Genomic DNA, 56,554 nt, shown 5'->3' on the forward strand with positions numbered 1-56,554 from the left:
AGGGCCCGCAAACCCGTCTCGAACAACGCTGGGTCGACGATACCGCATGAAAAACCCCAACCCGCCCCGCCAGGCCATCGCCCTCAAGTACGACGGCAGCCAGGCCCCCACGCTGACCGCCAAGGGCGACGAGGCGCTGGCCGAAGCCATCCTGAAAATCGCCCGCGACTGTGAAGTGCCGATCTATGAAAACGCCGAACTGGTGAGACTGCTGGCGCGGATGGAATTGGGCGACAGCATTCCTGAAGAGTTGTATCGCACGATTGCCGAGATCATTGCGTTCGCCTGGAAACTCAAGGGCAAGTTTCCGGCGGGGATGAGGCCGGATGCGCTGATGGTGGAACACGATGTAACGCCTACTGAGCATCAATGAGAACGTCGGCCGGCGGACGACGTTCGTCACGTTGACAAATCAGCTCGCCAGGTACTCGTCATAGGTGCGGCGAATTGAGCCCCAGTCCTCTTCGCTAAAGACAATCCCGCCCAGCAGATGCTCTGCTGCCTGGTCGAAAGCGGTCACATCGGCCCACAAACGGTCAGCATCGGTGTCACAGAAACTGGCATTCATTGGTGATGAAATCAGATTGTGGGTCGGCCCGTACTCGTCACCTTCACTGATCACACAAACATAACCCTTGAAGGAACTCAGTAGCGCCAGGCATTGCTCCAGCAATGGCTCGCTCGTTGAATAAACACCGCTCTCGACGCAAATCACATCAGAAACGATGGCAGGAGCTTTCAATACTGCATCGCGCATGTTTTCGGCATCGCCGAAATAAGCCTCGTACAACTGCTCCAACAGCGAGGCGTCGTAGCAGTCGACAAACAATTGGGGGGTAATGGTGCCGTGCATACGGGCGGCTGCCTCAATCATCACGGGGCCATCCTCGCCCATGACCAGTTCCATATGCACCGCACCGTACGTGATGTCGAGCGCATTGGCGGCACGCTTGGCGTAGTCGCTCAAGGCTTGGCAGACCGGCCGGTCAAGGGGCAGCATGAAGGTGAATTTTTTAACGAAGTCGCACCCGGCAATGTCCAACTCATCACTGCGAACATAACGACAAACCGATGAAACAACGTACTTGCCTGCGCACGCCACCATGTCCACCACATACTCCGGCCCCTGGATCATGGGCTGGATCAAAAAATGGTCATTGACTGTCCAGGTCGCGGAAAACGTGTCCCAGGAAGCGTTGTCCAATGCCTGCTGCAGTTCAGTGTGGTTGTTGCAACGCTGTACCCCTTCGCCGCCGGCAGAAGACTGTGGCTTGAGAACGCAGGGATAGTGATCCCACTCTGCTATCGCCGGCCCTACACTTTCACGCCCATTGAGTACTAGGGTGGGAATAAATGCCAGGCCCGCTTGCGCCAGCGAATGCTGCATCTGGTCCTTGTGTCGACGCCGGAACGATGTCGCCGGGTCGTTTCCTGGCAGCGAATAGTGAGCAGCAAGCTTTTCCGCCAAGAACACACCATTCTCACTGCCCGCCAACACAGCGTCGAACAAACCACTCCCTACTGGAGGTAATTGGTCTTCGCTGGTAAATATGCCTTTGTAGAGTTCAGCCTGAAACTCACCTTTCTTTTTCGCATTGAGTTTCGGTATCCGCGCCACTTTATCGAGCTCAATGATGGCGTAGCAATCAACGCCCCGCTCTTTCAAATAGCGAACCAGAATATTGGCGTTTGACACAGGATTAGCAATCAAACATGACGGCATTTTCTTGTTCCTCTTTAGCTACCGAAGACCATTAAAAATATCACCAGGTAACGACACGAAGTCGCCAATCTTAAGTTTAATATCAAAATATTCTTCCAATACTTCCACCAACTCACAGCGCGAATTGACATGACGTCGATCACGAGTGCATTGTTGAATGGAAACCAGCACATTATTAATCAGATAGCAGCCACCCAGAAGCGATGGCCGGGCACACACCAGATTGTTTTTGAAGGGCGACAACGGTGAATAGGCATTAAAAAACTGGCCCACCACAAATTCGTGTGCGCCGTAACTGGCATCTCGCAGTACATACATGTTTATCCACTGCACACCGCGCCGGTATTGAATGCTCCACACCGAAGTTCCGGTACGCTGTACCCGATACTCATGGACACCCTGCACGGCTTGCGCATCGTGAAGCAGGCGCAGGGGATACAAAAAACCCCGATAGCCGAATCCAACATCACAGACCCACTCTTCGTTATTGGCCCACACCAACAGCACCATGTGAGTTGACACGTTCATGCCCCCATCTTCCCGAGATACCGCGGACAGACTGCGCCGGACGCTGAAGCCCAGTGTCTCCAGCACCGCCGCCAGCAATCCGTTCATCTGGGTGCAGCCACCACCCCGGCGTCCTGATGTGAGCTTGTCACTGATCGCCTCCATGTCGAAAGACGGCGTTATACCAAGGAAGACATCGAGCATGTCGTATGCGATGGCATTTGCATGGGCAAAGTGGATATCAGCCAGTGTCCTGGCATTTACATCCGTGGGGACGTCCAAGTTGATCCTCTTGAAATAAAGCGCCAGCCACTCTGGTATTAAGGACGCGCACGCACCTCGCACACACGATGACACCGGTTCGGCATTCACAGATGCAACCTCATAAAGACAGGGCGGGTTCAGTTATATCGGGTAAGCAATTCAGGCAAGGGATGGATAACAAGCTGCGTCACCCGATATTTTCACCATTACCGACCCTAATGACAGTGCCCGTTGTATTAAACTGACGGGTCGCTAACAAAAAGACCATATTGGCAATTTCCTCGGGCTGCATTATTTTCCTTCCCGGTATCGATTTCATAATATCGCGCTCGCCGCCTTTGGCAAAGGCCTTAAACATATCAGTATCGACAAAGCCCGGAGCAATGCCATTAACTTTCACATCAAACCTCGCCAGCTCAAGTGCCAACCCGAGCGTCAATCGTTCAATGGCTGCCTTAGCACACCCATAGGCCGTATTACCAAGTTTTATTTTAGTGGCCGCGACCGAACTGACGTTGATGATATTGCCAAAGCGGGCGGCCGCCATGATGGGCGCGAAAACATTGCAGTAGTTCAATGTACTCCCGAAATTGGTCTCCATCACTTGATGGAACGTCTCCAGGCCGGCATTCAAAAAAATCCCGTCTCCGGTAGTGCCGGCATTGTTCACCAGCACTGAAGGCGTACCTTGTGCAAGGATTTGGTCACGCAACAACTGTATCTGATCAATACGTCGACCATCGAGTTGCAACGCGCTCAAGCCAAGACATTCCGCCATGAGACTGGACGCAGCCTGCTCATCGCAAGCATAGGTAACAAAGACTTTATAACCGGCGCCTAGCAATTTTTCGGCGATACAACGACCGATACCCCGGGTGCCACCGGTTACAATTGCAATGCCACTCATACTCCATCTCCTTCAAGCGCTATCACGCCGCGACAATAATTGATGGCCTCGTGATGGATTCTGAAACGGTAACTGTCGAGTCTTTTCTCGATCTCCAGGCAAAGCGACAACTGTGGAACGATCGGTTCGAGAAAGGCGACTCGGGGAATCGTGAACGCGCCCACTGCTGCCCCTTTCATCAGAGCAATGCAATCACTGATGAAACCGACGATGCAGGCGCCGGGCACAATAGGATAGTCGGGAAAGTGCTCTGCAAATATCGGCGCTACTGCATTAACGGTCAGACGAGCATCAAAGCGCTGCGCCGAAACGACAGAGGAGTCCACTTGAAAAATCTTCAAATCAGCCATTTACCAAAGTCCTTTTACTCAAGTAGGCCTCCGGAAATACTTCCGTCATCACCGACGCCACCAATATGCTCATATAGGAGCCGATCAAAAAAACCGGCCAGTACGCTTCAAAACCCAGACTCAAACCGGCCAATACCCAGTTTATTGAGAAGGACATGCACCATACCTTGGTGATGGTATTGTTGATTTCGAAAAACTCGCTCGACCGACAAACATTGTCAGCAACACCTTCACGACTGTATTGCAGGGTGAACGGTTGACCCAACAGCACACTCGACCAGCCAATCACTGTTAACACGCCGTACAGCAGAAGTTTGACGCTTTCAAACGTAGAGAGCCCTGGCCAATAGAGGGAAGCCAGTGCCATGCCGAGCACACAAATGACCAACGCGCACTCAATGATGAAGCCTCTTCGAAGGTTGTCAAAACACAGGACGAACATAAAAAAGGCCACCGCCAGGGCTGTCTTCGCGAAGTTGCCGCCGAACCAGTCAACCAGATAGGGGAACAACAGCCATGGAATCATGAGTTTGATCATGACTGCTGTTCCTTCAAGCTTAAAACCGTGATGGTGGCCAACACACAATCCCGGGCGCCCGAATCAAGTGTGCCGAAGACTTCGACACGCCCTGCTCCGCTGTCGATGTTGACCAGTCCCGTCAATTGCGAAATCCTTTGCGGGTCCACACTTCGCAGGCCGGTAATCAATGCTGGCACGTAATGCGTCGACGGTGTCTCGCCATGAGCGGCGCCCCGTACACAACGCACGGCAAACTGACCCAGTAACTCGGCAAGCACGACGACAGCGCCGTAATACTCGATGTAGTCGTTAAAGCGTCCTTCGTTCACCCGGCTGCACCAGCCTTGTTCCGACGGAATAACCGATGGACACATATCCAGATAAGCTGTCATTTGGAAGACGCCACTGTAACGTTATCGAGCTTGAAAAAACGCAATAACCTGAGGGATCGACCAACAATCAAACCATTGATCAGCCCGGAACCCAGTGCTGCACAGGCCACTGATGAAACTTCATCGGCCAGTTCCGGCTGCATGGCAGCCTGGTAACCACTGTAATAACGCCAGGCAAAAAAGCACCAATACACCACCAATACCTTGACCGTCCCCCCCAACACCAGGCGCGCGCCCTCACGCTCCACGTTGTGGTAGGAGTAGAAGCGCAAGGCCAGAAACCACCCGACCAGTAACCCCAGTGCATAAACCGAAAGCGGAATCACGAGTCCCTGGGAGAGTTTTAGCGACGTCAGGGAAATAGTGACGAATATCGCCGGTGTAATTTGTAATGATCTTTTCGATTCATGATTCTTGAAGCATGCAATGACGCCGTAATACGTCACGATAAAGAAGACCGCATAAACCCACAGCGGCGTACCACGCAAAATGTCGAGCATAGAAACCCCTTGGCACTCCATGTACCTGGACAAACAGTGACGATCAACTGACGACTGACAATTGATTGCGCTGATCAAGCAAACGGTTGAACTTACCCCGTGGGTTATAGGCGAAGTCTACATTACCGGCCCACTTGACCACCGCAACACCACGCATCACCGCCTCTTTCAACTTCGGAATATGGAAGAGTTGCTCTTCCAAGCGTGCGGTCCAGGACGCATCGATTACCGATGGATCGAGATCGACGAGCACAGTAACGCAATCCTTCCCGGCATCGGTGGTTGACAGCTGCACCTGGAACGCCTCTGCCGGCACATCAGCGGCCACCAGTACCTGCTCAATCAGCGTCAGGCAGATGCGGTGTCCGCCGAGACTGAACTCCTCGGCAACTCTTTGGCCGATTGTGAGGTAGTACTGGTTGTCTTCCCCCTGATTCAGTTCACCGACATCACCTATCCGGTAGCGAATGATAGGCACCACCGGGGCTTTCAGATCAGTGACCAGCAACTCGCCGGCCTCGGTTTGCTCCATGAAGAACCAGTCAGAAAGTATCAGATGCTGATGCGCTTCCATGGCTGGCGTATTCAGCGCTGCAAACCCCAGTTCGGTGGCCCCGTAAAGACTGTAGAACCGAGCTTTCGGCCATAACCGCTGAATGAACTCTCGCTTGCCCAAGTGGAACGCTTCTCCGACAAATACGATCTTGGTGACTGCAAGGTCCACATCGAGCCTTTCTGCTGCCTGCGCGACTTGGATGATTCCAGTTGGCGAACCCACCAGCACATTTGCCTTGAAGCGCTTCATGGTGCCGAGCAACGACGGCATGTTGTTCATCACGTCGGGGCGTCCTACCGGCAACACGGTCGAGCCGATCGGCTCAAGCATCCGGCACATGCCTTCATAGTTGTAACCCAGGCATCCAGCGGTAAGGAGATTGACCACGGTATCGTCGGCACAAAACACATGCTCGGCCATGAAACCGCGAACTTGGTACGGGTAGCTGTCTTCTGTGACGCGCTGGAAAATACGACTGGCTAGCACCAAGGGAGCCGATGTGGTGCCCGAGGTAGAGATGACATAGCAATGCATGAGTTGGCCGGCATCAATCAGTACATCACTCACCTCCATGAGCGTTTGCTTGCTCAATGGAGGGTATTTCTGCACGAAGTCGTCATACCCCGTGACCGGGGGCAAATCCAGCGGGTAAGCCTGCTCGGCGTACTCGCCGACCATTTTGTTGAACTTATCGATATCAAACGAAGTGCGGCTTTTTATAGTCATTATCCGATTCTTTTAAATATCATCGACGCGGCCAGGCCGCCCATACCGAAGGAGTTTTTCAGACAGTAATCCACGGAACGTTGCAGGGTGAATGGAGAAACGTTGGCCCGGCAGTCGGGATCCTTGGACTCGAGGTTGATCGTCCCGGGAATGAACCCCGAGCGCAGACTGATCAATGTATTGAGGGTTTCCATGGCGCCAGCGGCGGCGATCATGTGTCCATGCAAAGACTTGTTGGCGGTGACGGGCACCTGCTCTCCCAGCACCGCACAAATGGCAGCTGACTCGTGTAGATCATTGAGGATCGTTGACGTCCCGTGGGCATTGACCATGCCGATATCACTCGCCTGCAACCCGGCGCTGCTCAATGCCCGGGTCATGGCCAGCTTCATCTCGGCACTATCGAGTGCCGGCTTGACGATATGACTGGCATTGGTACTGGTACCAAAACCTGCCAATTCCATTAACGGCTCACGCCCGGCTTTCAGGCAAGCGTCAAGAGACTCCACGAGAAACAGCACTGCACCCTCAGCCGGCAGATAGCCCGAACGCCGCGCATCGAAGGGCCGTGACAGGCCTGTGGGATCAAATCGTTCATCGGTGGCGATAATATCAACCGACTCCAGGCCGATGTAATGCTCAGGCGTAACCTTGGCCGAGATGCCCCCGACAATCGCTGCGTCCACACGCCCCTGCCGTACGGCTTGATAACCGGTGCCGATGGCTTGTAATGACGCCGAACACAGTCCCAGATGCACGGACGCAGGGCCTTTGAACGGCACACGTTTATGAACTGTGCGTAGTGCATTGGTCGGGTCGTAGCGAATGAAGTCCTGCACCCGAAAGTGCTTCTCAAGTGCAAGGTCAAGGTTGGCAAACTGACCATCGACCTTGTACAGGTCGTAGGCCAGATTGACCGTTTGCTGGATGCCCACGACAGGTTCGTCGACCCCCAGGAAACACCCGATCCGCTGCTCGCCCACGGCAGCCGGATCGAAGGACACCGATGCCAACAGATTTTCCATGGCATTGCGGGTATAGAACTCATCATGACTGAATCGCTGCAATTCACCCTGGTCCGCAAAGTTTCCCGATACGGGGATTCCGGCGAAGTGGCTCTTGAACGTAGCGCTGTCGTATTTTGCGATTTTTCTCACACCGGAGTGACCATTACGCAACGCGTCTTCAATGGCTGCATAGTGATCGCCCAACGGCGTGCAACAACCGAAGCCGCTGATGACAACTCTTTGCTGATTCATGCCGACACCTTCTGCGATGGTATCGATGACTTGCGCAACACGATCAAGCCCAAGCCCATCCCTGCGCCTTCACCATGGATGATGATTACGCGGCCCGGCTCGATAGAGGGGTCGGCCAACGCACACACCAGATCGACCAGTCCGCTGGTGGCCACGGCATACCGCGACCAGGGTTTGTATCGACGTAGCTCAAATGTGTTCAGACTGCTCTCCAGCGCCTGTACTTCCGCTTCGCCAACACCAACTGCACCGTTGTCATAAAGCACCACGACGGGATGACTTTCACGGACCCAGGGTTCCAGCAGTGCGTAGGCCTCAACCCAGTCCTGACGTGAAGCGAACATGCTGGTGGAAAATTGACTGACCGCCTGCAATATTTTGGCCAGCGGCTGGACTTGCAACCGGGAAACCCGCTCCCCAGTTTCAACTACCAACGATACTGCGCCGCTGGTTCCCTGGACGCTTGAGCGATGGGGCTCTCTGGTATTGATCAAGCCCATTTTCTTGAACACCTGGGCGTTATCGGCTTTCGACATATCACCGTAAGCACAGATCAAGGCACCGCTCGACTCGCTACATGGCAGGTTATAAAACGCTTCCTCCAGCAACGAGAGCCCGCCCAACGACATCTTACGCAAGGGATAGCCGCCACCGCGAAGTCCGAAGAGCTTTGACAAATGGTAAAGACTATTTGTGGGTAGTTTTCGAAATAGCCGTAACGGATGCACGGCGTTGACCATTTCCCCCAGGTTTTCGAACAAAGAAGCCTTATTGGTGCAGTATTCGTTAGACGATTTGAACTGCCAAACCACCTCATGAAAGTCCCGAACCGTTTCATAGGTGGTGTACACGCACATGGCGTCTTTCTCAGCTGGCGTGAAGCAAACGTTTTGTTCGGCCATGCTCATGGCCGAGAAACCGACATTAAGGCTACAAATCGTTTGCGAGGTCAGCATCGCCCGATCTTCTCGGGCGATGCGAGGAATAATTGCCGCTGACAACCTTGCCTCCCCTGGCGAGTTGTCCGGCAAATCGTCCAGGCACTCAGTCAAGCACTGAACCAGATCATCCGTGCTCAACGCTGCCTGTTCAATGCCATAGCCGGTAATAAATAGACTATGCATTTAGAACTGTCTCGATCCGTTGTGCGCAGAACCCTAGCGTCCAGTATTTATCCAGCGACTTGGGGTCGACCTCCACATTGTCATCCACACTCAATATGTCATTGACAATTTTTCTCCCCGCTTGAGTCCAGCAACCTCCAGTGTAAAATTGCGGATCGACTAGCAGCCTTGCAAACGGCCATATATCATGCGGTTCAATATCTGGATTTATCTGAGCCTTGACCTCATAACAAAAATCAATGAAGTCAATCGATGAAAAACCTATTTCCTCGAATGATGCGCCACTATCAATATCATCTGAAGAGTCCAGAAAAAGTATATCCGCAGCTATTTTTTTAACCTTGGCGAGGTACATAACGATCCTTATTATTCTCTCAATACACAATTATGGATACTGCGTACGCTATGGGCATTAGTTAAAACAAAACAACCAGGAAACAGCATAAAAAACCAAGCAACCATATAAATCAAATTACGCCATCACCGCCAACACTTAACGCACAAACCAATTTAAAATTAAATCGTCAAGCAAATACTGATCAGCAATTCAAAACTATAATGCTTTGTGACAGAGACGAATTTATCGGCGACAGGCAAACTTCACAAGTCGGTGGATTCTGGCGCGATTGTAGGCAGGGGAGCACAGAAGTGTAATTTTGTCTAAGGACCAAAAACCACCAGGTAATTAAACAGCTTTCACTTCGACTTTTGACTTGCACCTGGCCCGCAAACCCGTCTCGAACAACGCTGGGTCGACGATACCGCATGAAAAACCCCAACCCGCCCCGCCAGGCCATCGCCCTCAAGTACGACGGCAGCCAGGCCCCCACGCTGACCGCCAAGGGCGACGAGGCGCTGGCCGAAGCCATCCTGGAAATCGCCCGCGACTGTGAAGTGCCGATCTATGAAAACGCCGAACTGGTGAGACTGCTGGCGCGGATGGAATTGGGCGACAGCATTCCTGAAGAGTTGTATCGCACGATTGCCGAAATCATTGCGTTTGCCTGGAAACTCAAGGGCAAGTTTCCGGCGGGCTATGACGCGCAGGCGCCGATGGCTGCGCGGGATGTGACAGATCGAGGGGAGGATTATTGATCCAGCAGGTGCAGCACGTTCAATGTGGCGAGGGCGCTTGCTCCCGCCGGCCGGTCCGCGTTCGGCGCAGCAATCGCAAAAAAGCTGACGAGGTCTATCTGGAAGCAGGCAATTGTAGGTTGTAGGGCCGCTTCGCAGCCCAGCGGGAGCAAGCTCCCTGGCCACAATTGTTCGCCCGGCGCCAGACGCTCGTCATTGCTTTTAGTTCTTGTGCATCTTGCGCATCAACTCCGCCTCGGCCTGGGTCAGTCCGCAGGACTGAATGAGTTCATCGACGCTGGCGCCCATCCCCACCAGCCGCGCCGCCTGGGCGAACGACAGGCTCGTCGGGTCGCGCTGCTCGAGCTGCGCCAGTTTGTCCGGCAAGGGCCCGACCACCGCACGCAACTCATGCAGGTCTTCGCCCATGCGCACGTTACCGTCCTGGTAGTTGTCGACGCGTCTGGCCAGGTCCTTGAGGCGTTGATCGCGCAACGCATCCGCCTTGGCCTGCTCCACCGCCAGCTCGCGCGGCTTGCGGGTGTAGGCCAGAAACATCGCCAGGGTGCCAATCCAGAGCAACCCCAGCACAATGACAGCAACCTCGAGAATCAATCAGATACTCTCCAGTTCCGACCACTCTTCTTCGCTCATCATCTTGTCCAGCTCGACCAGGATCAGCAATTCGTTGTTCTTGTTGCACACGCCCTGGATGAACTTGGCCGACTCGTCGTTGCCGACATTCGGCGCGGTCTCGATTTCCGACTGACGCAGGTAAACCACTTCAGCCACGCTGTCGACCATGATTCCGACCACTTGCTTGTCGGCCTCGATGATCACAATCCGGGTGTTGTCGCTGACTTCCACCGTCCCCAGGCCGAAGCGCTGGCGAGTGTCGATCACCGTGACCACGTTGCCGCGCAGGTTGATGATGCCCAGCACGTAGCTTGGCGCACCCGGAACCGGAGCGATCTCGGTGTAACGCAGGACTTCCTGGACGCGCATCACGTTGATGCCGTAGGTTTCATTGTCCAGCTTGAAGGTTACCCATTGCAGGATCGGATCTTCGGAACCCTTTGCTGACGACGCCTTATCATTCATACCCTGACCCCTCGAAAAAAAAATTGCCCATGGCGGTGTGTGTTCTGCCTGGCCGCACGGTGCATGCGACCCGCTACCTGTTATGTCGGTTGATTGACCGGTTTCAAATGGCCCATGTGCCTGACGCCGCCACTGGCGATCAACTCCGCCAGCGCCGCGACATCCAGCAACGCACACATGTGTTCGATCACGGTGCCCGCCAGCCAAGGTCGTTGACCACGGTGGCTGCGCCATTTGATTTCGTTCGGATTCAGGCGCAACGAGCGGCTGACCTGATGCACGGCCAGCCCCCACTCATAACCCTGGACCGAGATCACGTATTGCAGGCCCTGGCGAAAATCGTCGCGATAGCGATCGGGCATGACCCAGCGCGCGGTATCCAGCACCTTCAGGTTGCCGGCCTGGCTCGGCAAAATCCCGAGGAACCACTCCGGCTGCCCGAACAACGGCGTCAGCTCGTGCCCGGCCAGCGGATAGATCGAACCCAGGCACACCAGCGGCACGGCCAGGGTCAAGCCGGCGACATCGAACAGCAGGCATTCGAACGGCTCCGCGGCCCAGCTCGGCCGGCCATCCCCCTCGAGGGGCGGTGGTGTCTGGCTGGGCGGCAAGTGCACCTCAGCCACGGGTTCAACCAGCAGCGGCTGTACCGGCGCAACCAAAGCCTCGGGCGCCAGAATCGGTGCAGGAGCTTCCAGCACCGGCATCACGACAAGCGCACTGGCCATCGCAGGGGTGAGCGGCTCGGCCACCGCCACGATGGCCTGCGCATCACGCGCCTGTTCTTCGAGCACCGCGGCCTGGAACTCGTCCAGCGCGCCTTCAGCCTCGATCGTCGAGAGGGCTTCAATGACCTGGACCCCTTCGGGTGCCAGCTCTTCGGTGGCGTCTTGCAGCAACCCATCCAGATAGGACTGCAACGCCAATTGCGGGCGAGACGCGATCTGTACCGGCCGAATCATCTCAAGCCACCTGCGCGACAAGTTGCTGGGCCAGCAAGTGCTTGAACAACGAACGATAGGCCAGCACGCCACGGCTCTTGCCGTCGAACTGCGAAGGTGTCAGCCCCGCCCGACTGGCGTCGCGCAGCCGGGTATCGACCGGGATATAGCCTTGCCAGATGTCATCCGGGTACAGGTCGCGCAGCACCCGCAAGGTGCCGAGCGAGGCCTGGGTGCGACGGTCGAACAGGGTCGGCACGATGGTGAACGGCAACGCCTGCTTGCGTGAGCGGTTGATCATTGCCAGGGTATTGACCATGCGCTCCAGCCCTTTGACCGCCAGGTGCTCGGTCTGAACCGGGATCACCAGTTGCTGGCTGGCCGCCAAGGCATTGACCATCAGCACACCGAGCAACGGCGGGCTGTCGATCAGTGCGTAATCGAAGTCCTGCCACAGCTGCGCCAGACTCTTGGCGATGACCAGGCCCAGGCCACTCTGCCCCGGCGACTGGCGCTCAAGGGTGGCCAGCGCGGTGCTCGAGGGCAACAGGGAAATGCGCTCGTCGCTGGTCGGCAACAGCAACTGCCCGGGCAGCCCCTGGGGCACGCTGCCCTTGTGCAAGAACAGGTCGTAGCTGCTGTGCTCCAGGCTATCGGGGTCGTAGCCGAAGTAGCTGGTCATGGAGCCGTGGGGGTCCAGGTCGACCACGACCACGCGCTTGCCCGCCTCGGCCAGTAATCCGGCTAACGCGATGGAGGACGTGGTTTTACCAACACCACCCTTTTGATTGGCAACTGCCCAGACTCTCATTCAGTTCGTTCCTCCCGGTCGTACAGGGGCAACCGAGAAATAGCTCAACGTGTTAAGCCGGGTGACGGAGAATTGACGGCACTCGCGTTGCCCGGCGACTTGACAGGCGTTGGTGCAGTTTGTGTGCCAGCACGCTTCAAGGCGGCGTCCGGTTGCGCATGGGCGGTTCCGGTGGCGGTCAGGCTGCGCCGCACATCGAGATTGCGCGACACCACCAGCACCACCCGACGGTTGCGCGCGCGGCCTTCGGCGGTGGCGTTGTTGGCCACCGGCTGAAACTCACCGTAACCCACCGAGGCCAGTCGTCCCGGGTTGACCCCCTGCATGGCGAGCATGCGCACGATGCTCGCCGAACGGGCCGAGGACAGCTCCCAGTTGGTCGGGTACTGCGCGGTGCGGATCGGCTGATCGTCGGTGAACCCTTCAACGTGAATCGGGTTGTCGAACGGCTTCAGAATCGCCGCGACCTTGTCGATGATGCTGAATGCGATATCGCTGGGCATGGCGTCGCCGCTGCCGAACAGCAAGCTGGAGTTGAGTTCGATCTCGACCCACAACTCGTTACCGCGCACGGTCATCTGGTTGGAACTGATCAAGTCGCCGAACGCCGCGCTGATATCGTCGGCAATGCTCTTGAGCGGGTCGTTGCTGGCCTGGGCGAGCCCCGCGTCGATCTGCTCGGCGTCCTTGACCAGCGGCTGGGCCGGGGTCACGGTGCGCGGGCGCTCGTCACCAATCGGGATCGGCTTGAGGGCACGATCCGAATCGGTGAACACGCCGATCAAGGCTTCGGAGATGACCTTGTACTTGCCTTCGTTGATCGAGGAGATGGAATACATCACCACGAAAAAGGCGAACAGCAACGTAATGAAGTCAGCGTAGGAAACCAGCCAACGCTCGTGGTTGACAGGCTCTTCAGTGTGGCGACGACGTGCCATGGTCAGGGTGTGCTCACAGTAAATGACGAAGCGCGTTGGCGCTGTGATTGTGCCAGGCAAGGCGCGGGGCGCCGAGAATGGTCGCTCCCTTCTCAAGCCACGCAACGCAGCCTGGCGCAATCACAGCGCCAACCCGGAGGGCAGCGCCCTGCGAGCCGCAATACGTCGTCATTCGTCGTTCATTTGAAGCAACCAAACTTCTCTCCTCACGCCTAGTCTTGCGGCTCGCAGGGCGCTGCGCGCTCGTCATTTACGGTGAGCACACCCTGTAATCCCTTAGTCCATGAAGCCCTGAAGCTTCAACTCAATGGAACGAGGGTTTTCACCTTCGGCGATCGACAGCAGGCCTTCGAGCAACATTTCCCGGTACCGGGACTGGCGCAAGGCAATCGCCTTGAGCTTGGCGGCAATCGGCAGTAGCACCAGGTTGGCACTGGCCACCCCGTAGATGGTCGCGACGAACGCCACGGCAATGCCGCTGCCCAGTTGCGACGGATCGGCCAGGTTGCCCATGACATGAATCAGGCCCATCACCGCACCGATGATGCCGATGGTCGGCGCATAGCCGCCCATGCTTTCAAACACCTTGGCCGCTTCGATATCGCGGCTTTCCTGGGTATAGAAATCCACCTCCAGGATGCTGCGGATCGCTTCCGGCTCGACGCCATCGACCAGCAATTGCAGGCCCTTGCGCGAGTAGCTGTCCGGTTCGGTGTCCGCCACGCCTTCGAGGCCGAGCAGGCCCTCCTTGCGCGCGGTGAGGCTCCAGTTGACGACGCGGTCGATGCCGCCGGCCAGATCGATACGGGGCGGGAACAGGATCCACGCGAGGATCTGCATGGCCCGCTTGAAGGCACTCATCGGCGATTGCAACAACGCCGCGCCAATGGTGCCACCCAGCACAATCAGCGCCGCCGGGCCGTTGGCCAGGGCACCCAGGTGCCCGCCCTCCAGGTAGTTGCCGCCAATAATGGCGACAAACGCCATGATGATCCCGATGAGGCTTAACACATCCATCAGAGGCACGCCTCGACCAGGTGCTTGCCGATCACGTCCAGGTCATAGATCGCGTCCGCCAGATTGGCTTTGACGATCGCCATCGGCATGCCGTAGATCACGCAGCTGGCTTCATCCTGGGCCCAGATCGAACTGCCCCCCTGCTTGAGCAGGCGCGCACCTTCGCGACCGTCGGCGCCCATGCCGGTGAGGACCACCGCCAGAACTTTGTCACCGTAGGACTTGGCCGCCGAACCGAAGGTGATGTCCACGCACGGCTTGTAGTTCAAACGCTCATCGCCCGGGAGGATTTTCACCGCGCCCCGGCCATCGACCATCATTTGCTTGCCGCCCGGCGCGAGCAAGGCCAGGCCCGGACGCAGGATGTCACCGTCCTCGGCTTCCTTGACGCTGATCCGGCACAGCTTGTCCAGACGCTCGGCGAAGGCCTTGGTGAAGGCTGCCGGCATGTGCTGGACCAGCACGATCGGGGCCGGGAAGTTGGCGGGTAACTGCGTCAGCACGCGCTGCAAGGCCACGGGTCCGCCAGTGGACGTACCGATGGCCACCAGCTTGTAGGATTTGCGCTTGGGGGCCGGCGACGACGGGCTGGCGACCGCAGCACGGCTCGGCACGGGCAGCGGGGCCGGGCGTACTGACGCGCTGCTGCCGTAGCTGCTGACACTGGCCGGTGCCGGGGCTGTCGGCGCGGCAACCGCTGCCGGAGCGCTGTAGCCGTTCATGCGACGGTTGCTGCGTGAAAGGCTGTGAACCTTCTCGCACAACAGTTGCTTGACCTTCTCGGGATTGCGCGAGATGTCTTCGAAATTCTTCGGCAGGAAATCCACCGCGCCGGCGTCCAGCGCATCGAGGGTCACCCGGGCGCCTTCATGGGTCAGCGAGGAGAACATCAACACCGGGGTCGGACAGCGCTGCATGATGTGCCGCACCGCCGTGATGCCATCCATCATCGGCATCTCGTAGTCCATGGTGATCACGTCCGGCTTGAGGGCCAGGGCCTGATCGATCGCCTCTTTACCGTTGGTGGCCGTCCCGACCACCTGGATATTCGGATCGGCCGAAAGAATTTCCGAGACGCGGCGGCGGAAAAAACCCGAATCATCCACCACCAGGACTTTGACTGCCATAAACACTCCATTAGACGGAGCGAGGCTCAGTCGCCCCGCCCCATCAGAATCAAATACGCCGTGCGGCGTAACGCTTGAGCATGCTCGGTACATCGAGAATCAGGGCAATGCGGCCGTCACCGGTAATGGTGGCGCCGGACATCCCCGGGGTTCCCTGGAGCATTTTGCCCAACGGCTTGATGACCACTTCTTCCTGGCCCACCAGTTGATCGACGACAAAGCCGATTCGCTGGGTGCCCACCGAAAGGATCACCACATGGCCTTCGCGCTGCTCTTCATGAGCGGCGGAACTGACCAGCCAGCGCTTGAGGTAGAACAGTGGCAACGCCTTGTCGCGCACGATCACCACTTCCTGGCCGTCGACCACGTTGGTGCGCGACAGGTCGAGGTGGAAGATCTCGTTGACGTTGACCAGCGGGAAGGCGAACGCCTGGTTGCCGAGCATGACCATCAGCGTGGGCATGATCGCCAGGGTCAGCGGGACCTTGATGACGATCTTCGAACCCTGGCCCTTGGTCGAGTAGATGTTGATCGAACCGTTGAGCTGGGAAATCTTGGTTTTCACCACGTCCATGCCCACGCCGCGCCCGGACACGTCGGAGATCTCGGTCTTGGTCGAGAACCCCGGGGCGAAGATCAGGTTGTAGCATTCGGTGTCGCTCAGGCGGTCGGCGGCATCCTTGTCCATCACGCCGCGTTTTACCGCGATCGCGCGCAGGACGTTCGGGTCCATGCCTTTGCCGTCATCGGAGATCGACAACAGGATGTGATCACCCTCCTGCTCGGCCGCCAGCACCACCTTGCCACCGCGGGCCTTGCCCGAGGCTTCGCGTTCTTCCGGCGATTCGATACCGTGGTCGACCGCGTTGCGCACCAAGTGGACCAACGGATCGGCCAGCGCTTCGACGAGGTTCTTGTCCAGGTCGGTTTCTTCACCGACCAGTTCCAGGTTGATCTCTTTCTTGAGCTGACGCGCCAGGTCACGAACCAGGCGCGGGAAGCGCCCGAAGACTTTCTTGATCGGCTGCATCCGGGTCTTCATGACGGCCGTCTGCAAGTCGGCCGTCACCACATCGAGGTTCGACACAGCCTTGGACATGGCTTCGTCGCCACTGTTGAGCCCCAGGCGAACCAGACGGTTACGCACCAGCACCAGTTCGCCGACCATGTTCATGATTTCGTCCAGGCGCGCGGTGTCCACACGGACCGTGGTCTCGGCTTCACTGACCGGCTTCTCGGCAGGCGCTGGCGTTGGTGCACGCACCGGCGCGGCGGCTGGCTTGGACGCTTGAACCTTGGCGGGCGCTGGCTTGGCCACCGGCTGTGCCACAGGCACGGCAACCGGGGCCGCGGGAGTAACCGTAGACCCGGCACTGCCGACGTCCTGGCTGAACTTGCCCTTGCCGTGCAACTCATCGAGCAAGGATTCGAACTCGTGATCGGAGATCAGATCGCTGCCAACCGCCACAGCGGCGGGCACCGCCGCAGCCGGAACAGAGGCAATGGCCGACTCCAGCGCTTCGACGGCAAAGTTGCCCTTGCCGTGCAACTGATCGAGCAGTGCTTCGAATTCGTCATCGGTAATGTCGGTGCTCTCGGCCGCGGCGACAGGCGCAACGGGCTCGGCCGGTGCCGCGAGCGCATCGACGGCGAACTGGCCTTTGCCGTGCAACTGATCGAGCAACGACTCGAACTCGGCATCGGTAATCTCATCGTTGCCGGCAGCTGGTGCTGGCGCAACGGGTGCCTCGGCTTGCGCCTTGACCGCGTTCAGCGAGTCGAGCAACTGTTCGAATTCATTGTCGGTAATGTCGCCCGAATCGCTTTGCGCTTCAGGCTCGGCCACCGCTTCTACCAACGGCGCGACTTCATCGGCCGACTGTGGCTCGGCCAGGCGCGCCAATGCCGCCAGCAGTTGCGGGGTCGCCGCCGTGATCGGCGCCCGCTCACGGACTTCGCCGAACATGCCGTTGACGGCGTCCAGCGCTTCGAGAACCACGTCCATCAGCTCCGAGTCGACGCGACGCTCACCCTTGCGCAGGATGTCGAACACGTTCTCGGCGATGTGACAGCACTCCACCAGCTCGTTGAGCTGGAGGAAGCCGGCGCCCCCTTTTACAGTGTGAAAACCGCGAAAAATTGCATTGAGCAAATCCGCATCATCCGGCCGGCTTTCCAGCTCGACCAGTTGCTCGGACAGTTGCTCTAGAATCTCGCCGGCCTCAACCAGGAAATCCTGAAGGATCTCTTCATCGGCGCCGAAGCTCATTAATGGGTGCTCCTAATGGTAAGTCCTGATGACGGTCAATGCCGGACCGGCATTCACCGTCATCACGACCTGTGACCTAAAAACCAAGGCTGGAAAGCAAATCGTCCACATCGTCCTGACCGGACATCACGTCATCACGTTTATCGGCATGAATCTGCGGACCTTCACCCTTAGCCAGATGTTTTTTCGGATCTTTTTCAGCCAGGATCGATTCGCGGTCATGTTCGATGCCCGCGAAGCGGTCGACCTGACTGGCCATCAGCACGAGCTTGAGCAAATTGCTTTCGACTTCCGTGACCAGTTGCGTCACGCGCTTGATCACCTGACCGGTGAGGTCCTGGTAATCCTGGGCCAGCAGAATGTCATTGAGGTGGCCTGAGACGACCTGGGTCTGCTCGGCGCTGCGCGCCAGGAAACCGTCGACGCGCCGGGCCAGTTCGCGGAACTCCTCGGCCCCGACTTCGCGACGCATGAAGCGCCCCCAATCCGCGCTCAAGGCGCGGGCATCAGTGCCCAGGCCATTGACCAGCGGTGTACTGCTCTCGACCAGGTCCATGGTGCGGTTGGCGGCGGCCTCGGTCAGCTTGACCACATAGGACAGGCGCTCGGTGGCATCCGTGATCTGCGACACTTCCTCGGCTTGCGGCATGTGCGGGTCGATCTGAAAATTGACGATCGCGCTATGCAGCTCACGGGTCAGCTTGCCGACCTCCTGGTACAGGCCGCGGTCACGGGTCTGGTTGAGCTCATGGATCAGTTGCACGGCGTCGCCGAACTTGCCCTTCTCAAGGCTTTCGACCAATTCGACCGCGTGTTTTTTCAGGGTCGATTCAAAATCGCCCTGTGAAATCTCTCGTTGCTCCATAGCTCCCCCGTGGCGCAGTGGCACCACCTGTCAACCGATGCGTTCGAAGATTTTCTCGATCTTCTCTTTCAACGCCAGGGCCGTGAACGGCTTGACCACGTAGCCGTTGACGCCGGCCTGGGCCGCTTCGATGATCTGCTCGCGCTTGGCTTCGGCGGTCACCATCAACACCGGCAGGTGCTTGAGTTTTTCGTCGGCGCGCACGTGGCGCAGCAAATCGATGCCGGTCATGCCAGGCATGTTCCAGTCCGTTACCAGAAAGTCGATACTGCCGCTGTTGAGTACAGGGATGGCGGTAGTGCCGTCGTCTGCCTCGACCGTGTTGGTGAACCCGAGGTCACGCAACAGGTTTTTAATGATCCGCCGCATCGTTGAGAAGTCATCAACGATGAGGATTTTCATGTTCTTGTCCAATTCGACCTCCAAGCAGTCTTAAACGCGCCCAGCACCTGGACACGCCATTCAATCAATCAGGCGTAACACTCAACGACTGTCTGGAGCACAACGGATTGAAGCCTGTGCGGCTGCACGCCACACCGGTCTCGTTCGCAGTGTCCCCACACTGCTGTCAACGCGCTCGCCACTCTCCCAAACGCCCCCGCAAACGGGCCGCGCACTGGCTGTGTAACTGGCTGACCCGCGATTCGCTGACCCCCAGGACCTCACCGATTTCCTTGAGGTTCAGCTCTTCGTCGTAGTACAGCGCCAACACCAGTCGCTCACGCTCCGGCAAATTGGCAATCGCGTCCGCCAGCGCGGCCTGGAAGCGTTCATCTTCCAGGTCACGCGACGGCTCAAGATGAGCACTCGCGCCATCCTCGTGCAGCCCTTCGTGTTCGCCGTCCTGCAGCAGGTCGTCGAAACTGAACAGGCGGCTGCCCAAGGTGTCATTCAAAATCCCGTAATAATCATCGAGACTCAATTGGAGTTCGGCCGCAACCTCGTGATCTTTAGCGTCACGTCCGGTTTTAGCTTCAATTGAGCGAATCGCGTCACTGACCATCCGGGTATTGCGGTGGACCGAACGTGGCGCCCAGTCCCCCTTGCGCACTTCATCGAGCATCGCGCCGCGGATACGAATCCCGGCATAGGTCTCGAAACTTGCGCCTTTGCTCGCGTCGTATTTGGTCGACACTTCAAGCAACCCGATCATCCCCGCCTGGATCAGGTCTTCCACCTGCACGCTGGCCGGCAGACGCGCCAGCAGGTGATAGGCAATGCGTTTTACCAGTGGCGCGTAACGCTCGATCAGCTCGTACTGCGCGTCACGCGCCGAGTTCTTGTACAGGTTGTAACCGCTGGCTGTCATAACACCGGACCCGCCGTTTGTTGCACCAGGCGCTCGACGAAAAACTCCAGGTGCCCGCGCGGATTGGCGGGCAACGGCCAGGTATCGACTTTCTGCGCGATGGCCCTGAAGGCCAAGGCGCACTTGGAGCGGGGGAAGGCTTCGTACACGGCGCGCTGTTTCTGCACGGCCTTGCGCACGCTTTCGTCGTAAGGCACCGCGCCGACATATTGCAAGGCGACATCCAGGAAGCGATCCGTGACCTTGGTCAACTTGGCGAACAGGTTGCGCCCTTCCTGCGGGCTCTGCGCCATGTTGGCCAGCACGCGGAAACGGTTCATGCCGTAATCGCGGTTGAGCAGTTTGATCAGTGCGTAGGCGTCGGTGATGGAAGTCGGTTCGTCGCACACCACCAGCAGCACTTCCTGGGCGGCGCGCACAAAGCTGACCACCGACTCGCCGATGCCGGCGGCGGTGTCGATCACCAGCACATCGAGGTTGTCACCAATGTCGCTGAACGCCTGGATCAGGCCGGCGTGTTGCGCCGGGCTCAGGTGCACCATGCTCTGGGTGCCCGAGGCGGCCGGCACGATACGAATGCCGCCCGGCCCCTGCAGCAACACATCGCGCAGTTCGCAACGGCCCTCGATCACGTCGGCCAGCGTGCGCTTGGGGGTGAGCCCCAGCAACACGTCGACGTTCGCCAACCCCAGGTCGGCGTCCAGCAACATCACTCGCCTGCCGAGCTCTGCCAGAGCCAGGGACAAGTTCACTGACACGTTAGTCTTACCGACGCCACCCTTGCCGCCGGTCACCGCGATCACCTGTACGGGATGCATGCTGCCCATGTGCTTTCTATACCTTGTCTTCTTAGACGCGGGCTACATGGCTGGCTGCGCGTTCAATACTGAACAATGCATGGCAGGCCATCGATGTAGATACAAATCTAGTCATTGTTACCTCAGCCAACCCGCTTGGTCGGACTGTGGTAGATATCAGCGAACATATCAGCCATGGCTTCTTCGCTGGGTTCTTCCTGCATCTGCACACTCACGGCGCGACTGACCAACTGATGGCGGCGCGGCAAATGCAGATCATCCGGGATCCGCGGCCCATCGGTCAGATAGGCCACCGGTAATTCGTGGCTGATCGCCAGGCTCAACACTTCGCCCAGGCTCGCCGTTTCATCCAGTTTAGTCAGGATGCAGCCCGCCAGGCCACAACGCTTGTAACTGTGGTACGCGGCGGTCAGCACCTGCTTCTGGCTGGTGGTGGCCAGCACCAGGTAATTCTTCGCCTTGATCCCGCGACCGGCCAGGCTTTCCAGCTGCATGCGCAACGCCGGATCACTGGCTTGCAGGCCCGCGGTGTCGATCAGCACCACGCGCTTGCGCAACAGCGGATCCAGGGCCTGGGCCAAGGACTGGCCCGGGTCGACATGGGTGACCGAGACATTGAGGATCCGCCCCAGGGTCTTGAGTTGTTCCTGGGCGCCAATGCGGTAGCTGTCCATGCTCACCAGCGCGATGTTCTGCGCGCCGTACTTGAGCACATAACGCGCGGCCAGCTTGGCCAGGGTGGTGGTCTTGCCCATGCCGGCAGGGCCGACCATGGCAATCACACCACCCTCTTCCAGCGGCTCGATCTCGGGGGTCACGATCATCCTCGCCAGATGCGCCAACAGCATGCGCCAGGCTTGACGAGGCTCTTCAATATCCGTGGTCAACGCCAGCAGGTCGCGTGACAGCGGGCCCGACAGGCCGATGCGCTGCAGGCGACGCCACAGGTTGGCCTGCTGCGGGCGGCTGCCCTGCAGTTGATTCCAGGCCAGCGAACCCAATTGCACTTCCAGCAGCTCGCGCAAGCCGTTGAGTTCCGAGCGCATCGAATCATAGGCCCGCACGTCGACAGTGGCCGCTGCCACTGGTGCTGGCGCAGGGCGTGGCGGTTCGGACAACGTGGGCTCGATCAGCGGTTCGGCCGCCGTCAGCGGCAGGCCGGCAAACAACTGACGATTGGTGCTGGTGCTTGCCTCGCCATCGCCGCGCAGGCTGAGTTCGGCCTGGGCCGTGACGATCCGCGACTGGGTCTTGCGCAGCTCGTCTTCGAGTTCAATGTTCGGCACCCGAGGTGCCAGCGCCGACAACTTGTAATCCAGGGCAGCCATCAGCTCGACACCGCCGGCGATGCGGCGATTGCCAATGATCGCGGCTTCGGCGCCCAGCTCATCACGAACCAGTTTCATGGCCTGACGCATATCGGCGGCGAAAAAACGCTTAACTTGCATAAACCACTACCTCAGCCGTTGGGCCCTACTGTCGCAACGATGGTCACTTGCTTGTTGTCAGGGATTTCCTGATACGCCAACACATGCAACCCCGGGACTGCCAGGCGGCCGAACCGCGAGAGCATCGCGCGGACCGGACCTGCGACCAACAGAATCACCGGGTGACCTTGCATTTCCTGACGCTGCGCCGCGTCGATCAGTGAGCGCTGCAGCTTCTCGGCCATGCTTGGCTCCAGCAAGACACCCTCATCGGCGCCTTGCCCAGCCTTCTGCATACTATTGAGCAATATTTGTTCCAACCTTGGCTCCAGCGTGATCACAGGCAGCTCGGACTCAGTGCCTACAATGCTTTGCACGATTGCGCGGGACAAGCCGACACGCACCGCGGCGACCAAAGCGGCGGTATCTTGACTCTTGGCGGCGTTGTTGGCGATGGCCTCGGCAATGCTGCGAATGTCGCGCACCGGCACCTGCTCAGCCAACAGCGCCTGCAACACCTTGAGCAACTGCGACAGCGACAGCACGCCGGGCACCAGTTCCTCGGCGAGTTTCGGCGAGCTTCTGCCCAGCAACTGCATGAGTTGCTGGACTTCTTCGTGGCCGATCAGCTCGCTGGAGTGCTTGTACAGGATCTGGTTGAGGTGCGTCGCCACCACCGTACTGGCGTCGACCACGGTGTAACCCAGCGATTGCGCCTGGGAGCGCTGGCTGACTTCGATCCACACCGCCTCCAGGCCAAAGGCCGGATCCTTGGCGGTAATGCCATTGAGCGTGCCGTAGACCTGGCCCGGGTTGATCGCCAGCTCGCGGTCCGGATAAATCTCCGCTTCGGCGAGGATCACCCCCATCAGGGTCAGGCGGTAGGCACTGGGCGCCAGGTCGAGGTTGTCGCGGATGTGCACGGTCGGCATCAGGAAGCCCAGGTCCTGGGAGAGCTTTTTACGCACACCCTTGATCCGCGCCAGCAACTGCCCACCCTGATTGCGATCCACCAGCGGGATCAGGCGGTAGCCGACTTCCAGGCCGATCATGTCGATCGGGGTCACGTCGTCCCAGCCCAGCTCCTTGGTTTCCATGGCGCGTGCTGGCGATGGCAGCAGTTCCTGCTGGCGCTTGACCTCTTCCAGCGCCTGCACCTTGACGGTGTTCTGTTTCTTCCAGAACAGGTAGGCGCCGCCTGCGGCGAGGGCCGCCATGCTGAGGAAGGCGAAGTGCGGCATGCCTGGGACAATACCCATCACAGCCATCAGGCCGGCCGAAACGGCCAGGGCCTTGGGCGAGGCGAACATCTGCCGATTGATCTGCTTGCCCATGTCTTCGGAGCCCGAGGCACGGGTCACCATGATCGCCGCAGCGGTGGACAACAGCAGTGATGGCAATTGCGCCACCAAACCGTCACCGATGGTCAGCAAGGCGTACACCCGGCCGGCATCGCCAAAGGTCATGCCGTGCTGGAAGATCCCCACCGCCATGCCGCCGATGAGGTTGATGAACAGGATCAGCAGGCCGGCGATGGCGTCACCGCGCACGAACTTGCTGGCACCGTCCATCGAACCGTAGAACTCGGCTTCCTCGGCGACTTCCGAACGGCGGGCCTTGGCCTGGCCCTGATCGATCAGGCCGGCGTTGAGGTCGGCGTCGATGGCCATCTGCTTGCCGGGCATCGCATCGAGGGTGAAGCGCGCGCTGACCTCGGAGATCCGCCCGGCCCCCTTGGTCACCACCACGAAGTTGATGATCATCAAAATCGCGAAGACCACGATACCGACCACGTAGTTACCGCCGATCACCACCTCGCCGAAGGCCTGGATCACCTTGCCGGCGGCGGCGTGACCGTCCTGGCCGTGGAGCATCACCACCCGCGTGGAGGCCACGTTCAACGCCAGGCGCAACAGCGTCGCCACCAGCAGAATGGTCGGGAACACCGCAAAATCCAGCGGCCGCAAGGCATACACGCAGACCAGCAGCACCACGATCGACAGGGCAATGTTGAAGGTGAAGAACACGTCGAGCAGGAACGGCGGGATCGGCAACATCATCATTGCCAACATGACCAACAGCAACAGCGGCACACCCAGATTGCCTCGGCTGAGGTCTGCCATGTTGCTGCGGGCATTGTTGATAAATTGAGAGCGATCCACCGGTATTCCCCGTTCCTTTGAAGCAAACTTTTGACGCCGCAAGCGGGCGCAGGGCGGCTACTGCAAGAAGCCTTCCAACTTTTGCGGAGGTTTGGAATTGAGGGTTAATTGGGGGATTGGGGTTGACTGGACGGGCTCCTTCGCGGGCAAGCCGCGCGCCCACACCGTTCTATGTCGAACGCCGATTCTGCAGCCAGACCCGATCATTGCGGGGGCCGGGCTTGCCCGCGATGAGGCCGGCACTGCCAGCGAATATCTCGGAAAGTGCGCTGCTGACCAGCCATTCGAACAAGTAAACCTATCAGTTCTGCTAGTACCCAACCCTTGCAAAGCCGCCAATACTGAACTCCCGCACTTCAGACGTTCGGAGCAACCACCCATGCCATCGCCACGCGAAACCGTGCTCTGCCATTACCACTACGATCCCCTTGATCGACTGATCAGTCACGCACTGCCAAATATCCCCGAGCGCCAGCGCTTTTACTGCAAAAGCAGGCTGGCCACTGAGATACAGGGGGCGATGCGCTATTCAATCGTCCAGCATGGCGACCAGTTGTTGGGGCAACAGCGAAGTGAGGGTGATGCGCCTGATACCACGCTGCTGGCCACCGATCAGCAGCGTTCGGTGTTGCAGACGCTCAAGGCGGATCGTCCACCTCAGCCCATCGCCTATTCGCCCTATGGCCACCGTCCTGTTGAAAGCGGGTTGCTCAGCTTGCTCGGCTTTAACGGCGAACGGCCGGATCCGGTGACTGGGTGTTATTTGCTGGGGAATGGGTATCGGGCGTTTAATCCGGTGTTGATGCGGTTTAACAGCCCTGACAATTTGAGTCCATTTGGGGTGGGAGGGTTGAATGCCTATATCTACTGCGGGGGAGAGCCAGTGCTTGGGAGCGATCCTACGGGGCATAAGAATATTGCAAGAAGCTTGTGGAAGGGGATACAAAATCTTTTTATTGGTAGAACACCTAGTAAACTTAGAACACCAACGTCTGTTGTCAAAACAAATAGCACTGCCGACCTCACAAGCAGTCAATTAACGTCAAATACAGCTCGTCAACCCAGTAACAGTAGTTTTTCGAGTACACAATCAGCAGGGTCTTTCAACCCACGACATCAGCGCTCAGATTCCCTCTTGGAAGACGCAGACATGAGCATGTTTGAACAAAATCCAAAAAATAATATCGAAAATCTCATGAGCTCGCCAAAGAGCTCACGCCAACAAAACGGCACGACTTCATCACGAAGCCCATCTTCACAAAACCTCAAAGCTTCGCCAAGGGTTTCATCACAACAATACAAATCCCTCGAAGAACTAGAGCTGCGATTACAGTTAGCACATGATGAAAGACAGATGATGGCGTATATAAATGGCGACAGAGATGCATTCAACAAACCATTTACCCTGTCAGACCATAGGAAATATATTCGCGAACAAGGTTTCTAAGCCGAAATCCGGAGTTTCCCAAGATGGAACATTTTGGGAGTTCATTCAGATTACGCAAAAAATGCGCAAAAAATGGGGGCAGATTTATTTACAACATAGCGAGCGCAAAATTATTCGCCCCCACTAAGCTTTCATCATCACTACAAGGACGTAGGAGGATGCATGCCCAGAATAGGACGAGTAGTACTGCCCAACCACCCCCACCATGTCGTACAACGCGGCCACAATCGACAGGTCGTTTTCGCGAATGCAGGTGATTGCTTTGGTTTTATCAGGAGTCCCGCCGCAACTCCGGCGGAATCGGCACCTCATCCTTGAACGGCTCCGGCCGCTTGCCTTTGCCCGCGCGGTACTGGCGGATCTGGTAGACGTAGGCCAACACTTGCGCGACGGCCAGGTACAGCCCGCCGGGGATTTCCTGGTCGAGTTCGGTGGAGTAGTAAATCGACCGCGCCAGCGCCGGTGACTCCAGCAACAGCACATTGTTGCCCACGGCGATCTCGCGGATTTTCAGGGCCAGGAAGTCACTGCCCTTGGCGATCAGCATCGGTGCGCCGCCCTTGTCCGGGTCGTACTTGAGGGCCACGGCATAGTGGGTCGGGTTGGTGATGACCACGTCGGCGTCGGGAACAGCCGCCATCATCCGCCGCTGGGACATTTCGCGCTGCAGTTGGCGAATGCGCTGCTTGACCTCGGGGCGGCCTTCCTGGTCCTTGTGCTCGTCGCGGATTTCCTGCTTGGTCATCAACAGTTTCTTGTGACTCTGGTACAGCTGCACCGGCACGTCGACGGCGGCGATCAGGATCAGGCCGCAGGCCATCCACAAGGTGCTCCAGCCCACCAACTGCACGCTGTGGATGATTGCCTGCTCCAACGGTTCGTGGGCGATACGCAGTAAGTCGTCGATGTCCGATTTCAACACCGTCAGCGCCACAAACAGGATCAACAGGAACTTGGCCAGCGCCTTGAGCAACTCAATCACGGCGGTGGAGGAAAACATGCGCTTGAGGCCGTTGGCCGGGCTCATCCGACTGAACTTGGGCGCCAGGCTGCTGCCGGCAAACAACCAGCCACCCAGGGAAATCGGACCGATCAGCGCGGCCAGGAGCAAGGTGATCAGCACCGGCTGCACGGCGATGATCGCAATCTTGCCCGAGTGCAACAGGTATTGGCCCATGGCGCCCGGGCTGAGCAACACCTCGCGAGGCAGGGAGAAGTTAAGGCGCATGATTTCCAACAGGTCCTGCGCCAGGCCGCCGCCATAGATCAGCAGCCCCCCGGCACCGGCCAGCATCACCGCCAGGGTATTGAGCTCCTTGGAACGGGCAATCTCACCCTTTTCCCGGGCGTCCTTTTTCTTTTTCTCCGTGGGTTCTTCGGTCTTGTCCTGACCACTCTCGCTCTCGGCCATGGCTTAGCGCGCCTGTGCCATATCGCGCAGCAACTGCAAGGCCTCGGTGGCCAGCGGTTGATACTGATTGAGAATGTCGCCCAGGCTGATCCAGAAGATCACCAGGCCCAGCACCAGGGTCAGCGGAAAGCCGATGGAGAAGATATTCAACTGCGGCGCTGCCCGGGTCATGACCCCGAAGGCAATGTTGACCACCAGCAGCGCAGTGATCGCCGGCAGCACCAGCAACATGGCCGCGCCCAGCACCCAGCCCAGCTTGTTGGCGATTTCCCAGAAGTGCGTGGTCAGCACTGCACTGCCCACCGGCAAGGTGGTGAAGCTTTCAGCCAGCACTTCAAACACCACCAGATGGCCGTTCATGCCGAGAAACAGCAGGGTCACGAGCATGGTCAAGAACTGCCCGATCACCGCCGCCGACACGCCGTTAGTGGGGTCGACCATGGAGGCGAAGCCCATGCCCATCTGGATCGAGATGATCTGGCCGGCGATCACGAAGGCCTGGAAGAACAACTGCAAGGCGAACCCCAGCAGGCCACCAATGAGGACCTGCTCGGCAATCAGCAGCAGACCGCTGAGGTCCAGCGGATTGACCGCCGGCATCGGTGGCAGCCCGGGCATGATCACCACCGTGATCGCCAGTGCGAAGTACAGCCGGATACGCTTGGGCACCAGTGTCGTACCCACGATCGGCATGGTCATCAACACCGCACCGACCCGGAACAGCGGCAGCATGAAGCTGGCCACCCAGGTACTGATCTGCGTGTCGGTCAGCGCCAGCAGCGACATGGCTTAGCCGATCAACTGCGGAATACTGCCGTACAAGCGCAGGATGTATTCCATGAAGGTTTGCACCAGCCACGGGCCGGCGACGATCAGCGTGACCAGCATCACCAGCAGGCGCGGCAGGAAGCTCAGGGTCTGTTCGTTGATCTGGGTGGCCGCCTGGAACATCGCCACCAGCAACCCCACCAACAGGCTCGGGACCACCAGCACCGCCACCATCAGGGTGGTCAGCCACAGCGCCTCACGGAACAGGTCTACCGCTACTTCAGGAGTCATATCGCCCTACCCGTCCACTCATGGCTACACACCGCCGAAACTGCCCGCCAGGGTGCCGATGATCAACGCCCAGCCATCCACCAGCACAAACAGCATGATTTTGAACGGCAGGGAAATGATCAGCGGCGAGAGCATCATCATGCCCATGGCCATCAGTACACTGGCCACTACCAGGTCGATGATCAGGAATGGAATGAAGATCATGAAACCGATCTGGAACGCAGTCTTGAGCTCCGAGGTGACGAAGGCCGGCACCAGGATGGTCAGCGGCGCCTGTTCCGGCGTGGCGATGTCGGTCCGCTTGGACAGGCGCACAAACAGTTCCAGGTCACTGCTGCGAGTCTGCGCCAGCATGAAGTCCTTGATCGGCACCTGGGCCTTGGCCACCGCATCCTGGGCGGTCATTTTCTCCGCCAGGTAGGGTTGCAGGGCGTCCTGGTTCACCCGGTCGAACACCGGCGCCATGATGAACAGGGTCAGGAACAGCGCCATGCCGGTGAGGATCTGGTTCGACGGTGTCTGCTGCAGACCCAAGGCCTGGCGCAGGATCGAGAACACGATGATGATCCGGGTGAAACTGGTCATCAGCATGACGAACGCCGGGATGAAACTCAGCGCGGTCATGATCAGCAGGATCTGCAGGCTGACCGAATACTCTTGGGCGCCCTCGGCGTTGGTGCCCAGGGTAATGGCCGGAATCGACAGCGGATCGGCGGCAAACGCCAGTGGCGCAGCCAACATCAAGACCAGCGTCAGCAGGGCTCGCAACGGCATTACTTCTTATCCTTGTCTTTACCCAGCAACTCCATCAGGCGCTGGGCAAACTCGGGGGTGGCCTGCTCAGTGCTCGGCACCGCCACCGGTTCTTTCAGTACATGCAGCGGGGTGATGGTGCCCGGCGTCAGCCCCAACAGGATCTGCTCGTTGCCAACCTGTACCAGCAGCAGCCGGTCACGCGGCCCTAGGGCACGCGAGCCAATCAACTCGATCACCTGCCCTTTTCCCGCCGGGCCCGCCTGCTGTACCCGGCGCAGCAGCCAGGCGAGGAAGAAGATCAACCCCAGCACCAGCAGCAAGCCCAACACCAGCTGGGTCAACTGCCCGGCCACGCCACTGCCGGCCGCAGGCGCCGCCACGACTGTCACCGGCTCGGCAGCCATGACGCTGAACGGCAAGGTCAGCAACACACCGAGAAACCTCTTCACTCAGCGCAGCTTCTTGATGCGTTCGCTGGGGCTGATCACGTCAGTCAGGCGGATACCGAACTTCTCGTTGACCACCACCACCTCGCCGTGGGCGATCAAGGTGCCGTTGACCAGCACATCCAGTGGCTCGCCCGCCAGGCGATCCAGCTCGATCACCGAGCCCTGGTTCAATTGCAGCAGGTTACGGATGTTGATGTCGGTGCTGCCGACTTCCATGGAGATCGACACCGGGATATCCAGAATCACGTCCAGGTTCGGACCGTCGAGGGTCACCGGCTGGTTATTCTTCGGCACGCTGCCGAACTCTTCCATGGGCAGGCGGTTGGAGGGCGAGTTCGCTGCATCGGCGGCCAGCAAGGCATCGATGTCGTCCTGTCCGGCGTCACCGGCCTCTTCCAGCGCGGCAGCCCATTCATCAGCCAGCGCCTGGTCGTCCTGGGAATTCATATCGTTAGCCATCATTTGTCCTCGGCGGGCTGCCGTTCAATTGGAAGCCGTCATTTAAAAGCGAATAGGGACGAGCGCCGGTCAGCGGCGCTCGATCGGCTCGATCACCTGCAACGCCAGGTTGCCTTTGTGGGAGCCCATCTTGACCTTGAAGGCCGGCACGCCGTTGGCGCGCATGATCATGTCTTCCGGCATCTCCACCGGGATCACATCCCCCGGCTGCATGTGCAGGATGTCGCGCAGGCGCAGCTGGCGACGGGCGACGGTGGCACTCAATGGCACGTCGACGTCCATCACGTCCTGGCGCAAGGCATTGACCCAACGTTCGTCCTGGTCGTCGAGGTCGGACTGGAAGCCCGCATCGAGCATTTCGCGCACCGGTTCGATCATCGAGTACGGCATGGTCACGTGCAGGTCGCCGCCACCGCCATCGAGTTCGATGTGGAAGGTGGAGACCACCACGGCCTCGCTCGGCCCGACGATGTTGGCCATGGCCGGGTTCACTTCCGAGTTGATGTACTCGAAGTTGACTTCCATGATCGCCTGCCAGGCTTCCTTCAAGTCGATGAAGGCCTGCTCCAGCACCATGCGCACCACGCGCAGTTCGGTGGGCGTGAATTCACGGCCTTCGATCTTGGCGTGACGCCCGTCACCACCGAAGAAGTTGTCCACCAGCTTGAACACCAGCTTGGCGTCGAGAATGAACAGCGCGGTGCCACGTAGCGGCTTGATCTTGACCAGGTTGAGGCTGGTGGGCACGTACAGCGAATGCACGTACTCGCCGAACTTCATCACCTGCACACCGCCGACTGCGACGTCTGCCGAGCGCCGCAGCATGTTGAACATGCTGATGCGGGTGTAGCGGGCAAAACGCTCGTTGATCATTTCCAGGGTCGGCATGCGCCCCCGGACGATCCGGTCCTGACTGGTCAGGTCGTAGCTTTTGACACTGCCCGGTTCAGCAGCGGTATCGGTCTGTACCAGACCATCGTCGACACCATGCAACAGCGCATCGATCTCATCCTGGGACAGCAGGTCCTGCACGGCCATGTCGTGTTCCTACTGCAGTACGAAATTAGTAAAGAGCAACTGCTCGACCACTACCTTGCCGACTTCTTTCTGCGCCACTTCCTGCACGCTGGCAGTGGCTTTCTGGCGCAGCATTTCCTGACCGACCGGGGTGGCCAGGGTGTCGAAACTCTGTGCGGAGAACAGCATGACCAGGTTGTTGCGGATCACCGGCATATGCACTTTCAGCGCATCCAGATCGGCCTGGTTGCGCGCCTGCAGGGTGATGCTCACCTGCATGTAGCGCTGACGGCCATTGTGGTTGTAGTTGGCAATGAACGCCGGCGCCATGGGCTCATAGATCGCCACGGGCTTGCCAGTGCCGGTCGACTCCGCCATGGGCTCAGGCTTGCTCTGAGCGCTGTGCATGAAGTACCAGGTCGCCCCCACGGACAGGCCGACGGCCAGCAGCAACGCCGCCACAACCACCAGGATCAGCTTGAGTTTGCCTTTCCCGGCGGGGTCTTTTACTGCTGCGTCGCTCTTCGCCATGCCAATAATCCGTCACTATTCGGGTTTTCACAGTCGCACGGCAAGGCAAGAGCAAGTGTTATGCCAGAAGTGTCGGGGCGCACTCATGCGGCTCAATAACACATGAAGGCTGCCCTTGTGGCGAGCGAGCTTGCTTGCGCTGGCGTGCGCAGCGCGCCCTGACAAGGTGGCGGCGATCTTTCGGAAAGACCTCGGCGAGGGTTTTGGGGCTGCCGTGCAGCCCAGCGCGAGCAAGCTCGCTCGCCACGGGGTCTGTGTACGACGCCACTTTACTTGACTGAAGGTCGCCACGGGAGTGGGTTCTGCGTTCAGTCAGGCGTAGTAATCGACCGCACTGGTGCCAATCACACTGGTGGTGCTGGCGGCGACTTCGGTCACGCTGACCGAGGGTTCATCGGCGGTCGCGTCCAGGCGCGCACCGCTGGCCGAAGTGCGCCCGCTGTGCCCCTGCTGAGTCTGCTCCTGGGAACCCCGGGACTGGTCGGACACATTGACGTCGACCAGCCCCATGCCTTGCTGCACGAACATCTCGCGCAACCGGTGCATCTGCCCGTCCAGCGCTTCGCGAACCCCGACGTGGGCGCTCATGAAGGTCACTTGGGTCTGTTGATCGGGAATCAGGTTGATGCGGATATCCAGGCGACCCAGTTCGGCCGGCTGAAGCTGAATCTCGGCGGCCTTGAGGTTGGCACTCGACAGGTACATGACGCGATTGACCACTTCTTCGGTCCAGCCGCTTTGATGCATGGCGATCGGCTGGTTGACCGGTAGCGCATTGGCGGCTTTCGGCGTCGCCGCCTGGGTCAGCGCCGCTAGGCGGCTGGCAAAATCGTCGACGCGAGTGTCGCTGCCGGCAGCGCCCAGGTCCTTGAGTCCGTCTTCCAGCAAGCCGGTGAAGGCTTTTTCGCCCCCCTGGCCGGTGCTGTCCTTGTCGGCTTGCAACTCAAGCATGCTGGCCATGCCGGCGGAGAAGTGTTGCGCCGGCGTCGGCTCGCCATCGAGTGCAGCCGGGGCCACCTTGGCCTGGGCCTGCGTGGATGCGGAAACGTGACCGCTCTGCTCCATGGCCAAGCGCACGGCGGGCAGCGCATCGAGCGGATCGGCTTCAGGGTCGAATGCCGGAGCGGTGACGGTTTGAACCGAGGCAGCAATGGCAGCCTCGACAACAGGGTCCGCCGCGGCCACAGCCGCTGAGTCAGCAACCGGTACCGGCGCTGTTGGCTGTGCATCCACCTGCAATGCCGGATCCAAGGGCAGCGTATCGTCCGTCGCGGCCTGGGCTGTGTCGGGCGTATCGACGTTGTCGGCAGGCAAGGTTTTGCCGCTACCGGCAACCACAGGGGCCGCAGCGGCAGGCAGATTACTGGCGACATCCTTTTTGGCCGGGCCTTCGGCAGCCTTGTCGCGCGGCGCTTTTGCCACTGCGTCAGCGGTCACGGGAGATTTTCCCGCGGCCTGACCGGCAAACACCCCAGCAAAGCTGGCGGCCTTGTCCCCAGGCGCCACGGGCACCGCCGGGGCATTGACGGGGCCGGACTGAGGCTTGGCCTTGGTGCTCGCCTGAAGAAGCAGATGTGGGGAAAGGGGCATGGCAGTCTCCGCTGCACGGGGATCGTAGATACAGTCAGTGGAGATAACTGCAAAGGTCGAGCCAGCTTTGCCCGGCGGCGACTAAGAGCGCTGGCCGGTCGAGCGGCTATCAAGGGAACGCCGTTGTTCGGCTTCATAAAGCGGCCGGACAATCGCGAACTCACCGTCGATTTCGCCTACCAGCCGTTCAATGACGGCCGGGGTGGTCGTGTTTTTTTTGGCGCGCTGTTCCAGCTCACCGCAGAACTCGGCCAGGCGCAGCGCTCCCATATTGCCGCTACTGCCCTTGAGGCTATGGGCCACATTGATAATCTGCGCGACGTCGTCTGCCTTGCGCAGCAAGCGCAAACGCTCTTCGGAGTCAGTAAGAAACGCATCCAGCAACAGCGGATACTCGCCCTCCATGACTTCCCGCAACGCACTCAATACGCCGTGATCCAGATGTGTCTCAGTCACTTGTTCGCTCCTTGATCAAGAATGTATGGATTATGCCTGAGCGCCCCAGGAAAACTCCACGCGGGCCCGTCGACCATCGTCCGACCAACAGGCATTGCGGCTCAACTGACGGATCAGGCTCACGCCTCGACCCGACAAGCGGCCGACGTCATGCGGTCGGTCCATCACGCGTTGTACATCGAACCCGTTGCCGCTGTCTTCGACCTCAATCACCAGGCACCCGCCCGCCCCTTGGGGCACGACCTGCAAATGCACCCGCAGGTAGCCGTCCGCGAGCTGCTCAAGGCGTTGATTGCGCAACTGATAATAGTGCGCAAACCCCGACACGTCGCGCTTGATGCTCGAATCCAGCCCCAGCACGCCATGCTCCAGCGCATTGGAGTAAAGCTCGGCCAGCACACTGTAGAGCGCACCGCTTTGCGCGCGCAATCCATGCACTTCCAGCAGCAGCTGCAGCAGATACGGCAGCGGGTTGAAGCGCTTGAGGGTGGCGGCACGAAACTCGAAACTCACCGACCAGTCCAGCGGACAGGACTGGCCACTGTCGGAATACACCGGCGCTGGCGGGCTGATGTGCTCAGGCTCCAGCAGGCTGATCTCGACCATGCTCACGTCATCCCGCGCCCCGCCGCCAAAGTCGCCCAGCGCCCGCTCGATCTCCTCGAACAACCGCTCTGGCTGACGATTGTCGGCAAACACCTTGTGCAGGCGCTCGACACCGAACAACTGCTCGTCGGCATCGCAGGTGTCGATGACCCCATCGGACAACAGGAACACCCGATCCCCCAAGGCCATCGGGAACACCTCGGTGCGGTCGTCAAAGGCTTCGGGACTCAACACACCCAACGGCAAATGCCGCGCGGTCAATGGCCTGCGCTCGCCCGTGGCGATGTCATGCAGGTAGCCATCCGGCATCCCGCCATTCCAGACCTCGACCGAGCCACGCTGAAAACTCAAGGACAACAAGGTCGCGCAGCAGAACATGTCCACCGGCAGGATGCGCTTGAGCTTGGCATTCATTTCCCGCAGGGTTTCGGCCAGGCCGTAGCCCTTGGCGGTCATGCCGTAGAACACTTCAGCCAGTGGCATGGCACCGACCGCCGCCGGCAACCCATGGCCGGTGAAGTCGCCGAGCAGCACCTGCATGTCACCGGACGGGGTGAACGCGGCCAACAGTAAATCCCCGTTGAACAGCGCATAGGGGGATTGCGAGTAACGGATGCTCGGTGCGCTCAGGCACCCCGAATGGGTCACCTTGTCGAACACCGCCTTGGCCACGCGCTGTTCGTTGAGCAAGTAATCGTGATGCCGGGTGATCTGGTCGCGCTGCTCCAGCACCGTGGCCTGCAAACGCCGCAAGCGATCCATGGCCTTGATCTTGGCCGCGAGGATCACCTGGTTATAGGGTTTCGCCAAAAAGTCGTCGCCACCGGCGTCCAGGCAACGGGCCAGCCCCTCGCTTTCGGTCAGGGACGTCAGAAAGATGATCGGTACCAGGGTCTCCCCGGCCAGTTGCTTGATCTGGCGCGCCGCGTCAAAGCCGTCCATTACCGGCATCATCGCGTCCATCAACACCAGGTGGGGTCGCTGCTGGCGGTACAGCTCGACGGCCTCGACACCGTTGGCGGCCACCAGCACCTCGTGCCCCTGGCGCCGCACGATACTCGATAGCAACAGGCGATCGGCGGCGCTGTCTTCCGCGATCAATACCGTCAGGGACTCCGCCAGCGGCGCCATGGCGATCAACTGATGTCGAACAGCTTGTCGAAATTGGAGATCGCGAGAATCTTGCGCACGTCAGTGCTGCTGTTGACCAGGCGCACGTCGGATTCATCCCCACCGGCATGGTCGCGCAGCAACAGCAACATGCCCAGCGCCGAGCTGTCGAGGTAGGTGGCATCCTTGAGGTCAACCACCACCGAGCTGAGCTGATCATCGAGCTTTTCGTAGGAGTCGCGAAATTCCTGATGCTTGGCGAAGTCAAACCGTCCTTTGATCGATATCGTCAGTTTCTGTCCATCCGGTGAGACTTCGGTGATGACTGACATGCTAAAGCTTCCTTGTCATTGGCAATCGTGTACAAGGTTTAGCACCTGCACAGGGCATGTTCAAGGAGCGAAATCGACGCCCTGCCTCCATCAATACGGACTCTCTCGCGGTAAACGCTGGGAAAGCTCATCCAGCAGCTTCTGCTCGCGCCTGTCTTCAAGCTGGCGGGCCTCATCGATATAGCGTTGCACCAGCTTGCGCAGGCCTTCGACCCGGGCGTACGCCTGCTGCCAGGTGTCCCGCGCCTTGTCCAGATTGTTCTGGTGCCAGGCCAGGCTTTGCCGCTGCTGGTCGATCGCCGTTCCCAGCTGCACCAGGAAGCCCTGGTAGCCGAGCAACCATTGCCCGGAAACACCCTCGCGCCCACGTTCGACCCAGCGCTCCAGGTATTCCAGGCGAAAGCCGTCCAGATCGGCCAGCTTGGTTTCCGCCAGCCGAACCTGCCCCTGGAAATACCCCAGGCGCTGGACAGCGGTCTTCTCGGCTTTTTCAGCCATCTCGACCACCGGCACCAGGCGCGTTGCTCGGCTCTGGGCCATACCGATCAGCCCCCGGCCGCTGGCGCGAAGATCGTCTCCAGGTGCGCATCGCTTTCACCCAGGCCGATATTGTCGTTGAGCCCCTGGCGCAGGTACTTGACCAGGGTCGGCTGCAAGGCAATGGCGGTGTCGGTCTCCCGGTCGCCACCGGCCACGTAGGCACCGACGCTGATCAGGTCGCGACTCTGTTGATAACGCGACCACAGCTGCTTGAAGTACTGGGCACGGCGCATGTGCTCGGGCGAGACCACCGACGGCATGACCCGGCTGATGGAGGCCTCGATGTCGATTGCCGGGTAGTGCCCTTCTTCCGCCAGGCGCCGCGACAACACAATGTGCCCATCGAGCACGCCCCGTGCCGAGTCGGCAATCGGGTCCTGCTGGTCGTCGCCTTCGGACAACACGGTATAGAACGCGGTGATCGAACCCCCACCGGCCTCGGCGTTACCGGCCCGCTCCACCAGTTTCGGCAGCTTGGCAAACACCGAGGGCGGATAGCCCTTGGTCGCTGGTGGCTCGCCGATAGCCAGGGCAATTTCCCGCTGGGCCTGGGCGAAACGGGTCAGGGAGTCCATCAGCAACAGGACATTCTTGCCCTTGTCGCGAAAGTACTCGGCGATTCGCGTGCAATACATCGCCGCGCGCAAGCGCATCAGCGGCGCATCGTCGGCGGGGGATGCGACCACCACCGAGCGCTTGAGGCCTTCTTCACCGAGAATATGCTCGATGAATTCCTTGACCTCACGACCCCGCTCGCCGATCAGCCCGACCACAATAATGTCGGCCTCGGTAAAGCGGGTCATCATGCCCAGCAGCACACTCTTGCCCACGCCGGTACCGGCGAACAGGCCCAGGCGCTGGCCACGCCCCACCGTCAACAAACCGTTGATGCAGCGAATACCTACGTCCAGCGGCTGGCTGATGGGGTCGCGATTGAGCGGGTTGATGGTCGGACCATCCAGTGGCACCCAGTCCTCGGCTTTCATCCCGCCCTTGCCGTCCAGGGCACGGCCGGCACCGTCGAGCACGCGCCCGAGCATGCTCATGCCCATCGGCAAGCGGCCGTTGTCGGCCAGCGGCACGACCCGGGCGCCGGGCGCAATACCGGCGACACTACCCACCGGCATCAGGAATATTTTATTGCCGGAAAACCCCATGACCTCGGCTTCCACCTCGATCGGGTGATAGCTGTTGTCGTTGATCACCCGACAGCGACTGCCCATGGCCGCGCGCAAGCCCTCGGCCTCGAGCGTCAGGCCGACCATGCGCAGCAGGCGCCCCTCGAGGATCGGTTGGCCCGGCAGCTCAATGGCCTCGGCGTAGCCACTCAGGCGCTTGCCGAAACTGGTGCGCTCAAGACGCATCGAGGCAGTCCACTGGCTCTGGCCGGGCAGGCGCTTTCGCGGGAGCGGACAAGTCGATCGACAGGTCCGCCTCGGCCGGGTGCAGCGCCTGCTCGTGCAGTTGATCGAGCAACTGCGCCGTGGCCTGGGCGATGCGGGTTTCCACCGTGGCATCGATGCGGCTGTGTTCGGTCTCGACACGGCAACCGCCTGGCAGCAGGGCTTCGTCCTCGACGATGCGCCAGGTTTCCTCATGACGCTCGCGCAAGGCCTTGACCTGCGCGAAATCCTGCGGATTGATGTACAGGCGCACGTTATCCACGCCCAGCGGCAACAGCTTGAGGGCCTCGCGCATGACGTGTTCGATTTGCGAGGAGTCGATGGCCAGCTCGCGCTGGATCACCTGGCGGGAGATGTGCCGGACCAGGGCCACCAGGCCTTTTTCGATTTGCGTGTCCTGCTCGGCGATGGGCTCGAACAGATGGCCCATCAGCCGCTCAAGGCTGGCCAGCTTTGCCGCCAGGGCCACTTCCGCTTCCTGGCGGACCTTGAGGGTGGTGCTGTGAAAGCCTTCTTTCTCGCCGGTGGCAAACCCTTCGTTCCAGGCTTCCTGGCGAATGCTTTCGAGCTCTTCGAGGGTCAACGGCTGGACTTCCTCCAGCGGCACCTCTTCGATTTCCGGCGGCTCGGGTTCAGGCTCGGGTTCGGGCTCCGGGACAAACGGATCGAAACTGGGCAACGACCAGATGTCGAACCCACTGACATCACGCGCACGAATCAGGTCGGTGGGCGACTCATCACTCTTGAAGGCCATAAGGTCAGATCATTTCTTCGCCGCCCTTCCCGCCGAGAACGATTTCTCCGGCTTCGGCCATACGGCGGGCAATGGTGAGGATTTCCTTTTGCGCGGTTTCCACATCGCTGACGCGCACCGGGCCCTTGGCCTCCAGGTCGTCGCGCAGCAGTTCGGCGGCACGCTTGGACATGTTCTTGAAGATCTTGTCCTTGACGCCTTCGTCGGACCCCTTGAGGGCCAGCACCAGCACGTCGGAGGAGACTTCGCGCAGCAACGCCTGGATGCCACGGTCGTCGACGTCGGACAGGTTGTTGAACACGAACATGAGGTCTTCGATCTGACCGGACAGGTCTTCGTCGACTTCGCGGATCGAGTCCATCAACTGGCCTTCGATCGAACTGTCGAGGAAGTTCATGATGTCCGCCGCGCGCTTGATGCCACCCAGGGTGGTGCGCGAGGCGTTGGAGTTGCCGGAGAACTGCTTCTCCAGAATCTGGTTCAGTTCCTTGAGTGCCGCCGGCTGTACCGTGTTCAGCGAGGAAACCCGCAGGATGATGTCCAGCCGCACCTTGTGGTCGAAGTTACCCAGGACTTCACCCGCCTGGTCCGGGTCCAGGTAGGCCACGACAATGGCCTGGATCTGCGGGTGCTCGTAACGGATCACGTCCGCCACCGCGCGCGGTTCCATCCACTTGAGGCTGTCCAGGCCGCTGGTGTTGCCCCCCAGCAGGATCCGGTCGATCAGGCCGTTGGCCTTGTCCTCGCCCAGGGCCTGGGTGAGCATCTTGCGGATGTAGCCATCAGAGCCAACGCCCAGGCTGGTCTGGTCGCCGACGATGTCGACGAACTCGCTCATCACCTGCTCGACCTGCTCACGGTGCACATTGCCCATTTGCGCCATGGCCACGCCCACGCGCTGGACCTCTTTGGGCCCCATGTGGCGCAGCACTTGCGCGGCATCGGTTTCGCCCAGGGACAGCAGCAGAATCGCGGCTTTGTCGACCCGGCTGAGTTTGGCGATAGCGGCTCGGTTATCACTCATCTGCGTTAATCCACTCTTTCACGACCTGGGCCACACGACCCGGGTCTTCGGCCACCAGGCTCTTGATTGCGTTCAACTGGGCGTCATAGCCTTCGCTCGGGCTAGGCAGCAGGATGCTTTGCGGACCGCCGAGGCTGACGCGATCGTTGCCCAGCTCGCCATCCAGGCCGCCCAGGCCACCCAGTTCGGAATCACTGCCAATGCCCGCCAGCTGCCGGTCCTTGCCGCCACCGGTGATGTTGTTGAGCACCGGACGCAGCACGCCGAACACCAGTACCAGGATGAACAGCACGCCCAGCACTTGCTTGACAACGTCCCAGAACCACGGCTGCGAGTAGAACGGAATCTCGGCGATTACCTCACCGCGCTCTGCGGAGAACGGCATGTTGATCACGCTGACGCTGTCGCCACGGCTGGCGTCGAAACCGACCGCGTCCTGAACCAGGCGAGTAAAGCGCGCCAGTTGATCGGCGCTCCACGGCGCTCGGCTGGTTTCGCCGTTGGCCGGGTTGATCTTGACCTGATCATCGACCACCACCGACACCGACAGGCGATTCAAGCGGCCCTGCTGCTGCTTGGTGTGGCTGATGGAGCGATCAAGTTCGAAGTTCTTGGTCGACTGCTGGCGCTTGTCCGCCGGGTACGGGGCCAGCATCGGCTGACCGGTGGCCGGGTCCATGATCTGCTGGCCGTTGGCATCGAGCAGCGGCTGGCCGGGCTGCACCATACCCGCCGATGCGGTCGCGCCACCGGTGGTTTGCGGCGCCGAGGCCGGTGCCGGCGGCTGATTGCTCAACGCGCCGGGAACGCCTTGCGGGCCGTTGCTGGCGGTACGTTGCTCGGACGTCGACTGCTCGCTGCGCAACGCCGGTTGATCCGGGTTGAACTGTTCGGACGTCGACTCGACCGCGCTGAAATCCACGTCGGCGGACACTTCGGCTTTGTAGCGATCATTGCCCAGCACCGGCTGCAGGATGTTATGCACACGCTGGGTGAGCATGCTTTCCATGCGACGGCTGTAGTCGAACTGTTTGCCGGCCATGGTCAGCGCGGAGTTTTCCGCCTGGTCGGAGAGCAGGTTGCCCTTCTGGTCGACCACGGTGATTTGCGATTTGCTCAATTCCGGAACACTGGTTGCCACCAAATTGATGATGGCCAGCACCTGGCCCGGCTCCAGCGAGCGCCCGGCATACAGCTCGACCAGTACCGAAGCACTTGGCTTGCGCTCGTCACGCACGAACACCGAACTCTTCGGGATCGCCAGGTGCACGCGGGCGCCCTTGACGTTGTTCAGGCTGGCAATGGTGCGCGCCAGTTCGCCTTCAAGGCCGCGACGATAACGGGTCGCTTCCATGAACTGGCTGGTACCCAGGCCCTGGTCCTTGTCGAGAATCTCGAAGCCGATGTTGCCGTCGGTGGGAGTGACACCCGCGGCGGCAAGCTTGAGCCGCGCTCGCGACAGGTCATCGGCCTTGACCAGCAAGGCGCCGGAATTGGGTTCGACGGTGTAAGGAATGTCAGCGGTGGCCAGGGTTTCCATGACCTGCTTGGCATCCATCCCGGCCAGGCTGCCGTACAGCGGCCGATACTCGGGCTGCTGCGACCACAGCACCACGGCAAAGCCAATCGCCACGCTGGCTGCCAGGCCGACCAACAGGCCGACCTGACGCAGCATGGTCATCTCGGAGAGGTTTTCCAGGAAGGACAACCCGAACAGCGGCGGTTTGCCGTCAGTGGGCGCGACCTTGGCCGGAACGTTATTGGCGACTGCTTCTGCCATGACTCAATCTCGTCCTTAAACCGGCATCTGCATGATGTCTTGGTATGCCTGAACCACTTTGTTACGCACCTGGGTCAGTGCCTGGAAGGAGACGCCGGCCTTTTCCTTGGCGATCATCACGTCGGTCAGGTCGACACCGCTCTTGCCGATCTCGAACGCGGTGGACAGCTGGGTCGACGCCTGCTGGGTGTCATTGACCTTGTTGACGGCCTGGCCGAGCATGTCGGCAAAGCTGCTGCCGGCCAGTTCCGGCACGGCGACGGCAGCTTTGGGCTGAGCCATGGCGTCCATTTGCATGGCCCGCATGTCCAGCATCAACCGGTTGAATTCAATTCCTTGACTCATGGACTACTCTCTCTGACGACCCGCAATTTTTTGACACTCACTCGGCGGATAGAGTGGTGTTAGCAACAAGGGTGCCAGCTCCATGGCGACGCTCGACAAAAGCCCTCCCCGGGCTTTACTCACAGAAGGTTCAGGTCGCGAATAAACAGGCCTCGACGTCCATCCCGGCATCACGCATCTGCGCCAGTTTGTAGCGCAGGGTCCGCGGGCTGATGCCCAGGCGCTCGGCAGCTTCCTTGCGCCGCCCGCGCTCGCTGCGCAGGGTATCGATGATCATCTGGAACTCATGACGCCGCAGGTCGTCGCCCAGCCCCCCGGCCGACTCTGCCTGGGGCGCCTCGACCGCCGGCCCCCGCGACGCCACGTGAGCAGGCGCCAGGACCGGCAATGGCGCACAGGCCACCGGCCCGGACAGGCAAAAGTCCTCTGGCTGGATCAACCCGCCCTGCTGCAGAATCAGCGCTCGCTGAATGGCGTTGTCCAGTTCGCGCACATTGCCCGGCCAGGGATAACCGATCAGGCAAGCCTGCGCTTCAGGCGAAAGCCTGGCGGCGGCGTGCTTCATTTTATTGACGTGCCGGGCCAGCAGGCGCTCGGCCAGCGGCAGAATGTCGGCAGTGCGCTCGCGCAGCGGGCGCCAGGCCAGCGGGAAGACCGACAAGCGATAATAGAGGTCCTCACGAAAACGCCCCGCCGCCACTTCCGCCGCCAGGTCGCGGTTGGTCGTCGCTACCACACGAATGTCCAGGGCAATCGGCTTGCGCGCGCCCACGCGCTCGACTTCACGCTCCTGCAACACGCGCAGCAGCTTGGCTTGCAAACCCAGGGGCATCTCGGAAATTTCGTCGAGCAGCAGGGTCCCGCCGTCGGCCTGCTCGAACTTGCCGGCCTGGGCGGCAATCGCCCCGGTGAACGAGCCTTTCTCATGCCCGAACAACGTCGCCTCGAGCATGTTGTCCGGGATCGCCGCACAGTTGATCGCAATGAACGGCTGCTGGCCGCGTCGTGAGTGCTGATGAATGTAGCGCGCCAGCACTTCCTTGCCGGTGCCGGACTCACCCGAAATCAACACCGTCGAATCGCTGCGCGCCACCCGTGCCGCCAGCGCCAGCAACTGTGCGCTGGCCGGCTCGTACGCCACGGGTCCCTCATCCTCTGCCCCGCCCAGGCTGCCCAGGGCGTGGCGCGCCACCAGGTCGAGCAACGCCTTGGGCTCGAACGGCTTGACCAGATAATCCGCGGCGCCCTGGCGCATCGCATCCACCGCGCGCTCCACGGCGCCATGGGCGGTCATCAGCAGCACCGGCAGGTGCGGGTAACGAACCCGCAGTGCGCCCAGCAACTGGTGGCCGTCCATGCCCGGCATGTTGACGTCACTGATCACCAGGTTGAAGGACTCTTCGGCCGCCACGCTCAGCGCCTCTTCGGCCGAGCCCACGGCGCGGTAGTCGTGACCGGCCAGCAGCAGCGTATCGGCCAGTGCCTCGCGCAGCGCGCGGTCATCCTCGACCAGCAGAACCTTGATTGCCATTGACCTCACTCCAGTCCTTGAGCGCTGGAAAACAACGGCAGGTCGACCCGTGCACAGGTGCCGCGACCCGGCCGCGAGCGCAGCTGCAATTGTCCCTGATGAGCCCGCGCCACGGCCTTGACCACGGTCAGGCCCAGGCCGGTTCCGGTGGCCTTGGTGGTAAAAAACGGCTCGCCCAAGCGCTCCAGCACTGCGCCATCGATCCCCTCGCCGCTGTCACTGACGCACAGCCGCAGGGTATTGCCACGGCTATAGGCATGCACCTTCAAGCGCACATCGTCGGCGCTGGCCTGAATGGCGTTTTCAAGCAGGTTCAGCAGTGCGCCGACCAGCGTGTCGCGATTGCACAGCAACTCACCGGCATGGGTGTCGCACTGCCAACGGATCGGCAAGCCCTGGACGTGAGTCTGGGCCGCCGCCTGCAGCGATTGCATCAGCGCCTTGGGGGTCACGCGATCCGTCAGCGGCAACTCGCCACGGGCAAACACCAGCATGTCGCGCACCTGGTGCTCCAGTTCGTGCAGGCGCTCTTTCAAGCGGCCGGCAAAGCGTTGCTGGGTCGCCACCGGCAACGCCTGCTCGGCCAGATGACTGGCATAGAGCAAGGCCGCCGACAGCGGCGTGCGGATTTGATGGGCCAGCGAGGCGACCATGCGCCCCAGGGATGACAAGCGCTCATGACGCGCCAACTGGCCTTGCAGGTGGCGGGTTTCGGTCAGGTCGTTGAGCAGCACCAACTGGCCCGGCTCGGCATCCAGGGAACGGGTGGCGATCGACAGGCGCCGACCATCCTTCAAGGAGACTTCATGACCGTCGTCGTCACGGGGGGCAAAACTGCGCGCAATCACCTGGCGCCACAATTCGCCTTCGAGGGGCAGACCGAGCAATTCCTCGGCGGCCGGGTTGGCTTCGCGCACGATACCCTGGGCATCGATGACGATGACGCCGCCGGGCAACAGATCAAGGAGGTTTTGCAGACGGTTGGCCAAGCGTTCTTTTTCGGCCAGCTCCTGCATCCGCTGGGCACTGACCACCGCCAGCTCACCCTTGAGCTCGGTGACCCGGGCTTCCAGCATGCTGTAGGAATCGGTGAGTTGGCTCGACATCTGATTGAACAGCGCGAACGCCTGCTCAAGGCCAAGCCGGCTTGCCTGCTCTACGCAGGGCGTGTCGGGGACTGGAGACATCTGGGCGGCGTGGGGCATCGTGCTCTCTCGCTTGGCTGACCGTCAGTGAAACGGAACGTTGCGAGGGATGTAGCAATACCCGTGCCTAAAAAAAACTGCCCATTATTCAATGAGTTGAAAAACAGGCGTCAATCCTCCGCCTGTTCTTCTCCGTCACGACGGCTCATGCCGTACTTGCGCATCTTTTCCACCAGGGTGGTGCGGCGAATGCGCAGGCGCTCGGCCGCGCGCGCGACGATCCCGTTGGCATCGTCCAGTGCCTGCTGGATCAGCCCTTGCTCCAGGCCACCCAGGTAATCCTTCAGGTCCAGGCCTTCAGGCGGCAACAGGGCAGTGGCCGCGAAGTCCGGGGTATGCCCGTTGATGGCCACCCGCTCTTCCAGATCGCTGCGCAGGTTGTCGACCATTTGCTCGTCTTCGTCATCGACGTAGCGAAACTTCTTCGGCAACTCGACCACGCCGATCACCCCGTACGGGTGCATGATCGCCATGCGCTCCACCAGGTTGGCCAGTTCGCGGACGTTGCCCGGCCAGCCGTGACGGCACAGCGACATGATCGCCGCCGAGTTGAAACGAATGGAACCGCGCTTCTCGTGCTCCATGCGCGAGATCAACTCGTTCATCAGCAACGGGATGTCCTCGACACGCTCGCGCAGGGGCGCCATTTCGATCGGGAATACGTTCAGGCGGTAATACAGGTCTTCGCGGAAGCTGCCGACCTCGATCATGCTTTCGAGGTTCTTGTGGGTCGCGGCAATGATTCGCACATCGACGCTCTGGGTCTTGTTGCTGCCCACGCGCTCGAAGGTACGCTCCTGCAACACCCGTAGCAGCTTGACCTGCATCGGCAACGGCATGTCGCCGATTTCGTCGAGGAACAGGGTGCCGCCGTTGGCCAGCTCAAAACGCCCGGCACGGCTGGTGATCGCCCCGGTGAAGGCGCCCTTCTCGTGGCCGAACAGTTCGCTTTCCAGCAACTCGGCCGGGATCGCCCCGCAGTTGACCGGCACGAACGGCGCGTCGCGGCGCTTGGAGTGATAGTGCAGGTTACGCGCCACCACTTCCTTGCCGGTGCCGGACTCACCGAGGATCAGCACACTGGCATCGGTGTCGGCCACTTGCTGCATCATCTGGCGGACGTGTTGAATCGCCCGGCTGGTGCCGACAAGGCTGCGGAAAAGATTGGGTTCACGATGACGACCGCGCTCACGGGCCTGGTCGTACATCTCGCGATAGACCTGGGCACGGTGCAGGGAGTCGAGCAACTTGCTGTAGCTGGGCGGCAGTTCCAGGGTGGAAAGCACCCGGCGGCGCTGTTCATCAGGCAGGTCAACGGAAGAATTATCGCCCATTAACAACACCGGAAGGAACTCATCCCAGGTAGCGAGTGTCTTTAACAGACTCGACAACGTACCAGGAGCGCTTACCGTCCCGATGAGGACACAGATGACTTCACGACTGGATGACAACGAACCGACAGCCTGCTGCCAATCATGGCTACCACAGGGTAAATTTTCTTCACCGAGAAAATTTAAAATCACCGCCAGGTCGCGGCGGCGGACGCTATCGTCATCGATCAGCAGAATTTTGGTTTCACGCCACATGCAATAGCAACTTCCCTGGTCAACTCATATGCCCGAATAAAGAGGGCAATCTAGACGCCTGCCGGCACATTAAGCCTGATAGACGCCTGAAAACTCGAATCAGCCACTAGTTAAGTCAAAAAACCGTGCACAGTCAAATTTATGGCGCACTAAGATCGGATTAAATGAATACTACCCGAAAAGGTGGTAAACCTTTGTCGCATTTTGCGCTTGGTTGATCTGGGTCATTTCATTGACTATTGCCTGACGCTCCCCCATTGCCACTTCCAGCAATTGCTTGTAGACCGCCAGCAGACTCTCCAGATTCTCGCGCAGCGCCTGTTCATCTAACGGCGCCTCACTGAGCACGTCGTCAACGCAGGCGCGACAGGCTACGTCCAACTCGCCGATGGTTTGCCAATTGCGCTCCGCCAGCGCACCGATCAGCGCCTCACGGGTTTGTTCAATCCGTTGCAGTGCAGGGTTCATGACGCTTTCCTCAGGCCTAGAGGCCTACTGGTGCAATTTCGTCCCAGCCACTTTTCAGGGTAGTCAGAAGGCGGACGACTTCGTCGATGATTTCCGGATCGCTGTTGACGTTGGCCTTGAGCAGCTGGGAGTTCATGTACTCATACAGGCTGTCCAGTTGCTGAATCGCGGCCGGATCCTCGGCCTTCTCTTCATCCAGGCCCTGGCGCAGGCCGGTGATGATGTCGATGGCCTTGCTGATGAGCAGGCACTTTTGCGCGATATCTCCGCGGCCCATTGCCCCCTTGGCCTGGGCCAGGCGATCGAGGCCACCCTCGAACAGCATCTGGATCAGGCGATGAGGACTGGCCTCGGATATCTGCGCGTGGGAATTGACCTTCTGGTACGCACGAAGGGCTTTCATCGGGTTCATGTTGCTACCTCGTTACAGGCCACAGGCAAATAGGTTAGTTCTAACCAGTTTCTCGACTGCCACCAAAAAAACTTTAATCCGGCCCACAGGACCGGACCCTCGCGCCAACCGTTACGGGGCGCTTGAGCGCCCCGGCTATCAGTCCGACTTCGGATTATTCAGCGAGTTGAGGGTGGTCATGATGCTGGAGCTGCTGGCGTTGAGCTGGGCGATCATGGTGTCCATGGCCGTGTACTTGGCACTCAAGGATTTCTGCAAGCTCTCCATGCGCCGATCCAGCTCTGCCTGCTGGGTGGTGAGGTCGGTCAACTTGGTGTTGAGGTCCGTCACCCGGCTCGCCAGCGACCCGGTGCTGCCCACGTAGGAGTCAGTCGCCTTGGTCATGCGAGCCACCAGGCCAGTATCGCCGGTAAACATCTTGGCAATATCACCCGCCCCCTTGACCACTGCCTTGTCCCACGCCTTGTCGTCCAGGCTCAGCAGGCCGGTTTTCTGGTCCGTGGTAATGCCCATCTGCGCCAGGCTGCTCATGGCGCTCGAACCCGAGCTATTGACCAGTTCGCTGCGCAGACTGTTGACCAGTTGACGCATCGATGCGTCGCCGGTCAGGGCGCCTGCGGTGGTGGTCGAGGCATCGCCGGTGGCGGTGACCTTGGTCTGGGTGTTGATGCTGGTCAGCAACGCGTTGTAGGCCGAGACGAAGGACTGGACCGAGGTCTTCAGCGTGTCGGTGTTGCTCGCCACGTTGATGGTGATCGGCTTGTCCTTGTCCTTGGCGACCAGGTCCAGGGTCACGCCGCTGATGGCGGACGCGACCTTGTTGCTGGTGGACTCCATCGCGATACCGTCGATGCTGTACTTGGCATTCTGCGCCGGCGTGCCCTGGTCATAGCCCTGGACCAGGTCCGAGTCACCGCTGAGGGTGATATCGGTGTCGACGCCCGTGGTGTTCGAGCCGATCACCAAACGCGCGCCATTGGCATCGGTCAAGACGTTGGCGCTGATGCCCTGGGCCGACAGCTGGGTATTGATCGACTCACGAACTTCCTGCAGGGTCGCGCCGCCTGGCACCAATACGTCGTAGCTCTTGCCCGACTGGGTAATGGTCAAGGTCTGGGCTTCGTCGCTGGCATTGGCCGAGCCCGATGCGCCACCCTCGAACACCTTGCTGGTGACTTTCGAGGACGTCGCCAGCTCGTTGACCACCACCACGTACTTGCCGCTGGAGGCACCATCGCCCAGGGTGACCTTGACGTTTTTTTCTTCGGACGAGGTAGCGGCCAGGCCGTTGAACGCGGCCACGTTGTTCAACTTGGCGATTGCCGTCCGGTAAGTTTCCAACGCACTTTTCACCGAGCCGACAGCCGACAACTTGATGGTCGCGTCTTTTTGCTGATCGGTGATCTGGGCTTGCTTGGGCGCCTTTTCAGCCCCCACCAACGCCTTGACGATGGCTTGGGTGTCGTAACCCGAACCCGGGCCGGAAATCGTTGAACTTGCCATTACTCTTCTCCTTGTCCTGTGGCTGCCGCTTTATTGGCGCACAAACACCTAGGCCGCAACCAGAAACACATTTCGTGCCAGCTCAAACCTGGGTCTGGAACAACAGGCTGCTGGCATCGCTCAGGTTCTGCGCCAGCTTCAGCGCGGTCTCCGAGGGAATCTGTCGAATCACTTCACCACTGTCGGTGGCGATCACCTTGACCACTACCCGGCCGGTAGAGTCGTCGATGGAAAAGTTCAGGTTACGCTGGGTAGCCTGCACAAACTCACGAATATCGGTGACGGCCTTTTCCAGCGCCACGCGTTGCAGCTCCTCGCTGGAAGCCGGGTCAGCCACTACCGCAGGCGCTGCCTGGGCAGCAGAGGTGCCACTGGCCTGGGGGGTGCCAGCGGGGTAAGCCGGGTTCAGCTTGATGCTCATGTCCATGTCATCACCTCAAAACTGAAAAAAACGAAAGGGCACGTATACGCGCCCTTCCGTTAGTTAACCGCGGCCGATATTACTGAAGCAGCTTCAGAACAGCGGATGGCAGTTGGTTGGCCTGGGACAGGATCGCGGTGGATGCCTGTTGCAGGGTTTGTTGCTTGGTCAGCTCAGCCGCTTCGGAAGCGAAGTCAGCGTCTTCTACACGGCCTTTGGCGGCAGTGGAGTTCTGCGAAATGCTCTGCAGGTTGGCCACGGTGCTGGCGAAACGGTTTTGCACCGCACCCAGCTGCGAACGCTGGCTGTCGATCTGCTGCAAGGCACCGTCCAGGGCCTGAACGGCTTGCTGCGAAGTGGCAGCCGACAGGATGGTCAGGTCAGAAACGGTGGTTTCCAGAGTGGTAGCAACCTTGGTGCCTTTAGCAGCGGTCAGACCCAATGCGTTCAAACCGGTACCTGCACTGCCGTCAGCGACAACGATATTTTGGTCAGCGAACAGAGCCAGGGTGCCATCAGTGTTTTTGGAAGCAGTTACACCGGTGCTCGCGCTGTTGATCGAGGAAACGATCGCGTCAGTGGTGTCGCCTTTCTTGAACTTGACTTCAACGCCGTTCAGGTTGATCGAAGTGTCGGCGCCCAGTTTCGCTTGGGAAGTACCGGAGGTGAGACCCAGTGCGGAAAGCGCGCCACTGGTCTTGTTGGACAGAACAACGTCTTTACCGTTATCGGAAGTGACTTCAACACGACCATTTTTGACCTGGGCGGTTGCGATACCGGCTACGTTGCTGATCTTGGTCAGAACATCACTGACTTTCTCGGTGGCCAACATTGCTACATCTTGACCGTTAACCGAGATAGTGCCGGCTGGCACAAGAGTATCTTCAGGTTTAGTAGTACCAGCAGTCAGACCGATCGCGGTCGCGCCAGCACCCGCCAGCACCAGGTCAGCATTCGCCGACTTGATGGTCAACTTGTTACCTGCATCTACCGACGCATTGACGCCCGAGATGCCTGCATCGTTAATGGCTTTGGCAACATCGGCACCGGTAGCGCCGCTAGCCAGGTTTACAGTGGTACCGTTGATGTCCACAGTCGCAGCTGCAGCCAGCGGGGTAATTGCAGTACCCGTCACGCCAGCGCTCAACGGAGAACCGATGGAGGTAGCCGACAGGCCAGTCATAGCAGCGCCGTTAACTTTGGCTTCGCTGTAAGTACCTTTCAGGCCAGTGGCGCTGATGTCGGTCATACCAAACGAAATGGTTTCGTTGGCGTTGGCGCCGATCTGGAAGCCGATGTTGTTGAACGAACCGTCCAGCAGGTTACGACCACCGAACGTAGTGGTTTGCGAGATACGGGTCAGTTCGCCGACTTTAGCGGTGAATTCTTGCTGCAGGGAAACACGGTCAGCGTCGCTTTTATCACCGTTCGCAGACTGCAGGGCCAGCTCACGCAGACGTTGCAGCAGGTTGGTGGATTCTTGCATTGCGCCTTCAGCGGTCTGCGCGATCGAAACACCGTTGTTGGCGTTGGCGATGGCAACGTTCAAGCCTTTGACCTGGTTGCCCAGACGGTTGGCGATCTGCATGCCTGCGGCGTCGTCTTTGGCGCTGTTGATTTTCAGGCCGGAAGACAGACGGTTCATCGAGGTGCTCAGAGCGTCGGAAGCCCGGTTCAGGTTTTTCTGAACGCCCAGGGAGGTGATGTTGGTATTTACAGATAAAGCCATGACGAATTCCTCGTTGGTTGGGTGCTGCGGCTTCCGGCCCTGGCAACCGCCGGGTGTGGCCTAGAGAACCTTCGTAATAGTTATCGTCGTGGAAGCAGGTTGCTTGAGGGCTTTTTTCAAATTTTTTACTAGCACCGTGCCACCTCCTCGCAGTTCAAGGCTTTAGCCTGCGTGTAGCCGGCCTGCCGGAGCCAGGCCGGCCGGCAACTTCGACCCAGGGATCACCCTCGCGGGCATGCCTCGCGCCGGCCAGATCGGGGGCAACAAAAAACGCCCAGGACCTGTCGGCCATGGGCGTTTTTTTGTGCTGCGATTAGCGCATCAAGGGCGGTGGATGATGGCCGAACCCCAGGACAGGCCCACACCAAAACCACTGATCGCCACACGTTTCCAGCTGGAATCGAGCATGTGCTTTTCCAGCAGCAACGGAATGCTCGAAGACACCGTGTTACCGGTCTCGACCATGTCTTTGATGAACTTCTCTGGCTCACCTTCGAAACGCCGCGCCACGGCATCGACAATGGCGGCGCTGCCCTGGTGAATGCAGAAGGCATCGATGTCTTCGGAATTGAGGCCAGAGTCATCCAGCAATTCGCGCAAGTGCGCCGGCACCTTGAGCAAGGCGAAGTTGAACACCTGCCGACCGTTCATGAAGAACACGCCGTCGCTGACCTTCAGGTGCGGCGCGCCGGAACCGTCAGTGCCGAACTTGGCCTTGCCCAGCTGCCAGGTAGCGTCTTCGCCCATCCAGGTTGCCGTGGCGGCGTCGCCGAACAACATGGTGGTGTTGCGATCTTCCGGGTCGACGATCTTCGAATACGGATCAGCGGTCACCAACAGGCCGTTTTTCAAGCCTGTCGCTTCCATGAAGCCCTTGATTGCATAAAGGCCGTACACGTAACCGGAGCAGCCCAGCGAGATATCAAAAGCAGCAACACCGGTCGACAGGCCCAGCTTGTCCTGGACGATCGCGGACGTATGGGGCAAGCCCTCTTCGTCGCCGTTCTGCGTGACAACGATCAACACATCGATGGCTTGACGGTCGAGCTGCGGGTTGTTTGCGAACAACGCGTTGACAGCCTCGACGCACAGATCGGAGGTTTCCTGGCCGGCATCCATGCGCGGCAGGAATGCCGAGCCAATCTTGCCCAAAATGAACTCTTCATCCTTGGCGAATTTCGCGCCCTGAGCGTAGTTATCAAGCCCGCTCACTGGCACGTAACTGGCGATGCTTTTTATGCCAATCATTGTGGCTTCCCAAAACAGAATAACTGGAGATCACCGCTCGCAGGATCGAGAGGCACTGATAACAAAGGGGTTTAGCGCACAAAAACGCGCCAGACACGGGTGCCAAAACCATGAAAATAAACCCAGCGAACACCGGGCACCCGTCCCACTCTTTTCACACGATACAGTGAAGATGCCCTTTATGACTCATAGGTCACTCTATTTTGTGCGCTTTGGACAAAACAACCAACAACACAAAATCGGCCGGACAAGCGAATACCCACGCAAACGCATGCAATATGAGCGGGCTGATGGCAGGAAAAACAGAGGATCAAGCATGACCGGCCCGTCACTGCGCTCAGTGACGGGCCGGCATTCAGATGGGGGTCAGAGCTTGTTGAACAGGCTCAGTTGAGAGATTTTCACGAAGGCCAGCTGCGAAGCTTCGAGCATGGCTTTCTGGAAGGCCAGCTCAATGGAGGCGCCTGCCATATCGGTGTTTGCGATGGCGGCGGTGGTCGAGTCGTTGGCCAGGCCCATGCTGATATTTTCGTTCGCCTGGATATCGATTGCCTTCAAGCGTGCGCCGATCGACCCCCTGGCGTTGTCGATGCCCGCACTGGCGTTCTGCAGGTTGCCAATGGCCGAGTTGATCGCATTCTTCTGCTTTTGCTGGGCAACCAGGTCGCCATCGCTTGGCGTTGCCAGCGCCTGACGCAACTGGCTGATCGTATCCAGCGCACTTTGGGTCTGATGATTGTTGGCGCCAATGACAAACTGATCGCCCGACTTGAGCGCGCCATTGAAGTCGAATTTTACCCCGGCTGCGGTCAGGGAATCGCCGGTGGCATTCAGGCTACCCTTGCCGATGGCCTTACTATTGGCGGTCAGCGGCTGGGCATAGAGTTCATATTCGGTGTCGCTGGTGAACTTGATCACCGCGCCATTACTCGGAAAGCTGTCGCCGTACACCTTGGCATCGGTCACGCTCGCGCCAGTCAACTGCGCGGTCGAAGAGTTGCCCGGGGTGCGTGAGGCATTGAAGCTGTCCGGCTTGGCTTCAAGGGTGAAGACGTGCCCGTTGACCGCCGCATCCCGGTCCACCGGGGCAACATCCTGAAGGTTCAGGTTGATGTCGAACTTCACCCCACGCAGGCTGACGCTGTGCGCGCCCTCCTTTGTCGAGTCGAATACGCCATTGCCCGGAACTTCAGAAGTCACATCGTTGCCAGAGGCATCCTTCAGGATGTACTGGGTGCTGCTGGTGAACTCCAGCGTGTACGGCTGCCCCTGGGTGAAGCTTTTGTTGTACACCTGATTGGAGGTGATCAGACCGTCCGAGACCGCGACCTTGCCGTCATTGACCGATGGCGGTTGCAGCGTGGCCTGGGTCCGACCGGTATTCAGCGCGCCTTCCATGATGCTCTTGGCCGTGTCACTTGCCGCCAGGCCAAGGGTGTCCGAGACCTTCAGGTTGAGCTGCGTATCGTCGCCTTGATAGGTGTAGGTGCCGTCGTTGTTGCGAAGGTAGGGAGGAATGTCAGTCCTGGAGCCGGAAAACAGGTAGTTACCCGACTCATCCTTGCTGTTCAGCAGGCTGAATACTTGCTCTTCGATATTGCCCAGCTCGTCGGCGATAGACTTGCGATCAGCGTCGCTGATAACGCCTCCCCCCGACTGTAACGCCAACTCGCTGACCTTTTGCAAGGCGGTGTTGATGCTGTCGAGCACGCTTTCCTGATTGGTCAGCGAAGACTTGATGCTGTTCATGTTGCCGGCATACTGAAGCAACATGTCTTTTTGCTGCTGTAACTGCAGCAAGCGGGCCGCTCCGACCGGATCATCCGCCGCCGTCTGAATGCGCACACCCGAGTCGATCTGCCCCTGGGTCTTGACCACCGAAGAGAAGTTGTTCTGGTACTTGGACGTACTGGTCTCAAAGAACTGGGCCGTAGAGATACGCATCGTCAATGACTTCCTTAAAGACTGTTGATCAGTGTCGAGAATGTGTCTTGCGCGACCTTGATGATCTGCGACGACGCGGTGTAGTACTGCTGAAACTTGAGCAGATCACTGGCTTCTTCATCCAGGTTGACCTGGGAAACCGAACCGCGACTGGCCTTTGCATAGGCCAGCGCGGCGCTGTTGGCCGTGCCATCGACACTGGCCTGACTGGCCTTGCCACCGACAGCGGAGACTAACTGACTGTAGGATTCACCCATGCTGACGCCGGCACTACCGCCAGTGACCCCCACGGTCGCCTTGGTCTGCAGGGCCAGCAGTTCGTTGGCATTACGGTTGTCCGCCTTGCCGTCTTTGTTGAACTTGATATCGAAACTGTCGCCCTTGCCTGGCGAGCCGCTGATAGTCGTGTCGAAGCCAATGGTTTTGGCCGTGCCATCGGGGTTATTGACCGGATTGCCTGCGGCATCCAGCACTGGCACATTGATCGTGACCTTGTTGTCCTGGCCCGGAACAATACTGCCGTTGCCGATTTCGGCGCCCGCCTCGTTCAGCACGCGGTAAGTCTGCGTTCCGTCCTTGGCTTCATCGAAGGCGATCCGCACAGGCATCGCGCCTTCGATCTGGCTTTGCAACTGGCCAAGATCGGCTCCGCCATAGATATCCAGCATGGATGACAGGTTCGGGCCGCTCAATGCGCCCGTGCCCGTGTTTGAACCACCTTTATCAGCCACCAAAGGCCCGGCAAACGCCAACTTGTTGGGATCACTCAACTGCACCCCGATGTCGCTGGCGCCATTGCGGGTCGGGCTGACCTTGAAGCTGTCGCCGGCACTCAAGCCGCCGCCATTGAGCTTAAGGGTGAAGCCATCAATCACGTCAGGCGGATTTTTGTTGACGTCAAACGGCCCCAGGGTGGTGCCGTCGGAACGTCTTACGGTGTAGTCCTTGTTGCTGGTAAACGTCACTTGATAGTCGTACGGGGTCAGCGCGCTGCTGTCGCCGATAGTGACGTCCAGATTGCCGGAACCTGCGCTGTTACCGGAGGTGGCCAGGCTGCGCTGGCTGATGGCCTGGGGGCTGTTGATATTGTTGAACAACGAAGAGCCGAACTCGCCGTTGGCATCCAGGCCCTGACCCAATTGCTTGTTGATCGCATCGGCAACCACCAGCGCGGTGCGCCCAAGATCATTGATCGCCGGGGCCAGCACGTCGTTGCGATAACGGACCAAACCGCCAATTTTGCCGCCCGTGATTACCGAGGTCACATCGACGCTGGATTGCGGGTAGTCGATCTGCAGGCTGAATTGGCTTTTATCGGTCTTGCCCGGTACCGCCGACAAGGTGTTGGAGGTATTGCCCAACACCAGCGACTGGCCGGTGCCCAACGACACATCGTAGACACCGTCGTGCTCTTGAACCTTGACCCCAACCAGCTCATTCAACGAGCGGACGGCTTCGTTACGTGCATCCAGCAGGTTGTTCGGCGTACTACCGGCAGTGCTTGCCTGAGAAATCTGCTTGTTGAGCGAGGCAATGGTGGCCGTGTGCTGGTTGACCATCGAGGTCAACGTGCTCAACTGGCTATTGATACCTGCATTCTGTTGAGTGAGCTGGGACGAGATCGCGTTGAAACGGTTGCTCAAGGTCTGCGCATTAGTCAGCAACAACTGGCGCGCCGACATGTCACCGGGAGCGCCGGCAGCGGTTTGCAACGACGCGAAAAAGCTACCGAGCGCGGCAGAAACGCCGGTGCTTTTATCCGACAACAACTTGTCGACCGCACCCACCTGATCGAGATAGGCCTGGGCGTCGCCATTGAGCGAAGTGGTGGTCTGCAACTGAGCATCAACGTAGGAGTTATAGGCCCGACGCACGTCGGCCAGGGTGGTGCCCGTACCGATAAACACACCACCGACCTGTTGCGAGCCTGCGCTACCCTGGACGATCTGTTGACGCGAATATCCCGCGGCATTGGCGTTGGCAATGTTATTGCCGACCGTGGCCAGCGCCGCCTGGCTCGCATTCAGACCCGACATCCCGATACTGATCAAGCTCATGTTTCAAACCTTATAAATTCGTGGAGGAGCCGGCCGCAGCGTAGTGCTCGTAACTCTTCATTTGCTTGGCAATCTGCGAGATCTTGCTGGCGTAATTCGGGTCGGTGGCATACCCGGCCTTTTGCAACTCGCGTACAAACTGTTCCGGCTTATCGGCCGACTTCAGCACTTCTTGATAGCGATTGTTGCCCTGCAACAAGCTCACCAGGTCATGGAAGCTGTCCTGGTAGGAGGTGTAGGAGCGGAACTCGGCGGTCTCCTTGACCATCTCGCCATTCCTGAACTCACTGGTGATCGCACGGGCCTGCGCACCCTGCCAACTGCTGCCGGTCTTGATGCCGAACAGGTTGTGGCTGCTGGTGCCGTCCTGCTGGCGCATGACCGATTTGCCATAGCCGGTTTCCAGCGCCGCCTGAGCCACCAGGTACAGTGGATCGACGCCGATGCGGTCAGCGGCCTGGCGCGCCATCGGCAACATGGTGGCCACGAACTCGTCAGGTGAACTGAAGGATTTTTTCGCCGGTGCCAGCGGCGGCTGCGCCATGGCGCGGCCATAGACCTGCAAGCGACCGCGCTCCGCGGAATAGCTTTGCGCTGGCTGCCAATCCCCTTTGACCAGCGCATTGCCGGTGGCGGTGGCGCGATTGGGCAACGTGGTATGGGCCGTGGTGGCCGCCCCCGTGGTCGATGGCAC

58 protein-coding genes and 1 pseudogene (1 of these 59 cut by a window edge) are annotated in these 56,554 nt (G+C 59.6%); 4 read left to right on the top strand and 55 right to left on the bottom strand.

Features of this window, described 5'->3' with window-relative positions:
- Positions 1-46 precede the first annotated feature (46 nt).
- Complete coding sequence (locus tag CKW25_RS14340) at positions 47-373, top strand: EscU/YscU/HrcU family type III secretion system export apparatus switch protein (RefSeq protein ID WP_095080109.1); 327 nt, start codon at positions 47-49, stop codon at positions 371-373.
- Between the two features lie 39 nt (positions 374-412).
- Here CKW25_RS14340 and CKW25_RS14345 read toward each other — a convergent pair whose 3' ends face one another.
- From CKW25_RS14345 to CKW25_RS14395, 11 genes are all read right to left on the bottom strand, one after another.
- A complete protein-coding gene (locus CKW25_RS14345) occupies positions 413-1,723 on the bottom strand; it encodes an ATP-grasp domain-containing protein (protein ID WP_095080110.1) in 1,311 nt (436 codons plus the stop codon).
- Positions 1,724-1,741: 18 nt separating this feature from the next.
- Positions 1,742-2,512, bottom strand: coding sequence for an arylamine N-acetyltransferase (locus CKW25_RS14350; RefSeq protein ID WP_172736524.1), 771 nt, complete (start codon positions 2,510-2,512; stop codon positions 1,742-1,744).
- A gap of 169 nt (positions 2,513-2,681) precedes the next feature.
- Positions 2,682-3,401, bottom strand: a complete 720-nt coding sequence (locus CKW25_RS14355) for an SDR family NAD(P)-dependent oxidoreductase (protein WP_095080112.1) — start codon at positions 3,399-3,401, stop codon at positions 2,682-2,684.
- Complete coding sequence (locus tag CKW25_RS14360) at positions 3,398-3,751, bottom strand: hypothetical protein (protein ID WP_095080113.1); 354 nt, start codon at positions 3,749-3,751, stop codon at positions 3,398-3,400. The genes CKW25_RS14355 and CKW25_RS14360 overlap by 4 nt, the downstream gene beginning before the upstream one ends.
- Positions 3,744-4,289 (bottom strand): hypothetical protein, encoded by a 546-nt coding sequence (locus CKW25_RS14365; RefSeq protein ID WP_095080114.1) that lies wholly within the window; start codon positions 4,287-4,289, stop codon positions 3,744-3,746. Before CKW25_RS14365 ends, CKW25_RS14360 begins: the two co-directional genes overlap by 8 nt.
- Positions 4,286-4,663: a hypothetical protein gene (locus tag CKW25_RS14370; protein WP_143497327.1), complete on the bottom strand. Its 378-nt coding sequence runs from the start codon at positions 4,661-4,663 to the stop codon at positions 4,286-4,288. Before CKW25_RS14370 ends, CKW25_RS14365 begins: the two co-directional genes overlap by 4 nt.
- Complete coding sequence (locus tag CKW25_RS14375; RefSeq protein ID WP_095080116.1) at positions 4,660-5,163, bottom strand: hypothetical protein; 504 nt, start codon at positions 5,161-5,163, stop codon at positions 4,660-4,662. Before CKW25_RS14375 ends, CKW25_RS14370 begins: the two co-directional genes overlap by 4 nt.
- A 43-nt stretch (positions 5,164-5,206) precedes the next feature.
- Complete coding sequence (locus CKW25_RS14380) at positions 5,207-6,445, bottom strand: AMP-binding protein (protein ID WP_095080117.1); 1,239 nt, start codon at positions 6,443-6,445, stop codon at positions 5,207-5,209.
- Positions 6,445-7,704: a beta-ketoacyl-[acyl-carrier-protein] synthase family protein gene (locus CKW25_RS14385; protein WP_095080118.1), complete on the bottom strand. Its 1,260-nt coding sequence runs from the start codon at positions 7,702-7,704 to the stop codon at positions 6,445-6,447. Before CKW25_RS14385 ends, CKW25_RS14380 begins: the two co-directional genes overlap by 1 nt.
- Positions 7,701-8,828, bottom strand: a complete 1,128-nt coding sequence (locus tag CKW25_RS14390; RefSeq protein WP_095080119.1) for a hypothetical protein — start codon at positions 8,826-8,828, stop codon at positions 7,701-7,703. Before CKW25_RS14390 ends, CKW25_RS14385 begins: the two co-directional genes overlap by 4 nt.
- Positions 8,821-9,183 carry an acyl carrier protein gene (locus CKW25_RS14395; protein ID WP_095080120.1) on the bottom strand — a complete coding sequence of 121 codons (363 nt, stop codon included), beginning with the start codon at positions 9,181-9,183 and terminating at the stop codon, positions 8,821-8,823. The genes CKW25_RS14390 and CKW25_RS14395 overlap by 8 nt, the downstream gene beginning before the upstream one ends.
- A gap of 410 nt (positions 9,184-9,593) precedes the next feature.
- Between CKW25_RS14395 and CKW25_RS14400 the strand changes: the two genes are divergently transcribed.
- The gene (locus tag CKW25_RS14400) at positions 9,594-9,923 is read left to right on the top strand and encodes an EscU/YscU/HrcU family type III secretion system export apparatus switch protein (RefSeq protein ID WP_095080121.1); all 330 of its coding nucleotides are present in this window, start codon (positions 9,594-9,596) and stop codon (positions 9,921-9,923) included.
- 201 nt (positions 9,924-10,124) lie between these two features.
- On the opposite strand, the gene CKW25_RS14405 is transcribed toward CKW25_RS14400, so the two are convergent.
- From CKW25_RS14405 to flhA, 14 genes are all read right to left on the bottom strand, one after another.
- Positions 10,125-10,517, bottom strand: coding sequence for a DUF2802 domain-containing protein (locus CKW25_RS14405; RefSeq protein WP_095080122.1), 393 nt, complete (start codon positions 10,515-10,517; stop codon positions 10,125-10,127).
- Positions 10,518-11,003 carry a chemotaxis protein CheW gene (locus CKW25_RS14410; protein WP_095080123.1) on the bottom strand — a complete coding sequence of 162 codons (486 nt, stop codon included), beginning with the start codon at positions 11,001-11,003 and terminating at the stop codon, positions 10,518-10,520.
- 80 nt (positions 11,004-11,083) lie between these two features.
- Positions 11,084-11,965, bottom strand: a complete 882-nt coding sequence (locus CKW25_RS14415; RefSeq protein WP_095080124.1) for a CheW domain-containing protein — start codon at positions 11,963-11,965, stop codon at positions 11,084-11,086.
- A gap of 1 nt (position 11,966) precedes the next feature.
- Entirely contained in the window at positions 11,967-12,755 is a 789-nt protein-coding gene (locus tag CKW25_RS14420) for a ParA family protein (RefSeq protein ID WP_095080125.1), read from the bottom strand.
- A 44-nt stretch (positions 12,756-12,799) separates the two neighbouring features.
- Positions 12,800-13,693 carry a flagellar motor protein MotD gene (motD, locus tag CKW25_RS14425; RefSeq protein WP_095080126.1) on the bottom strand — a complete coding sequence of 298 codons (894 nt, stop codon included), beginning with the start codon at positions 13,691-13,693 and terminating at the stop codon, positions 12,800-12,802.
- A gap of 276 nt (positions 13,694-13,969) precedes the next feature.
- On the bottom strand, positions 13,970-14,710 hold the full coding sequence (locus tag CKW25_RS14430; RefSeq protein ID WP_095080127.1) for a flagellar motor protein: 741 nt from the start codon (positions 14,708-14,710) through the stop codon (positions 13,970-13,972).
- Complete coding sequence (locus tag CKW25_RS14435; protein ID WP_095080128.1) at positions 14,710-15,837, bottom strand: chemotaxis response regulator protein-glutamate methylesterase; 1,128 nt, start codon at positions 15,835-15,837, stop codon at positions 14,710-14,712. The genes CKW25_RS14430 and CKW25_RS14435 overlap by 1 nt, the downstream gene beginning before the upstream one ends.
- A 49-nt stretch (positions 15,838-15,886) precedes the next feature.
- Positions 15,887-18,106 carry a chemotaxis protein CheA gene (locus CKW25_RS14440; protein ID WP_095080129.1) on the bottom strand — a complete coding sequence of 740 codons (2,220 nt, stop codon included), beginning with the start codon at positions 18,104-18,106 and terminating at the stop codon, positions 15,887-15,889.
- A gap of 76 nt (positions 18,107-18,182) precedes the next feature.
- On the bottom strand, positions 18,183-18,971 hold the full coding sequence (locus tag CKW25_RS14445) for a protein phosphatase CheZ (protein WP_095080130.1): 789 nt from the start codon (positions 18,969-18,971) through the stop codon (positions 18,183-18,185).
- A gap of 30 nt (positions 18,972-19,001) precedes the next feature.
- On the bottom strand, positions 19,002-19,373 hold the full coding sequence (locus CKW25_RS14450; protein WP_172736526.1) for a chemotaxis response regulator CheY: 372 nt from the start codon (positions 19,371-19,373) through the stop codon (positions 19,002-19,004).
- Between the two features lie 166 nt (positions 19,374-19,539).
- Positions 19,540-20,280, bottom strand: coding sequence for an RNA polymerase sigma factor FliA (fliA, locus tag CKW25_RS14455; protein WP_095080132.1), 741 nt, complete (start codon positions 20,278-20,280; stop codon positions 19,540-19,542).
- On the bottom strand, positions 20,277-21,107 hold the full coding sequence (gene fleN / locus CKW25_RS14460) for a flagellar synthesis regulator FleN (RefSeq protein ID WP_027621027.1): 831 nt from the start codon (positions 21,105-21,107) through the stop codon (positions 20,277-20,279). The genes fliA and fleN overlap by 4 nt, the downstream gene beginning before the upstream one ends.
- Before the next feature lie 113 nt (positions 21,108-21,220).
- Complete coding sequence (gene flhF, locus CKW25_RS14465; RefSeq protein ID WP_095080133.1) at positions 21,221-22,546, bottom strand: flagellar biosynthesis protein FlhF; 1,326 nt, start codon at positions 22,544-22,546, stop codon at positions 21,221-21,223.
- A gap of 11 nt (positions 22,547-22,557) precedes the next feature.
- The gene (flhA, locus tag CKW25_RS14470) at positions 22,558-24,687 is read right to left on the bottom strand and encodes a flagellar biosynthesis protein FlhA (RefSeq protein ID WP_095080134.1); all 2,130 of its coding nucleotides are present in this window, start codon (positions 24,685-24,687) and stop codon (positions 22,558-22,560) included.
- A gap of 379 nt (positions 24,688-25,066) precedes the next feature.
- Here flhA and CKW25_RS14475 point away from each other — a divergent pair, with 379 nt between their 5' ends.
- Both CKW25_RS14475 and CKW25_RS14480 read left to right on the top strand, forming a co-directional pair.
- The gene (locus CKW25_RS14475) at positions 25,067-26,134 is read left to right on the top strand and encodes an RHS repeat-associated core domain-containing protein (RefSeq protein ID WP_095080135.1); all 1,068 of its coding nucleotides are present in this window, start codon (positions 25,067-25,069) and stop codon (positions 26,132-26,134) included.
- Between the two features lie 162 nt (positions 26,135-26,296).
- Positions 26,297-26,392: pseudogene (locus tag CKW25_RS14480) on the top strand (transposase); the annotation flags it as partial.
- A gap of 13 nt (positions 26,393-26,405) precedes the next feature.
- On the opposite strand, the gene flhB reads toward CKW25_RS14480, so the two are convergent.
- From flhB to flgJ, 30 genes are all read right to left on the bottom strand, one after another.
- Positions 26,406-27,545, bottom strand: coding sequence for a flagellar biosynthesis protein FlhB (gene flhB, locus CKW25_RS14485; protein ID WP_095080136.1), 1,140 nt, complete (start codon positions 27,543-27,545; stop codon positions 26,406-26,408).
- 3 nt (positions 27,546-27,548) lie between these two features.
- Positions 27,549-28,331: a flagellar biosynthetic protein FliR gene (gene fliR / locus CKW25_RS14490; protein WP_095080137.1), complete on the bottom strand. Its 783-nt coding sequence runs from the start codon at positions 28,329-28,331 to the stop codon at positions 27,549-27,551.
- A 3-nt stretch (positions 28,332-28,334) separates the two neighbouring features.
- Positions 28,335-28,604 carry a flagellar biosynthesis protein FliQ gene (gene fliQ / locus CKW25_RS14495; protein WP_093417060.1) on the bottom strand — a complete coding sequence of 90 codons (270 nt, stop codon included), beginning with the start codon at positions 28,602-28,604 and terminating at the stop codon, positions 28,335-28,337.
- 24 nt (positions 28,605-28,628) lie between these two features.
- Positions 28,629-29,378 (bottom strand): flagellar type III secretion system pore protein FliP, encoded by a 750-nt coding sequence (gene fliP, locus CKW25_RS14500; protein ID WP_095080138.1) that lies wholly within the window; start codon positions 29,376-29,378, stop codon positions 28,629-28,631.
- A complete protein-coding gene (gene fliO, locus CKW25_RS14505) occupies positions 29,378-29,764 on the bottom strand; it encodes a flagellar biosynthetic protein FliO (RefSeq protein ID WP_256577985.1) in 387 nt (128 codons plus the stop codon). Before fliO ends, fliP begins: the two co-directional genes overlap by 1 nt.
- Positions 29,765-29,809: 45 nt before the next feature.
- The gene (fliN, locus tag CKW25_RS14510; RefSeq protein WP_095080396.1) at positions 29,810-30,268 is read right to left on the bottom strand and encodes a flagellar motor switch protein FliN; all 459 of its coding nucleotides are present in this window, start codon (positions 30,266-30,268) and stop codon (positions 29,810-29,812) included.
- A 69-nt stretch (positions 30,269-30,337) separates the two neighbouring features.
- Positions 30,338-31,306, bottom strand: coding sequence for a flagellar motor switch protein FliM (gene fliM, locus CKW25_RS14515; protein WP_095080140.1), 969 nt, complete (start codon positions 31,304-31,306; stop codon positions 30,338-30,340).
- Positions 31,307-31,315: 9 nt separating this feature from the next.
- A complete protein-coding gene (gene fliL, locus CKW25_RS14520) occupies positions 31,316-31,816 on the bottom strand; it encodes a flagellar basal body-associated protein FliL (protein ID WP_095080141.1) in 501 nt (166 codons plus the stop codon).
- 312 nt (positions 31,817-32,128) lie between these two features.
- Positions 32,129-33,406 carry a flagellar hook-length control protein FliK gene (locus CKW25_RS14525; RefSeq protein ID WP_095080142.1) on the bottom strand — a complete coding sequence of 426 codons (1,278 nt, stop codon included), beginning with the start codon at positions 33,404-33,406 and terminating at the stop codon, positions 32,129-32,131.
- 81 nt (positions 33,407-33,487) lie between these two features.
- Entirely contained in the window at positions 33,488-33,862 is a 375-nt protein-coding gene (locus CKW25_RS14530; RefSeq protein ID WP_095080143.1) for an Hpt domain-containing protein, read from the bottom strand.
- Between the two features lie 30 nt (positions 33,863-33,892).
- Positions 33,893-35,599, bottom strand: a complete 1,707-nt coding sequence (locus CKW25_RS14535) for a fused response regulator/phosphatase (protein ID WP_095080144.1) — start codon at positions 35,597-35,599, stop codon at positions 33,893-33,895.
- Positions 35,600-35,604: 5 nt separating this feature from the next.
- Complete coding sequence (locus CKW25_RS14540; RefSeq protein ID WP_095080145.1) at positions 35,605-35,910, bottom strand: STAS domain-containing protein; 306 nt, start codon at positions 35,908-35,910, stop codon at positions 35,605-35,607.
- 90 nt (positions 35,911-36,000) lie between these two features.
- A complete protein-coding gene (fliJ, locus tag CKW25_RS14545; RefSeq protein ID WP_095080146.1) occupies positions 36,001-36,450 on the bottom strand; it encodes a flagellar export protein FliJ in 450 nt (149 codons plus the stop codon).
- 5 nt (positions 36,451-36,455) lie between these two features.
- Positions 36,456-37,814: a flagellar protein export ATPase FliI gene (fliI, locus tag CKW25_RS14550; protein WP_095080147.1), complete on the bottom strand. Its 1,359-nt coding sequence runs from the start codon at positions 37,812-37,814 to the stop codon at positions 36,456-36,458.
- On the bottom strand, positions 37,804-38,607 hold the full coding sequence (fliH, locus tag CKW25_RS14555) for a flagellar assembly protein FliH (protein WP_095080148.1): 804 nt from the start codon (positions 38,605-38,607) through the stop codon (positions 37,804-37,806). Before fliH ends, fliI begins: the two co-directional genes overlap by 11 nt.
- 4 nt (positions 38,608-38,611) lie before the next feature.
- Complete coding sequence (gene fliG, locus CKW25_RS14560; RefSeq protein WP_095080149.1) at positions 38,612-39,631, bottom strand: flagellar motor switch protein FliG; 1,020 nt, start codon at positions 39,629-39,631, stop codon at positions 38,612-38,614.
- The gene (gene fliF / locus CKW25_RS14565; RefSeq protein ID WP_095080150.1) at positions 39,624-41,411 is read right to left on the bottom strand and encodes a flagellar basal-body MS-ring/collar protein FliF; all 1,788 of its coding nucleotides are present in this window, start codon (positions 41,409-41,411) and stop codon (positions 39,624-39,626) included. The genes fliG and fliF overlap by 8 nt, the downstream gene beginning before the upstream one ends.
- A 15-nt stretch (positions 41,412-41,426) precedes the next feature.
- Positions 41,427-41,756 (bottom strand): flagellar hook-basal body complex protein FliE, encoded by a 330-nt coding sequence (gene fliE / locus CKW25_RS14570; RefSeq protein ID WP_095080151.1) that lies wholly within the window; start codon positions 41,754-41,756, stop codon positions 41,427-41,429.
- A gap of 130 nt (positions 41,757-41,886) precedes the next feature.
- Positions 41,887-43,287, bottom strand: coding sequence for a sigma-54-dependent response regulator transcription factor FleR (gene fleR / locus CKW25_RS14575; protein ID WP_095080152.1), 1,401 nt, complete (start codon positions 43,285-43,287; stop codon positions 41,887-41,889).
- Between the two features lie 5 nt (positions 43,288-43,292).
- Entirely contained in the window at positions 43,293-44,492 is a 1,200-nt protein-coding gene (locus CKW25_RS14580; protein WP_095080153.1) for a PAS domain-containing sensor histidine kinase, read from the bottom strand.
- 110 nt (positions 44,493-44,602) lie between these two features.
- Positions 44,603-46,078: a sigma-54 dependent transcriptional regulator gene (locus CKW25_RS14585; protein WP_095080154.1), complete on the bottom strand. Its 1,476-nt coding sequence runs from the start codon at positions 46,076-46,078 to the stop codon at positions 44,603-44,605.
- A 171-nt stretch (positions 46,079-46,249) separates the two neighbouring features.
- Positions 46,250-46,546, bottom strand: coding sequence for a flagellar protein FliT (fliT, locus tag CKW25_RS14590; protein ID WP_095080155.1), 297 nt, complete (start codon positions 46,544-46,546; stop codon positions 46,250-46,252).
- Positions 46,547-46,562: 16 nt separating this feature from the next.
- Positions 46,563-46,958, bottom strand: a complete 396-nt coding sequence (fliS, locus tag CKW25_RS14595) for a flagellar export chaperone FliS (protein WP_095080156.1) — start codon at positions 46,956-46,958, stop codon at positions 46,563-46,565.
- Between the two features lie 138 nt (positions 46,959-47,096).
- Entirely contained in the window at positions 47,097-48,461 is a 1,365-nt protein-coding gene (fliD, locus tag CKW25_RS14600; protein ID WP_095080157.1) for a flagellar filament capping protein FliD, read from the bottom strand.
- An 82-nt stretch (positions 48,462-48,543) separates the two neighbouring features.
- Positions 48,544-48,888 (bottom strand): flagellar protein FlaG, encoded by a 345-nt coding sequence (locus CKW25_RS14605; RefSeq protein ID WP_095080158.1) that lies wholly within the window; start codon positions 48,886-48,888, stop codon positions 48,544-48,546.
- Between the two features lie 73 nt (positions 48,889-48,961).
- A complete protein-coding gene (locus tag CKW25_RS14610; RefSeq protein ID WP_095080159.1) occupies positions 48,962-50,611 on the bottom strand; it encodes a flagellin in 1,650 nt (549 codons plus the stop codon).
- Between the two features lie 321 nt (positions 50,612-50,932).
- Complete coding sequence (locus CKW25_RS14615; RefSeq protein ID WP_095080160.1) at positions 50,933-51,859, bottom strand: ketoacyl-ACP synthase III; 927 nt, start codon at positions 51,857-51,859, stop codon at positions 50,933-50,935.
- 366 nt (positions 51,860-52,225) lie between these two features.
- Positions 52,226-53,803 carry a flagellar hook-associated protein 3 gene (locus CKW25_RS14620; RefSeq protein WP_095080161.1) on the bottom strand — a complete coding sequence of 526 codons (1,578 nt, stop codon included), beginning with the start codon at positions 53,801-53,803 and terminating at the stop codon, positions 52,226-52,228.
- 14 nt (positions 53,804-53,817) lie between these two features.
- On the bottom strand, positions 53,818-55,860 hold the full coding sequence (flgK, locus tag CKW25_RS14625; RefSeq protein ID WP_095080162.1) for a flagellar hook-associated protein FlgK: 2,043 nt from the start codon (positions 55,858-55,860) through the stop codon (positions 53,818-53,820).
- Between the two features lie 10 nt (positions 55,861-55,870).
- Positions 55,871-56,554, bottom strand: the 3' portion of a protein-coding gene (flgJ, locus tag CKW25_RS14630) for a flagellar assembly peptidoglycan hydrolase FlgJ (RefSeq protein ID WP_095080163.1). It continues 597 nt past the right edge of the window; only the last 684 of its 1,281 coding nucleotides appear in the window; its start codon lies beyond the right edge, outside the window; its stop codon occupies positions 55,871-55,873.

It is taken from the genome of Pseudomonas sp. Irchel s3h17 (assembly GCF_900187505.1).
Taxonomy (GTDB): domain Bacteria; phylum Pseudomonadota; class Gammaproteobacteria; order Pseudomonadales; family Pseudomonadaceae; genus Aquipseudomonas.

Excerpts from the sequence above, each read along its gene's own strand:
- CKW25_RS14340 (WP_095080109.1), top strand. The coding sequence starts at position 47 with ATGAAAAACCCCAACCCGCCCCGCCAGGCCATCGCCCTCAAGTACGAC.
- CKW25_RS14345 (WP_095080110.1), bottom strand. The coding sequence starts at position 1,723 with ATGCCGTCATGTTTGATTGCTAATCCTGTGTCAAACGCCAATATTCTG.
- CKW25_RS14355 (WP_095080112.1), bottom strand. The coding sequence starts at position 3,401 with ATGAGTGGCATTGCAATTGTAACCGGTGGCACCCGGGGTATCGGTCGT.
- CKW25_RS14360 (WP_095080113.1), bottom strand. The coding sequence starts at position 3,751 with ATGGCTGATTTGAAGATTTTTCAAGTGGACTCCTCTGTCGTTTCGGCG.
- CKW25_RS14365 (WP_095080114.1), bottom strand. The coding sequence starts at position 4,289 with ATGATCAAACTCATGATTCCATGGCTGTTGTTCCCCTATCTGGTTGAC.
- CKW25_RS14370 (WP_143497327.1), bottom strand. The coding sequence starts at position 4,663 with ATGACAGCTTATCTGGATATGTGTCCATCGGTTATTCCGTCGGAACAA.
- CKW25_RS14375 (WP_095080116.1), bottom strand. The coding sequence starts at position 5,163 with ATGCTCGACATTTTGCGTGGTACGCCGCTGTGGGTTTATGCGGTCTTC.
- CKW25_RS14380 (WP_095080117.1), bottom strand. The coding sequence starts at position 6,445 with ATGACTATAAAAAGCCGCACTTCGTTTGATATCGATAAGTTCAACAAA.
- CKW25_RS14385 (WP_095080118.1), bottom strand. The coding sequence starts at position 7,704 with ATGAATCAGCAAAGAGTTGTCATCAGCGGCTTCGGTTGTTGCACGCCG.
- CKW25_RS14390 (WP_095080119.1), bottom strand. The coding sequence starts at position 8,828 with ATGCATAGTCTATTTATTACCGGCTATGGCATTGAACAGGCAGCGTTG.
- CKW25_RS14395 (WP_095080120.1), bottom strand. The coding sequence starts at position 9,183 with ATGTACCTCGCCAAGGTTAAAAAAATAGCTGCGGATATACTTTTTCTG.
- CKW25_RS14400 (WP_095080121.1), top strand. The coding sequence starts at position 9,594 with ATGAAAAACCCCAACCCGCCCCGCCAGGCCATCGCCCTCAAGTACGAC.
- CKW25_RS14410 (WP_095080123.1), bottom strand. The coding sequence starts at position 11,003 with ATGAATGATAAGGCGTCGTCAGCAAAGGGTTCCGAAGATCCGATCCTG.
- CKW25_RS14415 (WP_095080124.1), bottom strand. The coding sequence starts at position 11,965 with ATGATTCGGCCGGTACAGATCGCGTCTCGCCCGCAATTGGCGTTGCAG.
- CKW25_RS14420 (WP_095080125.1), bottom strand. The coding sequence starts at position 12,755 with ATGAGAGTCTGGGCAGTTGCCAATCAAAAGGGTGGTGTTGGTAAAACC.
- motD (WP_095080126.1), bottom strand. The coding sequence starts at position 13,693 with ATGGCACGTCGTCGCCACACTGAAGAGCCTGTCAACCACGAGCGTTGG.
- CKW25_RS14430 (WP_095080127.1), bottom strand. The coding sequence starts at position 14,710 with ATGGATGTGTTAAGCCTCATCGGGATCATCATGGCGTTTGTCGCCATT.
- CKW25_RS14435 (WP_095080128.1), bottom strand. The coding sequence starts at position 15,837 with ATGGCAGTCAAAGTCCTGGTGGTGGATGATTCGGGTTTTTTCCGCCGC.
- CKW25_RS14440 (WP_095080129.1), bottom strand. The coding sequence starts at position 18,106 with ATGAGCTTCGGCGCCGATGAAGAGATCCTTCAGGATTTCCTGGTTGAG.
- CKW25_RS14445 (WP_095080130.1), bottom strand. The coding sequence starts at position 18,971 with ATGGAGCAACGAGAGATTTCACAGGGCGATTTTGAATCGACCCTGAAA.
- CKW25_RS14450 (WP_172736526.1), bottom strand. The coding sequence starts at position 19,373 with ATGAAAATCCTCATCGTTGATGACTTCTCAACGATGCGGCGGATCATT.
- fliA (WP_095080132.1), bottom strand. The coding sequence starts at position 20,280 with ATGACAGCCAGCGGTTACAACCTGTACAAGAACTCGGCGCGTGACGCG.
- fleN (WP_027621027.1), bottom strand. The coding sequence starts at position 21,107 with ATGGGCAGCATGCATCCCGTACAGGTGATCGCGGTGACCGGCGGCAAG.
- flhF (WP_095080133.1), bottom strand. The coding sequence starts at position 22,546 with ATGCAAGTTAAGCGTTTTTTCGCCGCCGATATGCGTCAGGCCATGAAA.
- CKW25_RS14475 (WP_095080135.1), top strand. The coding sequence starts at position 25,067 with ATGCCATCGCCACGCGAAACCGTGCTCTGCCATTACCACTACGATCCC.
- flhB (WP_095080136.1), bottom strand. The coding sequence starts at position 27,545 with ATGGCCGAGAGCGAGAGTGGTCAGGACAAGACCGAAGAACCCACGGAG.
- fliR (WP_095080137.1), bottom strand. The coding sequence starts at position 28,331 with ATGTCGCTGCTGGCGCTGACCGACACGCAGATCAGTACCTGGGTGGCC.
- fliQ (WP_093417060.1), bottom strand. The coding sequence starts at position 28,604 with ATGACTCCTGAAGTAGCGGTAGACCTGTTCCGTGAGGCGCTGTGGCTG.
- fliP (WP_095080138.1), bottom strand. The coding sequence starts at position 29,378 with ATGCCGTTGCGAGCCCTGCTGACGCTGGTCTTGATGTTGGCTGCGCCA.
- fliO (WP_256577985.1), bottom strand. The coding sequence starts at position 29,764 with ATGGCTGCCGAGCCGGTGACAGTCGTGGCGGCGCCTGCGGCCGGCAGT.
- fliN (WP_095080396.1), bottom strand. The coding sequence starts at position 30,268 with ATGGCTAACGATATGAATTCCCAGGACGACCAGGCGCTGGCTGATGAA.
- fliM (WP_095080140.1), bottom strand. The coding sequence starts at position 31,306 with ATGGCCGTGCAGGACCTGCTGTCCCAGGATGAGATCGATGCGCTGTTG.
- fliL (WP_095080141.1), bottom strand. The coding sequence starts at position 31,816 with ATGGCGAAGAGCGACGCAGCAGTAAAAGACCCCGCCGGGAAAGGCAAA.
- CKW25_RS14525 (WP_095080142.1), bottom strand. The coding sequence starts at position 33,406 with ATGCCCCTTTCCCCACATCTGCTTCTTCAGGCGAGCACCAAGGCCAAG.
- CKW25_RS14535 (WP_095080144.1), bottom strand. The coding sequence starts at position 35,599 with ATGGCGCCGCTGGCGGAGTCCCTGACGGTATTGATCGCGGAAGACAGC.
- CKW25_RS14540 (WP_095080145.1), bottom strand. The coding sequence starts at position 35,910 with ATGTCAGTCATCACCGAAGTCTCACCGGATGGACAGAAACTGACGATA.
- fliJ (WP_095080146.1), bottom strand. The coding sequence starts at position 36,450 with ATGGCCCAGAGCCGAGCAACGCGCCTGGTGCCGGTGGTCGAGATGGCT.
- fliI (WP_095080147.1), bottom strand. The coding sequence starts at position 37,814 with ATGCGTCTTGAGCGCACCAGTTTCGGCAAGCGCCTGAGTGGCTACGCC.
- fliH (WP_095080148.1), bottom strand. The coding sequence starts at position 38,607 with ATGGCCTTCAAGAGTGATGAGTCGCCCACCGACCTGATTCGTGCGCGT.
- fliG (WP_095080149.1), bottom strand. The coding sequence starts at position 39,631 with ATGAGTGATAACCGAGCCGCTATCGCCAAACTCAGCCGGGTCGACAAA.
- fliF (WP_095080150.1), bottom strand. The coding sequence starts at position 41,411 with ATGGCAGAAGCAGTCGCCAATAACGTTCCGGCCAAGGTCGCGCCCACT.
- fliE (WP_095080151.1), bottom strand. The coding sequence starts at position 41,756 with ATGAGTCAAGGAATTGAATTCAACCGGTTGATGCTGGACATGCGGGCC.
- fleR (WP_095080152.1), bottom strand. The coding sequence starts at position 43,287 with ATGGCAATCAAGGTTCTGCTGGTCGAGGATGACCGCGCGCTGCGCGAG.
- CKW25_RS14580 (WP_095080153.1), bottom strand. The coding sequence starts at position 44,492 with ATGCCCCACGCCGCCCAGATGTCTCCAGTCCCCGACACGCCCTGCGTA.
- CKW25_RS14585 (WP_095080154.1), bottom strand. The coding sequence starts at position 46,078 with ATGTGGCGTGAAACCAAAATTCTGCTGATCGATGACGATAGCGTCCGC.
- fliT (WP_095080155.1), bottom strand. The coding sequence starts at position 46,546 with ATGAACCCTGCACTGCAACGGATTGAACAAACCCGTGAGGCGCTGATC.
- fliS (WP_095080156.1), bottom strand. The coding sequence starts at position 46,958 with ATGAACCCGATGAAAGCCCTTCGTGCGTACCAGAAGGTCAATTCCCAC.
- fliD (WP_095080157.1), bottom strand. The coding sequence starts at position 48,461 with ATGGCAAGTTCAACGATTTCCGGCCCGGGTTCGGGTTACGACACCCAA.
- CKW25_RS14605 (WP_095080158.1), bottom strand. The coding sequence starts at position 48,888 with ATGGACATGAGCATCAAGCTGAACCCGGCTTACCCCGCTGGCACCCCC.
- CKW25_RS14610 (WP_095080159.1), bottom strand. The coding sequence starts at position 50,611 with ATGGCTTTATCTGTAAATACCAACATCACCTCCCTGGGCGTTCAGAAA.
- CKW25_RS14615 (WP_095080160.1), bottom strand. The coding sequence starts at position 51,859 with ATGATTGGCATAAAAAGCATCGCCAGTTACGTGCCAGTGAGCGGGCTT.
- CKW25_RS14620 (WP_095080161.1), bottom strand. The coding sequence starts at position 53,803 with ATGCGTATCTCTACGGCCCAGTTCTTTGAGACCAGTACGTCCAAGTAC.
- flgK (WP_095080162.1), bottom strand. The coding sequence starts at position 55,860 with ATGAGCTTGATCAGTATCGGGATGTCGGGTCTGAATGCGAGCCAGGCG.